Source organism: Pseudomonas sp. ANT_J12, from assembly GCF_008370045.1.
Classification (GTDB): domain Bacteria; phylum Pseudomonadota; class Gammaproteobacteria; order Pseudomonadales; family Pseudomonadaceae; genus Aquipseudomonas.
Genome location: NZ_VOBN01000011.1, coordinates 57,672 through 115,342, shown reverse-complemented (window position 1 = coordinate 115,342; position 57,671 = coordinate 57,672). Strand labels below are relative to the sequence as shown.

43 protein-coding genes and 1 tRNA gene (2 of these 44 cut by a window edge) are annotated in these 57,671 nt (G+C 61.2%); 19 read left to right on the top strand and 25 right to left on the bottom strand.

The genetic code is table 11. From position 1 onward, the window contains the following. Positions 1-647, bottom strand: the start of a protein-coding gene (locus FQ192_RS21870) for a sensor histidine kinase (RefSeq protein ID WP_149660407.1). The gene continues 802 nt to the left of window position 1, outside the view; 647 of the gene's 1,449 nt are visible here — the first part of the coding sequence; its start codon is at positions 645-647; its stop codon lies beyond the left edge, outside the window. A 230-nt stretch (positions 648-877) separates the two neighbouring features. On the opposite strand from FQ192_RS21870, the gene FQ192_RS21865 reads away from it, so the two are divergent. The 6 genes from FQ192_RS21865 (at position 878) to phaR (ending at position 8,745) form a co-directional block, all read left to right on the top strand. Continuing rightward, positions 878-2,500, top strand: a complete 1,623-nt coding sequence (locus FQ192_RS21865; RefSeq protein WP_149660406.1) for an acyl-CoA synthetase — start codon at positions 878-880, stop codon at positions 2,498-2,500. Positions 2,501-2,626: 126 nt separating this feature from the next. Beyond that, entirely contained in the window at positions 2,627-2,953 is a 327-nt protein-coding gene (locus tag FQ192_RS21860) for a DUF485 domain-containing protein (protein ID WP_149660405.1), read from the top strand. Next, positions 2,953-4,623, top strand: coding sequence for a cation acetate symporter (locus FQ192_RS21855; protein ID WP_149660404.1), 1,671 nt, complete (start codon positions 2,953-2,955; stop codon positions 4,621-4,623). The genes FQ192_RS21860 and FQ192_RS21855 overlap by 1 nt, the downstream gene beginning before the upstream one ends. 60 nt (positions 4,624-4,683) lie before the next feature. Continuing rightward, the gene (locus FQ192_RS21850; RefSeq protein ID WP_149660403.1) at positions 4,684-6,456 is read left to right on the top strand and encodes an acyl-CoA dehydrogenase C-terminal domain-containing protein; all 1,773 of its coding nucleotides are present in this window, start codon (positions 4,684-4,686) and stop codon (positions 6,454-6,456) included. 129 nt (positions 6,457-6,585) lie between these two features. After that, positions 6,586-7,854: an OprD family porin gene (locus tag FQ192_RS21845; protein ID WP_149660402.1), complete on the top strand. Its 1,269-nt coding sequence runs from the start codon at positions 6,586-6,588 to the stop codon at positions 7,852-7,854. Positions 7,855-8,223: 369 nt separating this feature from the next. After that, positions 8,224-8,745 (top strand): polyhydroxyalkanoate synthesis repressor PhaR, encoded by a 522-nt coding sequence (gene phaR, locus FQ192_RS21840; protein ID WP_149660401.1) that lies wholly within the window; start codon positions 8,224-8,226, stop codon positions 8,743-8,745. A 35-nt stretch (positions 8,746-8,780) separates the two neighbouring features. On the opposite strand, the gene FQ192_RS21835 is transcribed toward phaR, so the two are convergent. Further along, positions 8,781-9,350, bottom strand: a complete 570-nt coding sequence (locus FQ192_RS21835; protein ID WP_149660400.1) for a phasin family protein — start codon at positions 9,348-9,350, stop codon at positions 8,781-8,783. A gap of 245 nt (positions 9,351-9,595) precedes the next feature. On the opposite strand from FQ192_RS21835, the gene FQ192_RS21830 reads away from it, so the two are divergent. Next, positions 9,596-11,962, top strand: coding sequence for a DUF3141 domain-containing protein (locus FQ192_RS21830; RefSeq protein ID WP_149660399.1), 2,367 nt, complete (start codon positions 9,596-9,598; stop codon positions 11,960-11,962). Between the two features lie 21 nt (positions 11,963-11,983). On the opposite strand, the gene FQ192_RS21825 is transcribed toward FQ192_RS21830, so the two are convergent. Beyond that, a complete protein-coding gene (locus tag FQ192_RS21825; RefSeq protein ID WP_149660398.1) occupies positions 11,984-13,021 on the bottom strand; it encodes an AraC family transcriptional regulator in 1,038 nt (345 codons plus the stop codon). 241 nt (positions 13,022-13,262) lie between these two features. Here FQ192_RS21825 and phbB point away from each other — a divergent pair, with 241 nt between their 5' ends. From phbB to FQ192_RS21800, 5 genes are all read left to right on the top strand, one after another. Next, positions 13,263-14,009: an acetoacetyl-CoA reductase gene (gene phbB / locus FQ192_RS21820; RefSeq protein ID WP_149660397.1), complete on the top strand. Its 747-nt coding sequence runs from the start codon at positions 13,263-13,265 to the stop codon at positions 14,007-14,009. 57 nt (positions 14,010-14,066) lie between these two features. Further along, complete coding sequence (locus tag FQ192_RS21815; protein WP_149660396.1) at positions 14,067-15,245, top strand: acetyl-CoA C-acetyltransferase; 1,179 nt, start codon at positions 14,067-14,069, stop codon at positions 15,243-15,245. Between the two features lie 94 nt (positions 15,246-15,339). Continuing rightward, complete coding sequence (gene phaC / locus FQ192_RS21810) at positions 15,340-17,043, top strand: class I poly(R)-hydroxyalkanoic acid synthase (RefSeq protein WP_149660395.1); 1,704 nt, start codon at positions 15,340-15,342, stop codon at positions 17,041-17,043. Positions 17,044-17,174: 131 nt separating this feature from the next. Next, positions 17,175-17,828: a hydrolase gene (locus tag FQ192_RS21805; RefSeq protein WP_123408357.1), complete on the top strand. Its 654-nt coding sequence runs from the start codon at positions 17,175-17,177 to the stop codon at positions 17,826-17,828. Between the two features lie 62 nt (positions 17,829-17,890). Next, on the top strand, positions 17,891-19,201 hold the full coding sequence (locus FQ192_RS21800) for an OprD family porin (protein ID WP_256672327.1): 1,311 nt from the start codon (positions 17,891-17,893) through the stop codon (positions 19,199-19,201). Positions 19,202-19,398: 197 nt separating this feature from the next. Here FQ192_RS21800 and FQ192_RS21795 read toward each other — a convergent pair whose 3' ends face one another. Continuing rightward, a complete protein-coding gene (locus tag FQ192_RS21795; protein WP_149660393.1) occupies positions 19,399-20,040 on the bottom strand; it encodes a hydrolase in 642 nt (213 codons plus the stop codon). A gap of 162 nt (positions 20,041-20,202) precedes the next feature. On the opposite strand from FQ192_RS21795, the gene FQ192_RS21790 reads away from it, so the two are divergent. Further along, entirely contained in the window at positions 20,203-21,090 is an 888-nt protein-coding gene (locus FQ192_RS21790; RefSeq protein WP_149660392.1) for a LysR family transcriptional regulator, read from the top strand. Positions 21,091-21,093: 3 nt separating this feature from the next. Here FQ192_RS21790 and FQ192_RS21785 read toward each other — a convergent pair. The 7 genes from FQ192_RS21785 to fdnG form a co-directional block, all read right to left on the bottom strand. After that, a tRNA-Sec gene (locus FQ192_RS21785) sits at positions 21,094-21,189 on the bottom strand. Beyond that, positions 21,190-23,094, bottom strand: a complete 1,905-nt coding sequence (gene selB / locus FQ192_RS21780; protein ID WP_149660465.1) for a selenocysteine-specific translation elongation factor — start codon at positions 23,092-23,094, stop codon at positions 21,190-21,192. Then, positions 23,091-24,497 carry an L-seryl-tRNA(Sec) selenium transferase gene (selA, locus tag FQ192_RS21775; protein WP_149660391.1) on the bottom strand — a complete coding sequence of 469 codons (1,407 nt, stop codon included), beginning with the start codon at positions 24,495-24,497 and terminating at the stop codon, positions 23,091-23,093. Before selA ends, selB begins: the two co-directional genes overlap by 4 nt. A gap of 51 nt (positions 24,498-24,548) precedes the next feature. Next, entirely contained in the window at positions 24,549-25,475 is a 927-nt protein-coding gene (gene fdhE, locus FQ192_RS21770) for a formate dehydrogenase accessory protein FdhE (protein ID WP_149660390.1), read from the bottom strand. A gap of 4 nt (positions 25,476-25,479) precedes the next feature. Next, positions 25,480-26,130 carry a formate dehydrogenase subunit gamma gene (locus tag FQ192_RS21765; protein WP_149660389.1) on the bottom strand — a complete coding sequence of 217 codons (651 nt, stop codon included), beginning with the start codon at positions 26,128-26,130 and terminating at the stop codon, positions 25,480-25,482. Next, positions 26,127-27,062, bottom strand: coding sequence for a formate dehydrogenase subunit beta (fdxH, locus tag FQ192_RS21760; RefSeq protein ID WP_149660388.1), 936 nt, complete (start codon positions 27,060-27,062; stop codon positions 26,127-26,129). The genes FQ192_RS21765 and fdxH overlap by 4 nt, the downstream gene beginning before the upstream one ends. Next, the gene (gene fdnG / locus FQ192_RS21755; RefSeq protein WP_149660387.1) at positions 27,063-30,128 is read right to left on the bottom strand and encodes a formate dehydrogenase-N subunit alpha; all 3,066 of its coding nucleotides are present in this window, start codon (positions 30,126-30,128) and stop codon (positions 27,063-27,065) included. A gap of 341 nt (positions 30,129-30,469) precedes the next feature. Between fdnG and FQ192_RS21750 the strand changes: the two genes are divergently transcribed. The 4 genes from FQ192_RS21750 to FQ192_RS21735 all read left to right on the top strand — a co-directional run bounded on the left by FQ192_RS21750 (position 30,470) and on the right by FQ192_RS21735 (position 33,223). Further along, the gene (locus FQ192_RS21750; RefSeq protein WP_149660386.1) at positions 30,470-31,615 is read left to right on the top strand and encodes a MalY/PatB family protein; all 1,146 of its coding nucleotides are present in this window, start codon (positions 30,470-30,472) and stop codon (positions 31,613-31,615) included. Positions 31,616-31,726: 111 nt separating this feature from the next. Then, entirely contained in the window at positions 31,727-31,915 is a 189-nt protein-coding gene (locus FQ192_RS21745) for a hypothetical protein (RefSeq protein WP_149660385.1), read from the top strand. A gap of 224 nt (positions 31,916-32,139) precedes the next feature. Beyond that, positions 32,140-32,433 carry a hypothetical protein gene (locus FQ192_RS21740; protein ID WP_149660384.1) on the top strand — a complete coding sequence of 98 codons (294 nt, stop codon included), beginning with the start codon at positions 32,140-32,142 and terminating at the stop codon, positions 32,431-32,433. Between the two features lie 313 nt (positions 32,434-32,746). Continuing rightward, a complete protein-coding gene (locus FQ192_RS21735) occupies positions 32,747-33,223 on the top strand; it encodes a hemerythrin domain-containing protein (protein ID WP_149660383.1) in 477 nt (158 codons plus the stop codon). Between the two features lie 204 nt (positions 33,224-33,427). On the opposite strand, the gene FQ192_RS21725 is transcribed toward FQ192_RS21735, so the two are convergent. Together FQ192_RS21725 and FQ192_RS21720 are read right to left on the bottom strand one after the other, a co-directional pair. Then, the gene (locus tag FQ192_RS21725; RefSeq protein ID WP_149660381.1) at positions 33,428-33,964 is read right to left on the bottom strand and encodes a hypothetical protein; all 537 of its coding nucleotides are present in this window, start codon (positions 33,962-33,964) and stop codon (positions 33,428-33,430) included. Positions 33,965-34,069: 105 nt separating this feature from the next. Continuing rightward, on the bottom strand, positions 34,070-35,992 hold the full coding sequence (locus FQ192_RS21720; RefSeq protein ID WP_149660380.1) for a PAS domain-containing sensor histidine kinase: 1,923 nt from the start codon (positions 35,990-35,992) through the stop codon (positions 34,070-34,072). A 157-nt stretch (positions 35,993-36,149) separates the two neighbouring features. On the opposite strand from FQ192_RS21720, the gene FQ192_RS21715 reads away from it, so the two are divergent. Further along, positions 36,150-36,923, top strand: a complete 774-nt coding sequence (locus tag FQ192_RS21715; RefSeq protein WP_149660379.1) for a DJ-1/PfpI family protein — start codon at positions 36,150-36,152, stop codon at positions 36,921-36,923. On the opposite strand, the gene FQ192_RS21710 is transcribed toward FQ192_RS21715, so the two are convergent. Both FQ192_RS21710 and FQ192_RS21705 read right to left on the bottom strand, forming a co-directional pair. Next, positions 36,829-39,141 carry an ATP-dependent DNA helicase gene (locus FQ192_RS21710; RefSeq protein ID WP_149660378.1) on the bottom strand — a complete coding sequence of 771 codons (2,313 nt, stop codon included), beginning with the start codon at positions 39,139-39,141 and terminating at the stop codon, positions 36,829-36,831. The two genes, FQ192_RS21715 and FQ192_RS21710, sit on opposite strands and share 95 nt — an antisense overlap. After that, a complete protein-coding gene (locus FQ192_RS21705) occupies positions 39,138-40,805 on the bottom strand; it encodes a VRR-NUC domain-containing protein (protein WP_149660377.1) in 1,668 nt (555 codons plus the stop codon). Before FQ192_RS21705 ends, FQ192_RS21710 begins: the two co-directional genes overlap by 4 nt. Before the next feature lie 170 nt (positions 40,806-40,975). On the opposite strand from FQ192_RS21705, the gene FQ192_RS21700 reads away from it, so the two are divergent. Beyond that, positions 40,976-41,200: a YgdI/YgdR family lipoprotein gene (locus FQ192_RS21700; protein WP_149660376.1), complete on the top strand. Its 225-nt coding sequence runs from the start codon at positions 40,976-40,978 to the stop codon at positions 41,198-41,200. Between the two features lie 88 nt (positions 41,201-41,288). On the opposite strand, the gene FQ192_RS21695 is transcribed toward FQ192_RS21700, so the two are convergent. The 10 genes from FQ192_RS21695 to FQ192_RS21650 all read right to left on the bottom strand — a co-directional run. Continuing rightward, positions 41,289-41,654, bottom strand: a complete 366-nt coding sequence (locus FQ192_RS21695) for a hypothetical protein (protein ID WP_149660375.1) — start codon at positions 41,652-41,654, stop codon at positions 41,289-41,291. 240 nt (positions 41,655-41,894) lie between these two features. Beyond that, on the bottom strand, positions 41,895-43,748 hold the full coding sequence (locus tag FQ192_RS21690) for a polyurethanase (protein ID WP_149660374.1): 1,854 nt from the start codon (positions 43,746-43,748) through the stop codon (positions 41,895-41,897). A 98-nt stretch (positions 43,749-43,846) separates the two neighbouring features. Then, positions 43,847-45,544 (bottom strand): polyurethanase, encoded by a 1,698-nt coding sequence (locus FQ192_RS21685; protein ID WP_149660373.1) that lies wholly within the window; start codon positions 45,542-45,544, stop codon positions 43,847-43,849. 24 nt (positions 45,545-45,568) lie between these two features. Further along, a complete protein-coding gene (locus FQ192_RS21680; RefSeq protein WP_149660372.1) occupies positions 45,569-48,628 on the bottom strand; it encodes an autotransporter domain-containing protein in 3,060 nt (1,019 codons plus the stop codon). Between the two features lie 136 nt (positions 48,629-48,764). Then, a complete protein-coding gene (locus FQ192_RS21675; protein ID WP_149660371.1) occupies positions 48,765-51,725 on the bottom strand; it encodes an autotransporter serine protease in 2,961 nt (986 codons plus the stop codon). Between the two features lie 239 nt (positions 51,726-51,964). Then, the gene (locus tag FQ192_RS21670) at positions 51,965-53,317 is read right to left on the bottom strand and encodes a TolC family outer membrane protein (RefSeq protein WP_256672326.1); all 1,353 of its coding nucleotides are present in this window, start codon (positions 53,315-53,317) and stop codon (positions 51,965-51,967) included. A gap of 14 nt (positions 53,318-53,331) precedes the next feature. Further along, complete coding sequence (locus tag FQ192_RS21665; protein WP_149660369.1) at positions 53,332-54,681, bottom strand: HlyD family type I secretion periplasmic adaptor subunit; 1,350 nt, start codon at positions 54,679-54,681, stop codon at positions 53,332-53,334. Continuing rightward, positions 54,678-56,459, bottom strand: a complete 1,782-nt coding sequence (locus FQ192_RS21660) for a type I secretion system permease/ATPase (RefSeq protein WP_149660368.1) — start codon at positions 56,457-56,459, stop codon at positions 54,678-54,680. Before FQ192_RS21660 ends, FQ192_RS21665 begins: the two co-directional genes overlap by 4 nt. 210 nt (positions 56,460-56,669) lie before the next feature. Continuing rightward, positions 56,670-57,092, bottom strand: a complete 423-nt coding sequence (locus FQ192_RS21655) for an AprI/Inh family metalloprotease inhibitor (protein WP_178129191.1) — start codon at positions 57,090-57,092, stop codon at positions 56,670-56,672. A gap of 97 nt (positions 57,093-57,189) precedes the next feature. Continuing rightward, positions 57,190-57,671, bottom strand: the final stretch of a protein-coding gene (locus FQ192_RS21650; protein WP_149660367.1) for a serralysin family metalloprotease. It continues 973 nt past the right edge of the window; only the last 482 of its 1,455 coding nucleotides appear in the window; the start codon falls outside the window, past its right edge; it ends in the stop codon at positions 57,190-57,192.

Here is a 57,671-nt window from a genome sequence, read left to right as displayed (position 1 = left end):
TCGACCACCGCCCCGGTGTAGGTTTCGCGAATCGCCCGGCTGGCGGTTTCGAACCACAGGTAATGCCCGTCACGATGGCGGATGCGATACGTCATGGTGTGATAACCGTTCTGCTCCAGGGCATCGCGCGCGGTTTGCACCAGATTCGCCAGGTCCTGGCCGTGGAACAAGCCTTGGGCCATTTGCCCGCGCAGCGCTTCGGGCCAATAGCCGAGCAAGGTCCAGGACGCTGGCGATGCATCCAGAAAGCGCCCGTCCGGGGTGTGCCGGGAAATCAGGTCGGTGGTGTTCTCGATGATCAGCCGGTACAGCCGCCGCGCCGTGGCCGCTTCACGCTCGGCCAGCACTTGGGCGGTGGCCACGAGACAGCGGGCGAACACGCGGTTGTTGGGCGGATCGGGGATAAAGGTCCAGATCAGAATCTGCGTCTGAAACTGCGCCTCGACCCCTTCGATCGCCCGCTGCTGCGCCAGGCAGGCGCGCACCAGGTCGCGATGATTTTTCGGCAGAAACCCGAGCACGTAGCTGTGCGGATGCTGTGCGAGCAATGCCAGCAGCGCTGCATTCAACTCCAGCGGCTGACCCTGGCTATCGAGCAGCACGCTCGGCTGAGGGTCATGGCTCAATAAGAGGGCGTCAGGCGTCATCACCGGTCCACTGCGTAGGGAACGGCCAGAATATACCGGCCAGGAAGGAATCGCCGCATTCATTTAGCGCCTGAAGAATTCTATATAGTATTTATACTATACAACCTAGGTTGTACTTCCATATCGACGGTGGATTGTTATATAAAGCAGACCGGACATAAAAGTTGACCTCAGCGGCTACGCTGAACAGGTCAGCCATAGAGCTAACAATCAGCCACCGAGTACCCGTCATGTCGATCTTCGAACAAGGGCTTAGCCCTACGGCTGTCAATCATATCGCCTTGTCGCCGCTCAGCTTCCTCGAGCGCACCGCCCACGTTTACCCCGACTACCCCGCCGTTATTCACGGCTCGATCCGCCGCACCTGGGCGCAGACCTACACCCGCTGCCGACGCCTGGCTTCGGCGCTGGCCGGGCGTGGCATCGGCAAGGACGACACCGTCGCGGTCATGTTGCCGAACATCCCCGAGATGCTCGAAGTGCACTTCGGCGTGCCGATGATCGGCGCGGTGCTCAACCCGCTCAACGTACGCCTGGACGCCGAAGCCATCGCCTTCATGCTGCAACACGGCGAAGCCAAGGTGCTGATCACCGACCGCGAATTCCACAGCGTGATTCACGCGGCCATCGGCATGCTCGATCACCCGCCGCTGGTGATCGACGTCAACGACCCGGAATACGGCGAAGGCCAGGCTGTCAGCGACCTGGACTATGAAGCGCTGCTGGCCGAGGGCGATCCGGCGTTCGCCTGGCAATGGCCGGATGACGAGTGGCAAGCCATTTCGCTGAACTACACCTCCGGCACCACCGGTAATCCGAAAGGCGTGGTCTATCACCATCGCGGCGCCTACCTCAACGCCCTGGGCAACCAAATGACCTGGGCCATGGGCAACCACCCGGTGTACCTCTGGACCCTGCCGATGTTCCACTGCAACGGTTGGTGCTACCCATGGACCATCACCGCGCTGGCCGGTGTGCATGTGTTCCTGCGCCGGGTCGATCCACAGAAAATCCTCACCCTGATCCGCGAGCACCAGGTGACTCACCTGTGCGGCGCGCCGATCGTGCTCAATGCGCTGGTCAACATGCCGGACTCGGCCAAAGCCGCCATCGATCACCCGGTCAACGCCATGGTCGCCGGTGCCGCGCCGCCGGCCAAAGTCATCGGTGCCGTGGAAGAAATGGGCATCAAGGTCACCCACGTTTATGGCCTGACCGAAACCTACGGCCCGGTGACACTGTGTGCCTGGCATGCCGAGTGGGATGAATTGCCCCTGGATGAGCGCGCGCAGATCAAGTCCCGCCAAGGCGTGCGTTATCCGACGCTCGAAGGGGTGATGGTCGGCGACTCGACCACCCTGAAACCGACCCCGCGCGACGGCAAGACCATCGGCGAGATCTTCATGCGCGGCAACACCGTGATGAAGGGCTATCTGAAAAACCCGACCGCCACCGCCGAAGCGTTTGAAGGTGGCTGGTTCCACACCGGCGACCTGGCGGTGTGTCATCCCGACGGTTATGTCGAGATCAAGGACCGACTCAAAGACATCATCATTTCCGGCGGCGAGAACATTTCCACCATCGAACTCGAAGGCGTGCTTTACCGCCATCCGGGTGTGATGGAAGCCGCTGTCGTTGCCCGTCCCGACGAAAAATGGGGCGAAACCCCCTGCGCCTTTATCACCTTGAAAGCGGATCACCAGGACGTGCGCGAGGCGGACATCATCAGTTTCTGCCGCGAACACCTGGCCGGGTTCAAAGTGCCGCGCACGGTGATCTTCACCCTGTTGCCGAAGACGTCCACCGGCAAGATCCAGAAGTACGTACTGCGCGACAGGGCCCAGGCGCTCTAACCCTCCCACGCTGAACCCTTCAAGCGGCAGGTCGCGAACCTGCCGTTTCGGGCTCGTGCGCGCCGGATTCGGCGCAACGCGGCCCTGCCCCCACACACCGACAACAAAAACAATGTGGAGCTACCGATGATCGACATCCATTCAACCGACACCCAGCGTTGCGAACGGATTCGCGCGAATCCGAAATTCCTCCAACTGGTCAGCAGCCGTTCGCGCCTGGCCTGGACGTTGAGTGCCACGGTCCTGGGCACCTATTACCTGTTCATGCTAGTGGTGGCGTTTGCCCCGCAATGGCTGCATGCACCGCTCGGCGAGCACCGGATGTTGACCCTGGGCATGCCGGTGGGCGCGGCGATCATCATTTTTTCCTGGTTGCTGACGGGGTGGTACGTCTACCGCGCCAACACCCGGTTCGATGCGCTCGGCGCGGCGATTCTTGAGGAGAGCAAGTGATGAAGCGGCTCAGAAAGCTTTGCCTCGCGGGTGCAGCCCTGCTGTCGTCTGGCGTCGTACTCGCCGCGCCGCTGACCGGTGCAGTGGAGAAACAACCGCTCAATCTGAACGCGATCAGCATGTTCTTTGTGTTCGTGCTCGGCACCCTGTGCATCACCTGGTGGGCCGCGCGGCAAACCAAATCCACCTCGGATTTCTACACCGCGGGTGGCGGCATCACCGGGTTCCAGAACGGTCTGGCGATTGCCGGTGACTACATGTCCGCCGCCACGTTGCTCGGGCTGTCGAGCCTGGTGTTTGCCAAGGGTTACGACGGTTTCATCTACACCATCGGCTTCTTCGTCGGCTGGCCGATCATCACCTTCCTGATGGCCGAGCGCTTGCGCAATCTGGGGCGCTACACCTTCGCCGACATCGTGTCCTATCGCCTGGACCAGAACAAAGTGCGGATCTTCGCCGCGTTCGGGTCGCTGACCGTGGTGTGCTGCTACTTGATCGTGCAGATGGTCGGTGCCGGGCAGTTGATCAAATTGTTGTTTGGCCTCGACTACCCGGTGGCGGTGGTGATCGTCGGTGCGCTGATGCTGGTGTACGTAATCTTCGGCGGCATGATCGCCACCACCTGGGTGCAGATCATCAAGGCTGTGTTGCTGCTCGCCGGTGGTACGACCCTGGCGGTCATGGCCATGTCGCAATTCGGTTTCAGCTACGAAACCCTCGCCGCCAAAGCGGTCCAGGCCCACGCCAGCGGCTGGAACATCATGGGGCCAGGCGCAATGCTCGCCGACCCGATCAACACCGCGTCCATGTCCCTCGGGTTGGTATTCGGGATTGCCGGGTTGCCGCACATCCTGATGCGCTTCTTCACCGTGCCGAACGCCAAGGAAGCGCGTAAATCGGTGTTCTACGCCACCGGTTTCATCGGTTTCTTCTTCCTCGTGGTCTGCACCTTGGGCTTCGCGGCGATGGTGATCATCGGCACCGATCCGCAGTACTACGTCAACGGTGAAGTCGGCGGTGCCTTGATCGGCGGCGGCAACATGGTTGCCATGCACCTGGCCAAAGCGGTGGGTGGGAACCTGTTCTTCGGTTTCCTCGCCGCCGTCGCCTTCGCCACCATTCTGGCGGTGGTCTCCGGGCTCGCCCTGGCCGGTGCCTCGGCGATTTCCCACGACCTGTACGCCACGGTGTTCAAGAAAGGCAAGGCCAGCGAGAAACAGGAAATGCGCGTGACGCGCATGGCTACCGTCGGCCTGGGCATCGTCGCGATTTTGCTGGGCATTCTGTTCGAGAAGATGAACGTCGCGTTCCTGGTGGGCCTGACGTTCGGCATCGCCGCGTCGACCAACTTCCCGGTGCTGATCATGGCCATGTACTGGAAAGGCCTGACCACCAAAGGCGCGATCCTCGGCGGTTTCGCCGGGCTGATCTGTGCGCTGGTGCTGGTGATTCTGTCGCCAGCCGTGTGGGTCACCGTGCTCGGCCACGCCCACGCGATCTTCCCCTACGACCACCCGGCGCTGTTCTCCATGCCGCTGGCGTTCCTGGTGATTGTGGTCGTGTCGAAACTCGACCGCAGCGTGCGCGCCGACAAGGAACGTGATGCCTACGCCGACCAGTTCGTGCGCGCCCAGACCGGTCTCGGTGCCGCCAGCGCTTCCAGTCATTGATTGAAAAAGCACGGCCCGCCGTTGCGGCGCCGTGCCCACCGTCCCAACGAGGTTCACGCTATGCCCGAATTCAACGCTCCCCTGCGCGACATGCGCTTCGTGCTGCATGAAGTGTTCAACGCCCCGGCCCTGTGGGCGCGCCTGCCGGCCCTGGCGGACAATGTCGATGCCGACACTGCCGACGCGATTCTTGAAGAGGCGGCGAAAGTCACCTCGCACCTGATTGCACCCTTGAATCGCAGCGGCGACGAAGAAGGCGCGCATTGGGTCTATGGCCAGGTCACGACGCCGATCGGTTTCAAACAGGCTTACACCACTTACATCGAAGGCGGCTGGGTCGGCTTGTCCGGCAACGCCGAGTTCGGCGGCATGGGCATGCCGAAGATGCTCGCGGTGCAGTTCGAAGAAATGCTCTACGGCGCCAATTCCAGCTTTGCGCTCTATTCGGCATTGAGTTCCGGTGCCTGTCTGGCCATCGATGCCCACGCCAGCGAAGAACTGAAAAATCTCTACCTGCCGCCGATGTACGAAGGCCGCTGGGCCGGTTCCATGTGCCTGACCGAAGCCCACGCCGGTACTGACCTGGGGCTGATCCGCACCCGCGCCGAACCCCAGGCCGATGGCAGTTACCAGCTCAGCGGCAGCAAGATCTTCATCACCGGCGGCGATCAGGACCTGACCGAAAACATCATCCATCTGGTGCTGGCCAAACTGCCGGACGCGCCGGCCGGGCCTAAAGGGATCTCGCTGTTTGTGGTGCCCAAAGTGCTGGTGAATGCCGACGGCTCCCTCGGCCATGCCAACGCCGTGAGTTGCGGCTCGATCGAACACAAGATGGGCATCAAGGCCTCGGCCACCTGCGTGATGAACTTCGACGGTGCCAGCGGTTGGTTGGTGGGTGAAGCCAACAAAGGCTTGGCGGCGATGTTCACCATGATGAACTACGAGCGCCTGTCGATCGGCATTCAGGGCATCGGTTGCGCAGAGGCGTCCTATCAGAGCGCGGTGAAATATGCCCGCGAACGGGTCCAGAGCCGATCGCCGGTCGGTACCCTGGCGCCGAGCCAGATCGCCGACCCGATCATCGTCCACCCCGATGTGCGCCGCATGCTGCTGAGCATGAAAGCCATGACCGAAGGTGGCCGCGCGTTTGCCAGTTACGTCGGCCAGCAACTGGATTTGGCGAAGTTCTCCGACGACGCCCGGGAGCGCGACAACGCGCAAACCCTGGTGGCGCTGCTGACCCCGGTGGCCAAGGCATTTTTCACCGACACCGGCCTCGACAGCTGCATCCACGGCCAGCAAGTGTTCGGCGGTCACGGTTACATCCGCGAATGGGGCCAGGAGCAACTGGTGCGTGACGTGCGTATCGCGCAGATCTACGAAGGCACCAACGGCATCCAGGCGCTGGACTTGCTCGGACGCAAAGTGCTGGCCGACAGCGGCGTGGTGCTGCGCCAGTTCACCGGCGAGATCCGCCACTTCGCCCATCAGCCCGACGCGCCCTACTCCATTCAACTGTTCGATGCCGTGCAGCGCCTGGAAAATCTCAGCGACTGGCTGCAAGACCAGGCCGCGACCAACCGCAATGAAATCGGCGCCGCGTCGGTGGAATACCTGCACTTGTTCGGGTATGTCGCCTACGCCTGGCTGTGGGCGCGAATGGCCCAGGTCGCGAAGAAAAAGCGCAGTGACGATCCGGCGTTCTACGGCGCGAAAATCGCCACCGCCGATTTCTACATCGAGCGTTTGCTCCCGCGCATTTTGAGCCTGGAGCAATCCATTCGCGCCGGCAGTGGCTCGTTGTATGGCCTGAGCGCCGAACAGTTCTGACGATTGAACCGCACGCGGCGCCCCCGCTCCTCATTTTGGGCGTTCGCGTTTTTTACTGAACAAGCCCTCGCCCGTCTGGCGAGGGTGCATGGCCGACTATTCCAACAATAAAAATAAAGGGGCTTCACCATGGACCGTCACACCCGCACGCTCGCTACCCGACTGTTACTGGCCGGTGGCGTCATCAGCCTCTCGGCCCCCGCTGCCGCTGACTTTATCAAGGACAGCAAAGCCAGCCTGGAACTGCGCAACTTCTACTTCAACCGCGACTTTCGCCAGGACAACGCTGCGCAATCGAAACAAGAGGAATGGGCCCAGGGTTTTCTGCTGCGCTATGAATCGGGCTTCACGGATGGGTTGGTCGGCTTCGGTGTCGATGCTATTGGCCTGCTCGGGGTCAAACTCGATTCGAGCCCGGATCGCGCCGGTTCCGGGTTGCTGCAACGCCATCGCACCACCAGCAAGGGTGCTCAGGACGAGTACGGCGACTTGGGCGTGACAGCGAAGGTGCGCGCCTCGAAAACGGTGCTGAAACTCGGCACTTTGCTGCCGAAGTTGCCGACGGTGTTGGCCAATGATTCGCGGCTGTTGCCACAGACGTTCGAGGGCGGTCAGTTGACCTCGCTGGAAGTCGAAGGCCTGACCGTGGACGGCGGACGCCTGAAACAAGTCAATCAGCGCGATTCCTCCGACTATGAAGACATGGGCATCACCCGGACCGGCGCCAAAGGCATCATCACGCCGCACACCACCAGCGACAGCTTCGACTTTGCCAGCCTCAACTACAAATGGACCGGCAACCTCGCCACGGGCTACAGCTATGGCCATCTCGACAACCTCTACAGCCAGCACATGGTCAACCTGACTTACGTGTTGCCGGTGACGGCGGGCCAGTCGTTCAAGAGTGATTTGCGCTTTGCCCGCTCCACCGACGATGGCGGCAGCAACGTCGACAACAAGGCGCTGGGGGCGATGTTCACCTACAGCCTCGGCGGGCATGCGCTGGGCCTGGGTTATCAGAGCATGAGCGGCGACACCGGGTTTGCCTACATCAATGGCACTGACGCGTTCCTGGTCAACTTCGTGCAGATCGGCGACTTCGCCAGCAAGGATGAAAAGTCCTGGCAGGCCCGTTACGACTACAACTTCGCAGCCATTGGCGTGCCGGGGCTGACCTTCATGACCCGTTATCTCACGGGCGACAATATCGATCTGGGCGGCAATCGCCCGGAGGGAAAGGAATGGGAGCGCGATACCGATATCGGTTATGTCGTGCAGAGTGGCCCACTGAAGAACGTTGGGGTGAAATGGCGCAATGCGACCGTGCGCTCGACGAATTTCGGCAGTGATCTGGATGAGAACCGGTTGATCGTCAGCTATAGCTTGCCGATCTGGTAAGCACCACATGATCGTTCCCACGCTCCTGCGTGGGAACGATCACCGAAGCTGAACCACCACATCACCTGTAGGAGCAAGGCTTGCCCGCGAAAGCGTCGGCACATCCAACATCGACAGTGACTGACGCAACGTCTTCGCGGGCAAGCCTCGCTCCTACAGGGGGCGTGGTCGTCAGGCGGCGTTGCGGTCTGTTTGTGATCTTGTAGGAGCAAGGCTTGCCCGCGAAAGCGTCGGCACATCCAACATCGACAGTGACTGACACAACGTCTTCGCGAGCAAGCCTCGCTCCTACAGGGCTCGGCGGGTCGGCGACATCGGCGATAGTAGGTTAAGATGCCTGCAAATCAGGCTCGCCGCGAGACGCCCCGCATGACCGTTAACAACCCCAACACCCCCCGCCTGATCAAGAAATACCCCAATCGCCGCCTGTACGACACCCATACCAGCAGCCACTTGACCCTGGCCGATATTCGGCAATTGGTGGTCGATAAAATCCCGTTCCAGGTGGTCGATGCCAAAACTGGCGAGGACTTGACCCGCAGTATTCTGTTGCAAGTCATCCTCGAAGCCGAAAGCGGTGGTGAGCCAATCTTCAGCAGCGAGATGCTGATGGGCATCATCCAGTTCTACGGCCCGTACCAGGGCGTGCTCGGCAGCTACCTGGATAAAAGCATCCAGACCGTGATCGACATCCAGTCCCAGACCGGCGCCCAGTCGTCCGAGGACTGGAGCACCTTCATGCACCAGCAGGCGCCGGTGATGCAGGACTTGATGCGCCAATACGTCGATCAGTCCAAGGCGCTCTACCTCAATACCCAGAACATGTTCGGCCTGTTCGGCGCCAAGCCGGGCACCGATAACGGGACGAAAAAAAATGGCGATGGGGAATAATCCCATCGCCATCGGTGATGCTGGCCTGATCTGACTTATTTGTTGCCGTTGGTAGTCTTGGCACCTGCTTCTGGAGCAGCTTTGCCGGCGGCAGCGGTCGCAGCGTCGAAGCCACTCTGGGCTACATCAGACGCCTGCTTTACCGCCTTCTGTGCGCTTTCGAACACGGTACCGGCATTCGCCAGACCCGATTTGAAGGCCGCGACCACTGGCTCGGAGCCAGCCGGTGCATTCTTGCTGATCGACTCGACGAACTCATTCACCTGCTGAGTGCCCGCTTGGACTTGACCTTCGGTCAGTTTGGCGATCTCCGACTGGGTGCCGACGATCAGCGCCTGAACCTGACGATTGAATTCAGCCAGGCGTTCGGTTTGCGCGCTCGGTTGGGTGAACGACGCCTGCAAATCAGCGAAACCTTGTGGATCACGCACCGCCAGCAGCTTGCGCACGCCTTCGAAGTGCTCCTCGGTGGAGTCGCGCAGTGCCTTGAACTGCAACTGGCTCAGTTGTTCAACGCTGGCGAAGACTTTGCCGCTGATCTGCTGCAACAGGTCGAGGTTGGCTTTCTGGGTGGCTTGCAGTTTTTCCGAGTTGAAAAAAGACATGCTGAAATCTCCTGGTACTGGAAGGCCCATTCAGGCCTGAGGACGCGACAGCGATCCGGGCAGTCGTCGCGTTAGCCTTGATATTGCAGTGCACAAAAAGGTTTGGCAACGGATATTTTGTGCACTGCAAAATAAACGGTACTCCTGCGGTAGTTATTCACTATAGACTCGTGGAAATCCGATGACCGGCCTAGCCATCGCTAGACTGACTGACGATTCCCCCCGCACCGTGTCAGGAGTTCACCATGGGCCAGGAAGAAAATATTGCGCTGCAAGATGAGGGGCTTTCCCCGGCGACCGGGTTGTTCGAGCACCTGAATCACCTACAACAGCTCAATACCCGCAACGTGCTCGACGCGGTGCAGCAGCGCCAGGCAAAAACCTTCGCGCCGCTCAGCCAGGGCCAGCTCAAACAACCGACGGCGGCGCACTGGCAGGAATACTTCACCGACCTCAGCCAACGCAGCCTGTTGTTCTGGGACACCTTGCGCCAGCGCGGCGACAACACCTTGGCCCACGAGCGGGCAGGCTTTCCGCTGCTGCTCAAGTTCGAGCATGAAACCCTGGTCAACGGCGCCGACCTGCCGCGCCCGGTCAACTACTCACTGTTGCGCATCCTCAGCGCCGAACCAGCCATCGACAGCCAGCCACCGGTGATCATCATCGACCCGCGCGGCGGCCATGGCTCCGGCATCGGCGGCTTCAAGCAGGATTCACTCATTGGCGAAAGCCTGCGCGCCGGTCATCCCACCTACTTCATCTCGTTCAGTCACTCACCCGCTCCCGGGCAAACCCTGGCGGACATCGTCGAGGCGCAAGCGCGGTTCATCGAAACAGTCAGTGCCCGGCATCCCGCCAGCGCCAAACCGGTGGTGATCGGCAACTGCCAGGCAGGTTGGGCGTTGATGGGACTGGCCGCCACACGCCCCGAACTGCCGGGGCTGATCATCGTCAACGGGGCACCGCTGTCGTACTGGGCCGGGGTCAATGGCCGCAACCCGATGCGCTACACCGGCGGTTTGCTCGGCGGTGGCTGGATGGCGCGTTTGGGTAGCGATCTGGGCAACGAGCGGTTCGACGGCACCTGGCTGGTGAGCAATTTCGAAAACCTCGACCCGGCCAACACCTATTGGGGCAAGTACTACCACCTGTTTAGCGAAGTCGACACCGAAGCCGCGCGCTTCCTCGACTTCGAACGCTGGTGGGGCAGCCCGACGCTGCTGAACGGCGAAGAAATCGAGATGATTGTCGACGACCTGTTCATCGGCAATCAGCTGTCCGGCGGCCTGGGGCGCAAGAGCAGCGGGCTCGACCTCAAGCGCATCGAAGTGCCCGTGGTGGTGTTTTGTTCCTATGGCGACAACATCACCTCGCCGCAACAGGCGCTGGACTGGATCGCCGATGTCTACCCCAGTGACCTGGCCTTGCAGAACGCCGGGCGGACCATTGTCTACCTGCGTCACGCGAGCATCGGCCACCTGGGGATTTTCGTCTCCGGCGAAGTGGCCCGGCGTGAACACCGCGAGCTGCTGGGTGCGGTCGAGACCATCAACGCCCTGCCCGCCGGGCTCTATGAAATGCTGATCGACGATCTACCCGACACGCAATACGCCGTGCGTTTCGAACCCCGACGCATCGCCGACATCCATGGCGAAGTGCCGCCGCCCCGGGATGATGATCGCGAATTCGCCCTGGTCGAACGCGCCTCGAGTATCAACAACAGCGTGTACGACGGCTTCATTCGGCCGTGGCTGCGTCCGTTGATCAATGAACCGACCGCCGATCTGCTACGCAAGGCCCATCCGTTCCATCAGCAACAAGTGCTCTGGAGCAGTTCGAACCCGGCCCTCTGGTGGCTGGCCGGCAGCGCCGCCCAGGTGCGCAATGAGCGTCGCCCCGCCGCCACCGACAATCCGTTGCTGGCCTTGCAGGCGTTGTTCTCCAACCAGGTTCAGGACACTTTGAACGCCTACCGCGATCTACGCGATGCCACCCAGGAACTGTGTTTCTACGGCGTCTACGGCGCACTCAACCAACTCAGCGGCAACGTGCCAACGCGCGATCTGCAAGCCCACGCCGAGAACCACGACAAAGCACTGCTCGAACGCCTGCAAACCGCCCTGCCCCTGGGCGGCCTGATGGAAGCGCTGGTGCGCATCCTGTTCCTGCTGGACCGCGACAGCGACGCGCGAGGCAAAGCCAATCTCGACAAACTGCTCGAACAAATGCAGCGCTTGTTGCAGGACCACAGCGTCGAACCGCTGGATCTGCGTGACACCCTGCAAACGCAGAAAATGCTGGTCCTCACTTATCCGCAAGAAAGCCTGCAAAGCCTGCCGCTATTGCTGCCTGAAACCGAGGAGCGCCAGCAGGTATTGGCCGCCGTTGCCAATCTGCTGCCGGAACTGTTGAACGAGAACGCGGCCGGGCACGGATTCTGGTGCGAGTTGCACACCTTGCTTGAAGTACCGCTACCGGGTTTTGACCTGACTCAACCGCCCAGCGAGGCTGATGCAGTTCCTGAACAACCCGCGCCTGTCGCCAAGGTTGAAGTCCCGACGCCGCAACCCACCAAACCCCGCAAAACCTCGAAGAAACCACCAAAGAAATAAAACCGAACCGCATCGGCCAGATCAGGCCGATGCGGCTGTCTCGACGTCAAAAGATTCATCCGCCCGATACTGCCCCGGCGTCATCCCGAACCACCGGCTGCACGCCTTGTTGAAGCTGCTGTGGTCATGGAAACCAAGGAGATACGCCACATGCTTCATGTTGAAATGAGAGTGGCGCAGGTAGTAGTCAGCCAATTGCCGGCGCACCGCATTCTGCACATCCTTGAATTGCGTCCCTTCCTTTTCCAGCGAGCGTTGCAGCGTACGTTTGCTGATGTTCAGCGCCGCGGCGATCGACTCCATGTCGTACTGCCCTTGCCCCTGGCTCAACCGCTCGCTGATCAACGCGCGAATCCGGCCGACAATCGAGAAGCCAAACAGCAGGTCAAGTTGTGCCTCGGCAAAACTGTCGTGCAGCACCGCCAGTGTCTCGTTGGCCATGCTCAACGGGCGCAGCACTTCCTGGCCGTCGAACAGAATGCTGTCGTAGGGTGCGTTGAACTGCAGGTTGCAGCCAAACAAACGCCGATGTTCCGAAGTGTCGGCGGGTTCGGGATAACTGAACTGCACCTGCAACGGCTGCGGCGAGTTGCCGCCTGCCAGCCAACGGCAAAACCCCATCAGGGACGCCAGGGCGGCGTCGACGTATTGCCGGGGTTTGACCGAGCCGGCCTGCTGATGATCAAGCGCCGCCAATCGAAAGTTTTGCTGCTCAGCGGTGAAAAACAGGCTGAAGCCGGTACCGATCAACGGGCTGAAACGCACCAGCCGTTCTATCGCCCTTTTCAGGTTCAGGCTGGACATCATGGTGTAGCCGACAATCTGGAAACTGCCGGGATGGAAGTTGCCATAGGCTTTCAAGCCGATGTCCGGGTCAGCGCTGGCCTGCGCGGCCAGGGCCCACAATCGATAGATCGCCCGGCGTTCGCAAAACGCACCGGGCAGTTTCGCCAGATGGATGTCCAGTCCGGCCTCTTGGCACAAGCTGGCGACATCCAGTCCTTGAGCAGAAAGCGTATTCACCAGCACGCTGGCATAGCCTGAACTCATTCTGTACATGGGCGTCCTCAATGACCTGTGGTGCCGAACATCCTGTTCGGGCCATACGGATCTGCGTCTGAATCAAAGAATATTGGGCCGTTCAGTGTCGAGTGTTGATCCCAGTATAGGTACTCGTCGCTTTTAGCGACTTCTGGCGTCGTTGGACACCAAACAGTCACCTCACAACACTTCCCCAGCCCCCACCCATACCGAACAATCCTCCCATCTTGCAGCGCAAAATAATAAAAGGAAGAAGTCTATGAAGTCGCTTGGTCGTATTGCATTGGTAACCGGCGGTATGGGTGGGATTGGTACGGCGATCAGCCAGCGTCTTTACCAGGAAGGCTTCAAGGTGGTGGTGGGCTGCAGCGCCAATTCCAGCCGCAAGGAAGAATGGGCCGCCGCCCAGTCGGCAGCCGGGTTCGAGTTCCATTTTGTCTACGGTGACATCACCGACTGGGAGTCAACTCGCGCGGCGTTTGAGTGGGTCAAGGAGACGTACGGTCCGGTGGACGTGCTGGTCAACAACGCCGGCATCACCCGGGATGCCTCGTTCCGCAAGCTCACCCCCGAAGACTGGAACGCGGTGATCGGCACCAACCTCAGCGGCATGTTCAACACCACCAAACAGGTGATTGAAGGCATGTTGAGCAAAGGCTGGGGCCGGATCATCAACATCTCGTCCATCAACGGCCAACGCGGCCAGTTCGGCCAGACCAACTACAGCGCGGCCAAGGCCGGCATCCACGGTTTCACCATGGCCCTGGCGCGGGAAGTGTCGGGCAAGGGCGTGACCGTCAATACCGTGTCGCCGGGCTACATCCAGACCAGCATGACCGCGGCCATTCGCCCGGACATCCTCGACAGCATGATCGCCGCCACACCAGTCGGTCGCCTCGGCCAACCGGAAGAAATTGCCTCCATCGTCGCCTGGCTGGCGTCCGATGAGTCGGCCTACAGCACCGGTGCCGACTTCTCGGTCAACGGCGGCATGAATATGCAGTAACCCGTGCAGGGCAAGGAGGCCCTGCTGCCGTTCGACACATTCTTAATGAGGTCACGCATGAACGAAGTCGTAATCGTTGCCGCTACTCGTACCGCCATTGGCAGCTTCCAGGGTGCCTTGTCCGCGATTCCGGCCACCGAACTGGGCGCGGCGCTGATTCGCCGCTTGCTGGAACAGACCGGTATCAACGGCGAACAGATCGATGAAGTGATCCTCGGCCAGGTGCTCAGCGCCGGTGCCGGACAGAACCCGGCACGCCAGACCGCGATCAAGGCCGGCCTGCCCTTCACCACCCCTGCCATGACCCTGAACAAAGTCTGTGGCTCCGGGCTCAAGGCTGTGCAACTGGCGGTCCAGGCCATCCGCTGTGGTGACGCCGAACTGGTGATTGCCGGCGGCCAGGAAAACATGAGCCTGGCGCCTTACGTCCTGCCCAAGGCCCGCACCGGTTTGCGCCTGGGCCATGCGCAACTGCAAGACAGCGTGATTCAGGACGGTTTGTGGGATGCCTTCAACGACTACCACATGGGCATCACCGCAGAGAATCTGGCTGAGAAATACAGTGTCACCCGTGAGCAACAGGACACCTTCGCCGCCGCCTCGCAGCAGAAAGCCGCAGCGGCCATCGAAGCCGGGTACTTCAAGCGTGAAATCACCCCGATCCTGATTCCCCAGCGCAAGGGCGAACCGCTGGCCTTCGACACCGATGAACAGCCACGAGCGGACAGCAGCGCCCAGTCCCTGGGCAAGCTGAAGCCGGCGTTCCAGAAAGACGGCAGCGTTACCGCCGGCAACTCGTCGACCCTCAACGACGGCGCCGCCGTGCTGTTGCTGGCCAGCGCCGCCAAGGCCCAAGCCTTGGGGTTACCGGTCCTGGCGCGGATCAAGGCGTACGCCAGTGCCGGCGTTGACCCGTCGATCATGGGCATCGGCCCGGTTCCGGCCACCCGCCTGGCGCTGGAAAAGGCCGGCTGGAGCCTTGATGACCTGGACCTGATCGAAGCCAATGAAGCCTTCGCTGCGCAGTCACTGGCGGTCGGCAAAGAACTGGGCTGGGACACCAGCAAGGTCAACGTCAACGGCGGTGCGATTGCCCTCGGTCATCCGATCGGCGCCTCAGGGGCACGGATTCTGGTGTCGCTGTTGTTCGAACTGATTCGTCGCGATGGCCATAAAGGCCTGGCCACGTTGTGCATCGGTGGCGGGCAAGGCGTCAGCCTGGTCATCGAGCGCTAGTCACACCGAACTGCTTGCCTTTGCTAATGACGCGGCACCGTACGCGGTGTCGCGCTTTTTTCTGCCCGGCTGACCTTTGTGGGCAAGGAGTTCCATGGATAACAACGCGCACACCTTCAACACTTACTGGTCTGGCCAGGTTCCGTTCATTGCCTCCTTTGCAGTGCAACAATTACGCCTGTGGGTCAGCACTAATCCGTGGTTCACCGGGCAGGAATACAACGACTGGTTTGACCTGCCCCGTGGCACCCTCGACAGCCTGCAGTCCGACTATCAACTGCAATGGGGTGACCTCGGCCAGCGCCTGATGACCGGCCAGCCGTTCACCTTCGATGATCGACGCTTCGCCAGCGGCGCCTGGAGCCAACCGCTGTTCGGTTCACTCGCCGCGTTTTACCTGCTCAACGCCGGCTTTCTGCTGAAGCTGCTCGACAAGTTGCCGATCAAGGACAAGAAACCGCGCCAACGCCTGCTGTACCTGGTGGAGCAAGCCATCGCCGCCGGCGCGCCGAGCAACTTCCTGGCGAGTAACCCTGACGCGTTACAACGGGTGGTCGATACCCAGGGCGCCAGCCTGCTCACGGGGTTGCTGCACCTGGCCAGCGACCTGCAAGAAGGCAAGATGCGCCAGTGCGACAGCAATGCGTTCAAGGTCGGCGAGGACCTGGCGACAACACCCGGCGAAGTGGTGTTCGAGAACGAATTGTTCCAGCTGATCCAGTACTACCCGCAAACCGAAACCCAGTACCGGCGCCCGGTGTTCGTGGTGCCGCCGTCGATCAACAAGTACTACATCCTCGATTTGCGCCCCGACAACTCGATGATCGGCCATCTGTTGCAGCAAGGCCATCCGGTGTTTCTGATGTCCTGGCGCAACTTCGACCAGGCCCACGCCAACACCACGTGGGATGACCTGATCGAAACCGGCATCATCAAAGGCCTGCAAGTGACCCGCGAGATCAGCGGCGAGCAACGACCCAATTGCGTCGGCTTCTGTATCGGCGGCACGCTGTTGAGCACGGCGCTGGCGGTGTTGGCCGCGCGTGGCGATAAAGACATCGCCAGCGTCAGCCTGTTGACCACATTCCTCGATTACCTCGACACCGGCCCCATCGACATCTTTGTCGACGAAAAACTGGTGGCCTACCGCGAACGCACCATCGGCGGGCTGGACGGCCCCATCGGCCTGTTCAAGGGCGAGGACATGGGCAACACCTTCTCCCTGCTGCGCCCCAATGACTTGTGGTGGAACTACAACGTCGACAAATACCTCAAGGGCCAGAAGCCGGTCGCCCTGGACCTGCTGTTCTGGAACAACGACAGCACCAACCTGCCCGGCCCGATGTATTGCTGGTATTTGCGCCACACGTATTTGCAGAACGACTTGAAGTCCGGTGAGCTGGATTGCTGCGGGGTCAAACTCGACCTGCGGGCCATCGAGGCACCGGCCTACATCCTCGCCACCCACGACGACCACATCGTGCCGTGGCGAAGCGCCTACGCCAGCACCGAACTGCTCGGCGGGACCAAGCGCTTTGTGCTCGGCGCCTCGGGGCATATCGCCGGGGTGATCAACCCGCCGGCCAATCAGAAGCGTCATTACTGGACCAACAACCGCATCAGCAAAAAACCGGACACATGGTTCATGAATGCCCAGCAACATCCCGGTAGCTGGTGGAATGACTGGTTTGCCTGGCTGGCCGAACACGCCGGGGAGCGCCAGCCTTCGGCGCTGCACATCGGCAATGCCCAATTCCCGGCGATTGAGTCGGCACCGGGGCGGTATGTGATGCAATGACCCGCCGTCCTGCGCGATGAACTTGCATCGCGCAGGGCTCATACCACACACAAACACAGCACATCCACTCAAGATCCCCAGCCGAATCTGCGCAACCATGAGCCTTCACTCACTCCCGTAAGGACCTTGTGATGGCCATTGCAAAAGCAGTTCCCGGCAAAACCCTGCTGACCCCTACCGACCACACCCTGATCATGATTGATCACCAGTCGCAGATGTCCTTCGCGACCAAGTCCATCGATGCCGTGACCCTGCGCAACAACGCCGCGCTGGTGGCCAAGGCTGCGCGTGGCTTCAAGGTTTCGACCATTCTCACCACTGTGGCCGAGAAGAGCTTTTCCGGACCGATCTTCGATGAAATCAAGTCGGTGTTCCCGGAACACAACGTGATCGACCGCACCAGCATGAACACCTGGGAAGACGAGCGCATCGCTGTTGAAGTGAACAAGTTCGGCAAGCAGAAAATCGTTCTCGCCGGGCTCTGGACCTCGGTGTGCATCGTTGGCCCGGCGCTGTCAGCCCTGGACCAGGGTTTCGAGGTGTACTTCATCGCCGATGCCTGTGGCGATGTGTCGATCGAAGCCCATGACATGGCGATTCAACGCATGATCCAGCTCGGCGCCCGGCCGATGACATCGCTGCAATACCTGTTGGAACTGCAACGCGACTGGGCACGCAGCGAGACCTACGAAGAAACCGTGAAAACCTCCATCGCCAATGGCGGCTCCTACGGTTTGGGCCTGATCTACGCCAAAACCATGTTCGGCGCGTCCGAAGGCCATTAAGCAACAACGGCGACTGCGTGACTTGCTTGCGCAGTCGCTGCCTTGGTGGTGATCAACCCATGATGTCTTCTTTGTTAAATCGCAGCCTGTGCTTGTCGATACTGCTGACCGGCACGGCCCTGGCAGATGAACCGGCGCCCACAGGTTTTCTGGACGGTGCGACGCTCGGGGTGTTGAGTCGCAACTTCTATCTCAACAGCGACTATCGAACGCCCTCGCCTTCTGGAAAAAGCTACAAAGCCGAATGGGCTCAAGGGTTTATCAGCAACTTTGAATCCGGTTTCACCGATGGCGCGATTGGTTTTGGCCTCGACGCCCACGGGTTTTTCGGGCTCAAGCTCGATGGCGGTAAAGGCCATTCAGGCACTGGATTGCTGCCGCTGGATGATGACGGTCGCAGCGACAGCAACTACTCCAGTGGCGGCGGCGCGATCAAGGTCAAGGCGTCTCGCACCACCCTGGCATTCGGTGAAATGACCGTAGAAACCCCGGTGTTCGATACGTCGGACAAACGCCTGCAACCGGAGTACGCCACGGGTTTTCTGATGAACAGTCGGGAAATCGACGGCATCAACCTGGTGGCCGGGCACTTCACGGCGTTCAAGAACCAGGACAGTTCATCGGGCAAGGGCGATTTTTTCGGTTACGGCGCCAACACCGAGGCTGGCGGGATTTCTTTCCTGGGGGCCGACCTGTTCACCAACAGCCCGGTGGGCGGTGCGTTGTATGCCTCCGAACTGAGCGACACCTGGCACCAGTACTACGGCAATCTGCACCTCAAGCAGTCTGATATTTTTCTCGATGCGAACCTGTACCACACGCAGGACACCGGCCGGGCATTGGCGGGGGCAATCGACAACACCGCCTACAGTCTGTCGGGCAAATACACCCTCGGCGCCCAAGCCTTTACCCTCGCCTACCAGCAAATCAACGGTGATACGCCCTTCGATTTCGTCGGTGGCGACTCCATCTACCTGGCCAACTCGATCAAGTACGCCGACTTCAACGGCGCCCATGAACGTTCCTGGCAGGCTCGTTATGACCTTGATTTGGGTGAATTCGGCATTCCGGGGCTGAACTTCATGACCCGTTATGTAAGGGGCAGCAACATCGACGGCACCCACGCGCCCAAGGGCGGGGGCTATAACCCGTTCGACGAGGAAAGTGGCGAGTACGTGCCGCAACAAGGGAATGGTGGCAAGCATTGGGAGCGGGATATCGATGTGCGCTATGTCGTGCAGTCAGGGTCGGCCAAGGGCTTGTCGCTGCAACTGTCCCATGTCTCGCACCGGGGTAACGCGGCCCAGGCGGGCGATGACATCGACCGGGTTTATGTCGTGGTCCAGTACCCGTTGAGCTTCGGGCCGTTCTGATTCTCACAAGTCCCTGTAGGCGCGAGCGGTGCGGCGATCCGACTTGGCCGCGAAGACGGTGTGTCAGTCGATGATGATGGCGACTGATACGACGCCTTCGCGGGCAAGCCTCGCTCCTACAGGGAATCGCGGCGGTCGCGGGATTGGGCTGCCACAAGGGCCCTGAGCCTGGCTCAGGGCCGGTGGACGATCGTTATTTAAACCTTCCGCTGCGGAGCCTTGTGCACCATGGTGTAGGCGTAATCCACGCCCATGCCGTAGGCGCCGCTGTGTTCGCGCACCAGTTCCATCACCGCGTCGTAGGTTTCTTTGTGCGCCCAGTCGCGTTGGTATTCGAGCAGCACTTGTTGCCAGGTCACCGGCACCGCGCCGGCCTGAATCATCCGCTGCACCGACATGTCGTGCGCTTCCTTGGTGGTGCCGCCGGACGCGTCGGTGACGATGTACACCTCGTAGCCTTCGGCCAGGGCTTCCAGCGCTGGGAAGTTCAGGCAGACCTCGGTCCACAGCGCGGCCATGATCAGTTTTTTGCGCCCGGTGGCCTTCACTGCGGCGACCAGCGCCTTGTCTTCCCAGGAGTTCATCGAGGTGCGTTCGATGGGCTGTTGATCCGGGAACACGCCGAGCAATTCCGGCCAGATAAAGCCGCTGAAGCTTTCGGTCTCGACCGAAGTCAGGATGGTCGGTACGTTGAAGATCTTCGCCGTTTTAGCCAGGGCCACGGTGTTGTTCTTCAGGGTCTGGCGATCGATCGATTGCACGCCAAAGGACATCTGCGGCTGGTGGTCGATCAGGATCAGGGCGGAGTTGGTTGGGTTGAGCAATTCACGGATGGACATGGCGAGTTCCTTTTGATGTCGATGAGTTGTGTTTAATGAGTTAGCCGCTGCGTGCTTCGTTGGAAGGCTGTTTGCTGCCGGCTTGTGGCTAATTTAGGCGCTAGCGATAAAAGGAACAATTCCCTAGAATCGGGAATCATTGATTCCAAATTGGGGACAGTATTGGATCGTATCGAATGCATGCGCGCGTTTATCGTCACCGTCGGTGAAAACGGCTTCGCCGCCGCAGCCCGGGCAATGGACGTGCCGCGCTCCAAAGTCAGCAAACAGATTCAGGCGCTGGAAGAAGCCATCGGCGTGCAATTACTGCAACGCACCACCCGCAGCCTGCACCTGACCGAGGCTGGCGCCGAGTATTACGACGCGGCACGGGAACTGATTGCTTCGCTGGACGAAGCCGAGCAACGGGCGCGGGATGGTATTGGAGAGTTACGCGGCGTGCTGCGGATCAACGCGCCGATGTCCTTCGGTCTGCGCCGCTTGGGGCCGCTGATTCCGCTGTTCCACGAGCAGCACCCGAACATCGAGTTGCAGCTGGTGCTGAGTGACCAGCAAGTGGACCCGGTGCGCGGAGGTTTTGATGTGACCTTGCGGATTGCGAGCATGCCGGACTCATCGATGATCGCCCGCCTCATCGCCCCCGCGCCACGAATCATGGTTGCTTCACCGGCCTATCTGAAACGCGCCGGCACACCCCAGGTGCCGAAGGACCTGACCGCCCACCAATGCCTGAGCTACGGCTATCTGCAAAGCGGCGTCAGCTTGCAACTGAGCAATGGCAAGGACACGCAACGGGTCAACGTCACCGGCCCGCTGCACGCCAACAACGGTGACCTGCTGGCCCAGGCCGCCGAAGCCGGCATGGGCATCGCCCTGCTCCCGGACTTCATCGTCGAAGACGCGTTGGCGGCCGGTCGTTTGGTGCCGGTGCTGTGCGAATGGCAGGCGCCGCCGATCACCATCAACGCGGTCTACCCGTCAGCACGGCGGGTGCCGCAGAAGACCCGCACGTTCATTGATTTCCTGATCAAGGAACTGGGGCCACGCTGAAATTGGCGGAAGGCAGCCGGAGTCGAACCTGCCCGGGAACGGATGCCGTCCCCCACCGGGTTTGAAGCCCGGCCGCACCACCGGGCGCGATTGCCTTCCTTATTCGTTGGCCTGGGCCAGTGCACTGTCGAGGCGGATCTGACGACGGTCGCTGAGGCGTCGGGTCAGGCCGATCCGATCGAAGTATTCAAGAATCTGCACGCTGCGCTTGCGCCCCAGCCCTACCGCATCGCGAAACGCCACAACCTCGATCACCGGGTTTTCCCCGGCCAGTTGCATCAGCATAGCCGCCAATTGCCGCAACACCGTGTCGGTGTAGAACAGGTCGCGCACCACTTGGTGCAGCAACCCCAGCCGTGCCATTTTGCGCAGCAGCAAGCGCACTGCCACTTCGTCATGCCCCAGGTCACGCACCCACGGTGGATTGAAACCGGCTGCTTCAAATGTCGGCTGTAATTGCTGCCACAAAGCTTCGTCTTCGGCACTTAGGCGCACTTGATGATCGGGCAGATGCAGCCACGGTCCGCTGCTGACGATAGCGCCGCTGGCGAGCAATTCGTCGAGCAGACTGATGAACGTCGTGCGGTCCAGCGCGGAGCCAGAGAACCGACGCAGGCGATCGCGGTCCGGGCCCATTTGGTCGGGCTCCAGTTGGTGGAAGCGTGCAAGGTGTTCCAGCAGTGGCGGCTTGAAAGATTCCCAGCGTTCGGCGCTGAACAACAACGGGCCTTGGCGGGTGTTGATCAGGCGGACATCGCCGGGCAGGACCCAGCTATCGCGAGGACGGTTGAACTGGCGCTCCAGGCGTTGCGGATCGAGTCCTGTGTCGCTGTGGGCCAACAGCGCAGGTATGACAGCTTCAAGGCTGTCGGTGCTGGCGAGGGCTTGCAGTTGAGCCAGTCGTTCAGGGCTGCGGCGCTGGCGGCTCGGGGCAAATGGATCGAGCACGCGGCCGCCGCCGAGCGTGCGTTGGGCGCTCTGGTCGCGCAGGATCAAGGGATCGCCCTTCACCGCGTGTACCGGCACGTTCAGCAGCAGTTGCGCGAACATCCGCTCGCCGGGGGCCAGGCTTGGGCCTTCGAGCAACGCCACACGCCCGGTCACGTCCTGGGTGCCGAGGTGAACGTGCACCGGGTGGAAATGCTGGAATGCGGTGGCTTCGCTGGGCAGCAGTTGCATCTCGATGTCCAGGCGCTGGGTCGGAGCATGCAGCCACTCGGCCAGCAACCATTGGCCACGGTGGATGTGCTCCAGATTCAAGCGATCGGCGCTTAAATTCAGCGCGACTCGTTGCCCGGCGAAAGCAGTGTCGGCCGCTTGATTCTGCGCATGCAGGCCCCGCACTCGCACCGGTTTCCCCTGCGGCCCGAGCAGCAACGTATCGCCCACGTTCACGGCACCGGACAATGCCGTGCCGGTGACCACAATGCCCGCGCCGGCCACGCTGAAGGCACGATCAATCGCCAGGCGAAAGCCGCCAAGGATGTTGCGTTGAAGGACGTTTTTCTGCACGTCGAGCAAGGCTTCACGCAGGGTCTCAACGCCCTCGCCCGTCACACTCGACACCGCAATCAACGGCGCACCGGCAAAGGGTCCAGGCGCCAATAACCTTGATATCTGCGTCCGGACGTCCTCAACCCGATCCGACTCAACCCGATCACACTTGGTCATCGCCACCAACGCCCGAGGGATCCCCAGCAACTCGACAATCGCCAGATGCTCACGGGTCTGGGGCATCACCCCGTCATCCGCCGCCACCACCAACAGCACCAGATCAATCCCTTGCGCGCCCGCTAGCATGTTGTGGGTGAAACGCTCATGCCCCGGCACATCGATAAACCCGGTCAACGCCGCACCCGGCTCCAAGGCGGCGTAGAGATAACCGAGGTCAATGGTCATCCCCCGCTCCCGCTCCTCACGACGACGATCCCCGTGCTGACCGGTCAACGCCTCAAGCAACAACGTCTTGCCGTGGTCGATGTGCCCTGCCGTACCGACGATCACGCCTGCCCGCCGTTCAACTGATCGAGTTGCGCCAGCCATGCCGCTTCATCGTCCAGTTGCCGCAGGTCCAGCCACAAGGCGTCATCGTCAATGCGCCCGAGCACCGGAATCGGCAAGGTGCGAAATGCCGTTTCCAGCGTAAGCAACAACCGCCCACGCAGACGTTTGGACACCAGCGGCCGCAGGCACAACGCCCCGCTCGGCAACCGCGCCACCGGTTGGCTGCCGCTGCCGATCATGCCCAGCGCCGGCACCGCGCTGACGTTCCAGCCATCACCCAGCCGTTGGGCCAATGAAGGTTGCAGACGTTCGGCCTGGGCGAGGATGTCAGCCTGAGTCCGGGTCAGCAGACGCAAACTCGGCAAGCGCTCGGCCAATCGATCCGGATCGCGGTACAAACCCAACACCGCCTCAAGCGCCGCCAACGTCAGCTTGTCGACCCGCAACGCCCGTTTCAGCGGGTTCTTCTTGATCTTCGCGATCAAATCCTTGCGCCCGACAATCAGCCCGGCCTGGGGACCACCCAACAACTTATCGCCGCTAAACGTCACGATATCCGCCCCGTCGAGCAACGCCTGCCGCACCGTCGGTTCCGCCGGCAAACCCCAGCGCGTCAAGTCCAGCAAACTGCCGCTGCCCAAATCCTCCAGCAACGGCAACGCATGCTTGTGCGCCAACTCGGCCAGTTCGGCCGTCGGCACGCTGGTCGTGAAACCGGAGATCGCGTAGTTGCTCGCATGCACGCGCATGATCAACCCGCTGCGCAGGCCGATGGCGGCTTCATAGTCTTTGGCGTGGGTGCGATTGGTGGTGCCGACTTCAACCAGTTTCACCCCGGCGCGGGCCATGATGTCGGGAATGCGAAACGCGCCGCCGATCTCGATCAACTCGCCCCGGGAAATGATGCCTTCCTTGCGTGCGCCGAGGCTGTTGAGGGTCAGCAGCACCGCAGCCGCATTATTGTTGACCACCGTGACTGCTTCGGCGCCGGTCAACTCGCGAATGAGGCCTTCGATCAAATCGTCACGGTCACCGCGCTTGCCGCTGTGCAAATCAAACTCAAGATTGATCGGATAACGCGCCGCCATCTGCACCGCTTCAATGGCTTCCTGCGGCAACAACGCCCGTCCGAGGTTGGTATGCAGCACGGTCCCGGTGAGGTTGAACACCCGCCGTACATGGCTGCGATGCTGGGCAACCAGCCGTTCTCCGGCCCGGCCCGCCAACACTTCTGGCGCAATCTCGACCGCCGCCAGTTGCCCCGACAACACCGGCTCGCGCAGGTCATCCAGCAGCTGTCGCAGACTGGCGAGCAACGCCTCGCGCCCATAGCGCTCGGCCAGCGGCTGGCACGCCGGATGGCGCAATAGGCTGTCGATGGAAGGCAGACGCAGGTTGGACATCAGCAGCACCCGAAAGCAATGGACCGTCGCGCCTGAGTGTAGACGCTGGGCTTATTCGCTTCCGGGGGCTAGCAACAGATTCGGCGCCAGGCGCTGATAACCTTCTTGCTCCAGCCGCATGTCCAGCAACAGGCTGGTCAGGTCGGTGGACAAGGCTTCAGCCTCAGCATCGTTTTCCAGATACAGCAATTTCAGGTAGCTGTTGCACCCCGGGCAGACTTCGGCACGCAACGGCGCCTGATCCGCCGCGTGGCGATCATCGTCGAGGCTGACGTATTCCAGGCCTTTGCTCTGCTCGCAATACACGCACTTGACCCGCACCACATGCCATTCACAGGCACACAGCGAGCACACCAGATAACGCAAACCGTTGAACTTGCCGCGATGACGAATCACCCCCGCCATGGCCGGCGAACCACAGGCCGGGCATTGGCTGAGGCTGTCGCCGGGTTTGAGGTCCAGGTTCGGCGTGTCCAGCAACCAGTGGCTCCACGCCACTTGCAGGGCCGCGCCGAGAAACGGCACCACTTCGGCGGGCAATAACGAATATTGACCGCTGACCAACGCAACGGCCCAAGCCTTGAGCTCACCGGGGTTGGCCCCTAGCAGCGTGTTGATCGCACTTTTGACCGCAGGCTGTGGCGGTGGCTTATAGCGCAGCAACAGCGCGTACAGAAACGGCAGCCAATCCGCCTCGCGCACCAGACTGTCAGCGGCGAACGGCGGCAAACCGTGCAGCTGGCAGACGCTCAACCGTTCGGCGTCGGGCAGCTCATCAACCGGCAGGTCATCGAGCATGTCCTGTTGCAGATGACACAACCCGGCGACCAGCCGCAGGTAATCGGCCAGCGGATGGCCCTCGGCCAAACGCTCCAGCCCCCGCGCTCGCAGGGTGAACAGGTTACGCGGTGGCAAATGCAGAAACGGCGGGGAACTCGCCGCCGCTTCGATTTCGCCTGGCTCAAGAATCGTCGCCACGTGCTTATCCTTTTCTGATCGGTCGATCGGGGTCTTCGTCGCGGGTCACTTCGCGATACCAGAGCTCATGGTGCTTCTTCGCCCAAGCGCGGCTGACCCAACCGTGGACCATGGCGCTGATCGAGCCCTTGATCCAGATCCCGGCGTAGATGTGCACGATGATGCTCAACACCAGCACAAACCCCGCCAGCGCATGCAGCAGCATGGCCCAGCGAATCGTGGTGATGCCGAAATACACGCTGAAGTACGCGCGCCAGATCACCAACCCCGTGAACAACAACCCTAACATGCACAACAACAACGTCCAGAACAGCAACTTCTGGCCGGGGTTGTATTTGCCAATCGGCGGCACGCCCTCCTCTTCATTCTGGATCACCCGGTCGATGCGCTTGAGCCACAGCCCATCGTTGCGGATGAAGTAGTTGGCGCGCCAGAAGCGGAACACCAGGCCGAGGAACAGCACAAACATCACCACCCCCATGAACGGATGCAGAATCCGCGTCCACGGCCCGCCGCCAAACAGGTTGCTCAGCCAGAACAGCGCCGGGTGAAACAGCGCCAGCCCCGACAGCGCGGCCATGAAAAACAGAATCGCCACCAGCCAGTGATTGGTCCGCTGGTTGGCGGTGTAGCGCAGGATCTGCTTGCGGATCATGGTCTGTCCTCCCCGCGCGGATCGAAGGTGTGCACCGATGGATCGACTTCGTGCACCGCCGGGTCTTTGATCGGTGGCAGCTCATCCTCTTCCACAATCTGCGGCCCGACGCGCACGTAATGGAAGAACCCCGCCAGCACCGCCAAGCCCATGGCGAGCAGGCCCAAGGGTTTGCTCACGCCTTTCCACAGGCCCACCAATGGACTGATTTCAGGATCTTTCGCCAGCCCGGCGTAGATCTGCGGCGTATCGGCGTGGTGCAGCACGTACATCACGTGGGTGCCGCCAACCCCGGCCGGGTCGTACAAACCGGCATTTTCAAAGCCGCGACTCTTGAGATCAACGATCCGTTCGGCGGCGTGTTCCTTCATGTCTTCCTTGGTGCCGAAGACGATGGCGCCGGTCGGGCAGGTTTTCACGCAGGCCGGTTCCAGGCCCACGGCGACCCGGTCCGAGCACAGCGTGCACTTGTAGGCCTTGTGGTCCTTTTGCGAGATGCGCGGAATGTTGAACGGGCAACCGGTGATGCAATAGCCGCAGCCGATGCAATGGTCCTGGTCGAAATCGACGATGCCATTGGCGTGCTTGATGATCGCCCCAGGACTCGGGCACGCCGCCAGGCAACCGGGTTCGGCGCAGTGCATGCAGCCGTCCTTGCGGATCAGCCATTCGAGGTTGCCGGCGTCGGTTTCGTGCTCGGTGAAACGCATCAGGGTCCAGGTTTCAGCGGTCAGGTCCTGGGGATTGTCGTAGGTGCCGAGGTTATGGCCGATGTCGTCGCGCAACTCGTTCCATTCCGAACAGGCCACTTGGCAGGCCTTGCAACCGATGCACTTGGTGGTGTCGATCAGCTTCGCCACTTCTTCCTGATTACGCGCCGACGGCGGCACGGTGGTGGTGGCCGAGCGGGCAATGATGTCTTGGCTGGCCATTTAGACTTTCTCCACGTTGACCAGGAATGACTTGGATTCCGGGGTCTGGGAATTACCATCGCCGAGGAACGGCACCAGGGTGTTGGTGAGATAACCGTGACGCGTCAACCCGGTAAACCCCCAGTGCAGCGGGATACCGATGTGGTGCACCACCTGGCCGTTGACCTGCAACGGCCGGATACGCTTGGTCACCACCGCCACCGCTTCGATAAAGCCGCGCTTGCTGCTGACCCGCACCTTGTCGCCGGCCACGATGCCTTTCTCCTTGGCCAGCACTTCGCCGATCTCGACGAATTGCTCCGGCTGCGCGATGGCGTTGAGCTTGCAGTGCTTGCTCCAGAAGTGGAAATGCTCGGTCAGCCGATAACTCGTCGCGGCGTACGGGTAATCCTTGGCCACGCCGAGGGTGTCCCACACCGAATCGAAGATCCGCGCCGCCGGGTTGCTGGTGGCTTTCTTGTTGTTGGGGTGCAGCGGGTTGATGCCGATCGGGGTTTCAAACGGCTCGTAGTGCTCGGGGAATGGCCCTTCGTTCATCTTGTCCACGGCGAAGAACCGCGCCACGCCTTCGGGGTTCATGATGAATGGGTTCATCCCCGCTTCCGGTGGCGAATCGGCCTTGAAGTCCGGCACATCGGTGCCGCCCCAGGCCTTGCCGTTCCACCACACCAGGCGTTTTTTCTCGTCCCACGGCTTGCCCTGCGGGTCGGCCGAGGCGCGGTTGTAGAGAATCCGCCGGTTGGATGGCCAGGCCCAGGCCCAGCCCAAATGTTGCTTCATGCCGTAAGGATCGCTGTTATCGCGACGGGCCATCTGATTGCCGGTTTCGGTCCAGCTACCGCAGAAAATCCAGCAGCCGGACGCGGTGCTGCCGTCGTCCTTGAGCTGGCCGAAACCGGCCAGTTGCGCGTTGCCCTTGATCGCCGCGCCGGTGGCATCGGTGAAATCGAGCGTGGCGTTGCCGTTGATTTCCTTGGCCAGTTCTTCCGGCGACGGTTCGTCAGGGATTTTGTATGGCCACGACAGTTTCAGCAGCGGATCGGGATACGCACCGCCCTCGGCCTGATAACGCTTGCGCAGGCGCAGGAACAGTTCGCCCATGATCTTGATGTCGGTGTGCGCTTCCCCCGGCCCGTCTGCGCCTTTCCAGTGCCATTGCAGCCAACGACTGCTGTTGACCAGCGAACCGTCCTCCTCGGCAAAACAGGTGGTCGGCAGGCGAATGACTTCGGTATGAATATCGGCGCTGGTCACGTCGTTGTACGGCCCGACGTTTTTCCAGAATTCCGAGGTCTCCGTGGACAGTGGGTCCATCACCACCAGCCATTTGAGCTTGGCCAGCGCCGCCATCACCCGGTTCTTGTCCGGCAACGCGGCAATCGGGTTGAAGCCCTGGCACATGTAGCCGTTGACCTTGCCCTGCCCCATCAAATCGAACATTTTCAGGATGTCGTAGTTGGGGATGTCGAGTTTGGGCAGGTAGTCGTAGGCCCAATTGTTCTCGGCGGTGGCGTTGTTGCCGTACCAGGACTTCATCAGGCTGACGTGGAACTTGCTGTAGTTCTGCCAGTAGGACAACTGCCCCGGGCGCAACGGCATTTGTGTGCGCTTGGTGATGTAGGCCTTGTAGTCCTGCTCGGCATCCACGCCCAGGGTCAGGTAACCGGGCAGCGCATTGGAGAGCAAGCCGAGGTCGGTCAGGCCCTGGATGTTGGAGTGGCCGCGCAAGGCATTGACTCCGCCACCCGGCATGCCGACGTTGCCCAGCAGCAGTTGCACCATCGCTGCGCTGCGAATGATCTGCGAACCGATGGAATGTTGAGTCCAGCCGAGCGCGTAGAGAATCGTCATGGTCTTGCCCGGTGTCGAGCAGGTGGCGATTTCTTCCCAGATTTTCTTGATGGCGTCCACGGGCATGCCGCAGATCTGGCTCGCCAGGTCGATGGTGTAGCGGCTGTAGTGGGTTTTCATCAGTTGATAGACGCAGCGCGGGTCTTGCAGGGTCGGGTCGACCTTGGCAAAACCGTCCTCGCCCAGCTCATAACCCCAGCCGGATTTGTCGGTGTACAGGCGTTTTTCCGCGTCGTAGCCGCTGAAAATCCCGTCCTCGAAACCGAACCCGGCTTTGACGATGAACGACACGTCGGTGTAATTGCGCACGTACTCGTGCTGGATCTTGTCCTCGGTCAGCAGGTAATTGATCAACCCGCCCATGAAGGCGATGTCGGTGCCGGTGCGGATCGGCGCGTAATAGTCGGCCACGGACGCGGTGCGGGTGAAGCGCGGATCGACCACGATCAACCGGGCCTTGTTGTGGGCCTTGGCTTCGGTCACCCATTTAAAGCCGCAAGGGTGCGCTTCTGCTGCGTTGCCGCCCATCACCAGGATCAGGTTCGCGTTGGCAATATCGGTCCAGGTATTGGTCATGGCACCACGGCCGTACGTCGGGGCAAGACTTGCCACCGTCGGACCGTGTCAGACACGCGCCTGGTTATCGAACCCCAGCATGCCCAGGCTGCGAATCACCTTGTGGGTGATGTAGCCCGCTTCGTTGGACGCCGCCGACGCCGCGAGGAACCCGGTGGTCAGCCAGCGGTTCACCGTTTCGCCCTTGGCGTTCTTCTCGATGAAATTGGCGTCGCGGTCGGTCTTCATCAGGTCGACCACGCGGTCCAGGGCTTCATCCCAGGAGATACGTGTCCATTCGCTGCTGCCAGGCTTGCGTACTTGCGGGTACTGCAAGCGGCTGGGGCTGTGAATGAAGTCCAGCAGGCCCGCGCCTTTGGGGCACAGGGTGCCGCGATTGACCGGGTGATCAGCGTCGCCTTCGATGTGAATGATGCTTTGCGCGACGTTCTTGGCCTGGTCGCCCTGGCTGTACATGATCAAGCCGCAACCCACCGAGCAGTACGGGCAGGTGTTGCGGGTTTCATGGGTGTGGGCGAGTTTGAAATGACGCACTTGCTCGGCGAAGGCCGGCACCGGGAGCATTCCCAGCGCGCCGAGGCTCGAGCCCGCAAGGCCGATACCGGCGACCTTGAAGAACTGACGACGGTTGAGGTCCATCGTGCACTCCTGATCAGGTGAAGACCCGGTGCTTTTCCGGGTTTTTCTGGACAGACACGGTCGCGGCAGCGTGGCTGCCGGTAATTCAAACTTTAGGCCAGGGTTATGAGTTCAACTATGAAAACCGACCGTCGGCACAACACCAACGTCGCCTGACACCACCACCGACTCCCTGTAGGAGCAAGGCTTGCCCGCGATGGCGTCGTGTCAGCCTGCATTTATGGTGACTGACACGCCGCCTTCGCGGGCAAGCCTCGCTCCTACAGGAGAATGGTGTGCTCGGTGTGGGTTGCGGCTTATCATGGCCGCCGTGATTAACCCTGCCTTCTATGAGACCGCGCATGACTTTCGATTTCGACCAGGTGTTCGACCGCCACGCAACCGGCAGTACCAAATGGAGCCGTTACCCGGCCGACGTGTTGCCGATGTGGGTCGCGGACATGGATTTCGCCGCGCCGCCGGTGATTATCCAGGCCCTGCAAAAACGCCTGGAACACCCGTTGCTCGGCTACAGCGTGGCCCCGGACAGCCTGCGCGACGCCATCGTCGCCGACCTCTGGAACAAATACGCCTGGCGGGTGAAACCTTCGGAACTGGTGTTTTTGCCGGGGGTGGAATCGGGATTCAACATGGCGCTGAACGCGCTGGTCGAGCCGCAGCAGAACGTCGTGGTGCAAACACCGAACTACCCGCCACTGCGTCACGCACCGGGACATTGGGGACTGAACAAGGTCGAGCTGGAATTCGTCGCCCAGGCCGACGGTTCCTACGCCACACCGCTCGATGCCTTGCGCGAATCCCTGAACGGAGGTGGCGCGTTGCTGCTGAGCAACCCGCATAACCCGCTGGGCAAGGTGTTCCCCCGGGAAGAACTGCAAGCCGTGGCCGATATCTGCCTGGCGCAGGACGCCTGGATCATCTCCGACGAGATCCACGCCGAGCTGTGTTACGACGGTCGCGTACATATTCCTACCGCGTCGTTGAGCGCTGAAATCGCCAAACGCACCATCACCCTGATGTCGGCGAGCAAGGCCTACAACATCGCGGGTTTGAAGACCTCCTTCATGATCATCCAGGATCCGGCGCTGCTGTCGCGGGTCAATCACGCCCGTTGCGGCCTGGTCGACAGCGTCAACCCGCTGGGCCTGGAAGCCACCCGCGTGGCCTATACCGAAGGCGGACCTTGGCTGGCCGGGCTGATAACGTACCTGCACGCTAACCGTGATTATCTGGTGGACGCCGTGCGCACGCGGTTGCCGGGGGTGACCATCAACGTGCCCCAAGGCACTTACCTGGCGTGGCTCGACTGCTCGGCGCTGGGGCTGGAGGATCCGCAGCGGTTCTTCCTGGAACAGGCCAAGGTCGGGTTGAGTGCGGGCCTGGATTTTGGGGATCACAGCCAACAGTTTGTACGCCTGAACTTCGGCTGCCCGCGGGTATTGCTGGAAGAAGGGATTGCGCGGATGGAGCGCAGCCTCAAAGCCTGACCCCATTCCCTGTAGGAGCGAGGCTTGCCCGCGAAGGCGTCCGTCCAGTCGATAGGGATGTTGACTGACACACCGTCTTCGCGGGCAAGCCTCGCTCCTGCAAGGGTGGAAGTGGCGCCAATCTATGTGTTGCTGGCGTCGGACGAGGCCATCGGCCCGGCGGGCATGGACCTTCTCAAGCTGGACATCAAGGACGCGGCGAACTGGATGGGCCACGGCATCGGGCGCGTGACTTTGTCGATGCGCATCCGCAATGCCGACAGCACCTTCTCCCCCAATGATTACTGTGCACCGACCTGACGTTGTCGATCGTGGCGCTGAGCATCCTGGTCCATGGCATCAGCACCCAGCTGATGCTGGCTCGCTACGAGTGACTGAATAATCAAAAATTCTGATTGTTTTTTACGATAGCAAGCTATGTTTCCATCCATTTTTGTGCGTAAAAATTTTGAAATTTCCTTGAAAGGCAGGCGGTCACACGATTATCAGCCCGTGTGGCTACCCCTCTTATCAAGGTGAACGCTATGAAGTACTTCTCGGCTCCGGTAGATCCTGAGGCTCGCCGCAACTTCGCACTGGAATGCAATCGTCTGTTGTTCGAAGAGGCGCATCTGCTGAGCCGGGAGGCGTTTGAACTGCTGGAAAAAGCCGAACTGGATGCCGAGTTGTTCACCCAATACCAGGCGCTGCGCCAAAAGGCTGATGTGAAGTTCCAGGACGCGATTGATCATCTGCGGCTGATTGAAGAAGAGTTTCCGTCGACGGAGACGTTGGCGATGTTGCGTGCGAAATCGGCGGGGTTTGATTCTCGGGTTTGAGCGGAATTGGAAAGATCAAAAGATCGCAGCCTTCGCCAGCTCCTACAGGGTTTTGTGTACGCCCGCAGGAGCTGCCGAAGGCTGCGATTTTTTCGTTTCGTGCTCCCCAATCCGATGCCGCGATCTGCACTGAATACCCTCGTCAATTCATGCACCTTGCACGGTACAAATGGCTATTAGCCGCGCCAACCTATTGTTTTATTAACGTTTTGTCCGCAGACGAAATCAGGCACAGGAAATGCTCTTGCACTGTAAGCGACTGACGGCAACGCGATCGTCTGCGCTGTCCCGTGACTAAAAAAGAGGTTCGACCATGAACGCCATTGACCTGTTAAAAGCCGACCACGAACGCGTAAAAGGCATCTTGAGCCAGTTGAGCGATTCCACCGACCGCGCGATCAAAAAACGCGTGGAGTTGATCGGCAAGCTGGAGATGGAAATCACCATTCACACGCGCCTGGAAGAGGAAGTGCTGTACCCCGCGTATAAAAAGGCCGGTGGCAAGGAGCAGGACGTCATGTACTACGAGGCCAAGGAAGAACACCGAACCGTGGATTCGCTGGTGCTGCCGGACTTGAAGGTCACCGACCCTTCGACACCCGAGTTCGCTGGCCGGGTGAAGGTGGTCAAGGAACTGCTGGAGCACCACATCGAGGAAGAAGAGACCGAGATGTTCCCTCAGGCCAAGAAGTTGTTGGGCAAGGCGACGCTTGATGAACTCGGGCAGCAGATGGAAATGCTCAAGGTGCAATACAAGAAGGAAATGACGGCGGCCAACATTGCGGCGTAATCGCAAGGCTGGCACTGAACCTGTGGCTAAAAGGCTTGCCTGTGGTGAGAGGCTTGCTGTGGCGAGAGGGCTTGCTGTGGCGAGGGGGCTTGCCCCCGTCGGACTGCGCAGCAGTCCCCCAAGAGCGGGGGCCGCTTCGCTGCCCAACGGGGGCAAGCCCCCTCGCCACAACAGCTTATTCACCCCTTGCCCCCCTGCACCCTTTTAACCCCCAGGATTCGTGACCTGGATGTAAACCGCATAAGTGCCCAACAACATCCAGAACGTCGCAAAAATCCACGGCGTGCGCACCGAGAACAACAGCGACTTGCGATACCCCTTGTGGCTCGACTCTGTTTCAGCAAACAGCGGCGACTCGTCGTAAGCCAGCCCCATCAGCGGTTCACTACTCAGCAATTGGCTTTGCTTGAAGTGCCAGTGATCGATGATGTCATACGCCGCGCGAATCCCCGGCCAGGCGTTCAACGAACTGAGCACGCCCAGCAGCGCCAAAAATGGCGGCACCACCAGCGTGAACAACTTGCCCCATTCGGGGTTGAGATTGGCCATGCAAGACGCGAAGGCAATTACCAGAAACGATTGCGCCGCCAGGTAGGCATCGGTGCGGTTGGCCAGGATGCTGGTTTCGTACTGGATTTCCCGGCGATAAAAATCCAGGCGTTCCTTGGGCGAACCGAACATCTTGGCGTTGTGTTCGGTCAGGGCTTCTTCGGCCACGGTTTCAGTCAGGATTCTTGGCACAACGTTCTCGCACAGAGTGGAAAACGTTTAGAAGAGCCGCAAATTGGCAAAGTTCAGCCGGATTGCCAGGCGTCCCAAGTCAAAGAAAAAACACATACCCGCTTTTTATTTCATGGCCTGGGCAATGATTTCCACCAAGTGCACCTGGGTAAAGGGTTTGGACAAGCGCGGCAGTTCGGTCACGAAACCCTCAAGCCGCTCGGCATAACCGGTGGCGAGGATGATCGGCAGGTCGGGCTTCAGGCCCCGGATCGCCTGCGCCAGTTGTGCGCCATTCATCTGGGGCATGGCCATGTCGGTGATGACCAGATCGATGGCCTGGCCGGTGTTGAATGCTTCCAGCGCCTGCACCCCGGATGCCGCACTGATCACTCGGTGGCCGAGGTCCTCGAGCAGCAGGCTGGTGCTGGTCAACACCAGGGTGTCGTCATCCACCACCAGCACGGACAGCCCCGGAACCGGCGACATCGCTGACACTTCAGTGGCCGGTTTGGCCATCGAACCCGGCGTGGCAACCGGTAGCCAGAGTTCGGCCGTGGTGCCGACGTTTTTCTCGCTCTTGAGAATAAAGCGCCCGCCCAGTTGCGCGATAAAACCATGGACCATCGACAAACCCAGGCCCGTGCCTTTACCGACGCCTTTGGTGGTGAAGAACGGATCGGTCGCCGACGCCAGGGTGGCCAGGTCCATACCCTCCCCGGTGTCCGTGACCGACAGACACACATAGCGGCCGGCCGGCAAGGATGACCGGGCCGGGTCGCTGACCACCTCGGACCGGGCGCTGATGACCATTTTCCCGCCATCGGGCATAGCGTCCCGGGCGTTCGTCGCCAGGTTCAACACCGCCAGTTCGAGTTGGTTAATGTCAGCCAGCGCGGGTTCGAGATCCCCAGCAAAGCGGGTTTCCAGCGCCACTGACGGTCCCAGGGAACTGCGTAACAGCCCGGTGATGCCGTGGATCAGCGCGGGTATTTCCACCGGTTCGGTCTTGAGTTCCTGTCGCCGGGCGAAGGCCAGCATGCGTTGGGTCAGGGACACACCACGCAATGCGCCCTGGGTCGCGTTATCCAGCAAACGAACGATCTTCGGCTCATCCCCCACCCGTTTGCGCACGATTTCCAGGTTACCCAGGATCACCGTCAACAGGTTGTTGAAGTCGTGGGCGATCCCCCCACTGAGTTGGCCGATGGCCTGCATTTTTTGCGCCTGGAACAACGCTTCACGGGTTTGCTCCAGGGCATGCTGTGCCTGGGTTACTTCGGTAATGTCCCGGGTGATCTTGGCAAAACCGAGCAGCGTCCCCGTCTCACCCCAGATCGGGTCCACCACCACGTGCGCGAAAAACTGCGTACCGTCCTTGCGCACGCGCCAGGCCTTCTTTTCAAATCGACCTTCCCGCGCAGCCGTCTCCAGCGCCCGTTGCGGTTCGCCGGCTTCGCGGTCTTCCGGGGTGTAGAAAATCGAAAAATGCTTGCCGATCACTTCTTCGGGCAGGTAGCCCTTGATGCGCTGGGCGCCAAGGTTCCAGTTGGTCAGGTAGCCGCTCGCGTCGAGCATGTAGATGGCGTAGTCCGTGACGCTCTGCACCAGCAGGCGAAACTGCTGCTCGCTTTGCTTGAGGGTTTCTTCGGCCATCTTGCGGTCGGTCAGGTCCCGGGTGATCTTGGCGAAACCCAGCAACGTGCCCGAGGGGTCGATGATCGGGTCGATCACCACGTGGGACCAGAAGTGCGTGCCGTCCTTGCGCACCCGCCAGCCTTCGCCTTCGAAGCGCCCTTCCCTGATGGCCGTGTCCAGCGCGCGTTGCGGCAGCCCGGCCAGGCGATCCGGTTCGGTGTAGAACCGCGAGAAATGCTGGCCCAGAATCTCCGCTTCCTCGTAGCCTTTGAAGCGTTTGGCCCCGGCGTTCCAGCTGGTAATGATGCCATCGGGGTCGATCATGTAGATCGCATAGTCCACCACAGCATCGATCAACAGACGGAATCGGCTGTCCTCGATAGCACTGGCTTTTGTCCGATCTGCACTCATTGATCCATCCCGGCATTATTGTTTGGTGGAGTATGCGACAAACCACAGGATTGGAAAGCCGCAATAAACAGACTTTGGATGGGCGTGGTGGAGCGCCAGTCACAGACCACCTATTCTCGACGCCAACGGCCACTTCTGGCCAAGGAAGATGCTCTCGATGATTCTGATCCTGTTGCCGACCCGCGATTACGACCCGACTGAAAGCAGCGTGCCCTGGCAAGCCATGCGCCAGGCCGGGATCGAGGTGCGTTTCGCCACGCCCGAGGGACGGCCCGCCTTCGCCGACCCACGCCTGGTGGACAAGGGCTTCGGCCTGTTGAACCCGTTGCTGATGACACGCAAACCCGACCTCGCCAACTACGCCCGGATGATCGAGGACGCAGCCTTCCTCCAGCCATTGGCCTACGCCGATGTCGACCCGGCGCAATTTGCCGGCCTGCTGATTCCCGGCGGCCACGCCAAAGGCATGCGCAGCCTGCTGGAGTCCGGACAGGCCCGGCGCATTGCCCGGCACTTTTTCCAGACCGACAAACCGGTAGCCGCCGTGTGCCATGGCGTGCTGTTGCTGGCCCGCACCCTGGCCCTGGCCACCGGGCGGCCGGTGATCGATGGGTACAAGGTCACCGCACTGGTGGCCGGCACCATGGAAATGCCGGCCTGGTTCCTCACCGGCCTGTGGCTGGGGCGCTATTACCGCACCTATCGGGATACCGTCGAAGCCGAAGTGCGCGCCGCCCTGCGCCAACCGGCGGATTTCCAGCGTGGCCCTTGGTTGTCCAGCCGTGATTCGGCGGACAAGCCGGAACGCGGCTTCGTGGTCCGCGACCGCCAATTGCTCACCGCTCGCTGGCCAGGGGACTGTCATCGCTTTGCCGCCGAATGGCTGCGCCTGCTGGATGAACAGACCACCAGCTCGGCAGCAACTGCCTGACCTTGCTCTCACCAAAGCGGTCATCGATCAGCATCACCACGCCCTGGTCCTGCTGGGTGCGGATCACTCGCCCGGCGGCCTGCACGACTTTCTGCACGCCGGGGTACAGATAGGTGTAGTCGTATCCCGCGCCGAAAATCGCCGCCATGCGGTGTTTCATTTGTTCGTTGACCGGGTTCAGTTGCGCCAGTCCCAGGGTGGCAATAAAGGCACCGATCAGCCGTGCGCCCGGCAGGTCGATGCCTTCGCCAAATGCCCCGCCCAATACCGCGAAACCAACGCCCTGGCTGTGAGTGGTGAATTGGTCGAGAAAGTCCTGGCGCTGACTTTCGGCCATGCCTCGGGACTGTGACCACAACGTGATATGCGGATGCCGCTCGGCCAGCAACTGCGCCACTTGTTGCAAATAATCGAAGCTGCTGAAAAACGCCAGGTAGTTGCCGGGGCGCTCGCTGAACTGCCGGGCGATCAGCTCGACAATCGGCCCGAGGGACGCCTGACGGTGTACGAAACGCGTTGAGATCTGGCTGACGATGCTGACGTGCAACTGATCGGCATGGAACGGCGACTCCACGTCGATGCACACGGTATTCGCCGGCGTGCCGAGCAAGTCGGCGTAGTAATGCCGAGGGCTCAGGGTCGCGGAAAACAGCACCGTGCTGCGCGCTGCCGTCAGGCGCGGGCGGATAAACCCGGCAGGCACCACGTTGCGCAGGCACAGCTGCGAAAGGTTGCGCTTGCGTTCGAGGTCGCGCTTGCTGATATCGAACAGGAACTGTTCGTCGAACAGCTCGGCCACTCGGCCGAATTGCAGGATGTCGAAGTAGAAATTCTGCAAGGCACTGTCCAGGCCCTGGGGATGGTCGTTCAGGTAGTCGCCGATGCTCGCGCTGCACGAGGACAAGGCTTGCAGGAGTTTTTCCGGGGCCTTGTCGTAGGCCTGATAGGGGCTCAGTTGCAGGTCATGCAGGGCGTTCCATTCGCGATTGACCCGTTGCAGGGATTTCTTCAATGGCTCAGGCGCGGTTTTGCGCACGTTATTGAGTGTCGCTTGATCAAGGCTGGCGCTGTACATCTGCCGGCCGCGCTCAACCAGGTTGTGCGCCTCGTCCACCAGCACCGCGACCCGCCAGTTGTTGGCCTGGGCCAGGCCGAACAACAAGGCGCTGAAGTCGAAGTAATAGTTGTAGTCGGCGACCACCACGTCCGCCCAGCGCGCCATTTCCTGGCTCAGGTAATAAGGGCAAACGGTGTGTTGCAGCGCCACTTCCCGCAAGGCGCTCTGGTTCAACAGACTCAATTGGCTGGCAGCCTGGCGCGCGGCAGGCAAACGATCGTAGAAGCCTTGGGCCAACGGGCAGGATTCGCCATGGCAAGCCTTGTCCGGGTGTTCGCAGGCCTTGTCCCGGGCGATCATCTCCAGCACGCGCAACGGTGGCGCGCCGGCGCTGTCGAGGATCACCTGCGCCGCATCCAGCGCCAGTTTGCGTCCCGGGGTTTTCGCCGTGAGGAAAAACACCTTGTCCAGTTGCTGCGGCGCCAGGGCCTTGAGCATCGGGAACAGCGTGCCGACGGTCTTGCCGATCCCGGTGGGCGCCTGCGCCATCAGGCAGCGGCCGGTGCTGACGGCTTTGAACACCGATTCGGCCAGATGCCGTTGCCCCGGACGAAACCCGGCATGGGGAAACGCCAACCCCTGCGCCGCTTGATTACGCGCGTCGCGATGGGCCATTTCCTGCTCGGCCCAATGCAGGAACAACCGGCAATGCTGCTCGAAGAACGCCCCCAGTTCATCGGCGCTGAACCCCTCGACCAGGCAGGTTTCCTTTTCGCTGACGATGTCGAAGTACACCAGCGCCAGGTTGATCTGTTGCAGGTGCAACTTCTGGCACATCAACCAGCCATAGATCTTGGCCTGGGCCCAGTGCAACTGGCGGTGGTTAGCCGGTTGCTTGCTCAAGTCGCCGCGATAGGTTTTGACTTCTTCCAGGCAGTTTTGCGCCGGGTCGTAGCCGTCCGCCCTGCCCTTGACCTTCAAGGTTTGATACAGCCCCTCCAGGGCGACTTCGCTTTGGTAGTTGTCGTTGCGCCGTGATGCGACAGTGCGATGGCCGACGATGCCTTCCAGCGCGGTCGGTGAGGGGGTGAAACGAAGGTCGAGGTCACCAACCTTGGCGGTGAATTCACACAACGCCCGCACCGCGATGCTGTAGCTCAAGCGCTCTGCTCCGCCCATTGCACGTAGCAGACGGCAATCGGCATCTGGTGTTCGTGGCAGAACTCGATCCAGCGCAATTGGTTGTCTTGCAGGCGATCGCCGGGGCCTTTGACTTCGATCATGCGGTAGGTCTTGTCCTGCGGCCAGAACTGGATCAGGTCCGGCATGCCGGCGCGATTGGCCTTGATGTCCAGCAACAAGCGATTGAACCAGTGCTTGAGGTGCTCGGCTGGCAGGCAATCCAGCGCCTGATCGAGCAAGTCCTCGGTCAGCGCGCCCCAGAACACGAACGGCGACTGCACGCCCCACTTGCCCAGGTAGCGCCCGCGGATGGTCTGGCGGTAGCGTCCGTCATCCAGCTCCGCGAGGCAGGCCTGGAACACATCGGCACGACGGTGATGAAAGTCTTCATTGAGCAGGTCCACGGGCCCGCGCTGGAACGGGTGGAAAAACGCCCCGGGCAACGGCGCGAAGATCGCTGGCCAGCAGAGCAAGCCGAACAGCGAGTTGATCAGGCTGTTCTCGACGTAATGCACCGGCGCCGTTTCTTCGGCCAGATGGGCCTGAACGTAATACTCCACAGACAGCGCCAGATCGGTGCGGGGCAGTTGCAGATCCAGCCGTTCCATGACTAGCGGGCCTGCGCGCTTTATCGGCGGCCCACCCAGTTTGCGTCGCAGCCTTGGCAGCACCCGCAACAGTTGTTGCTGTTCGGCGGCGCTTTCCGGTGACAACTCGGCGATGACCGCCAGTTCCAGTGCCAACGCGTATTCAGCACAACGCTCCAGCACCCGAATCAATCGCAGGCGCGCGCCGGGATAGTCACATTCGCGGTAAATGCCCAGGGCGGTGGGGAAATCGGCGATGCGTTCACAATACTGGCCGATCTGGAACAACAACTTGGCCCGACGCCGTTGCAGCCAGGGATTGCTTAGCGCCAATGCGTTGATTTGCTCGACAACGGCCCCCACCTCTTCACCCGCCTCGAAACGCTGCTGACACTCGTGGAGGAACACACAGGCGTCCACGTCATCACGGCTGCACAGGCCACGGGAATCATCGCAGAACTCAACTTTTTCATAGGCAAAGATGCCAAGGTCCGCCAGCACGAACTCCGACCAGTCCTGGTAGAGATTGCCGAAGAACATCAGGCGCAACCGGTCACACAGACCCATGATGGTCAGGCTGAACAAGCGGTCATTCAGGGTCGGGCACCACTGCGCGAAACGGCGGGACTCGGGAAACTGCTCACTGAGCAGCGGCAACCAATCGGCCTTCTTGCCCTTGGGCTGGTCGATGGCGTGCCCCAGGCATTGCAGGATTTCGGCCTTGAGCAAGACATCGAACAGTTCTTCGATTAATAACGGCGCCTGCTCATCGATCCAGCCCAATTGCAGTAAGGGGCCAGCCGCAAGGGCGGTATCCCCGATTTCGACGTAATGAAGTTTGCCGGCCCGGAAATGCAGGCCCTTGCGCATCACCATCCGCACCAGCAGCGCCCGGGACTCCCTTGGCAAACGGTGGAACTCGGCGATGAAGCGCTGTTCGTCCGGGCTCAACACATCGGCATAGCGATGCTCAAGCCAATCAAGCACTTGCATGAAGTTGTTCAAGTAATAGAACGGGTCGTCGAGCGGGTTTGCAGTCACAGGAAAAAGGACCATGGCGAGCGAGTACTGGTTATGCGTACAGATACCAGCTCCACCCGGTTCGGCGCAAACGGAAAAGGATGGGCGGCGCGGCGAACTGGATCTTTTTCGGGTGGCCATCGAACTTTCCGGCAATCCGTGGCACCAACCGCCATAGCGCTTATTTTTTGATCAAGGAGATAAATATGAATATCAAGACCCTGGGCCTGCCCCTGGCCGTAGCAGCCTTTCTGGCCCTGGCCGGTTGCTCCACGCCAACGGTGGTGACCCTGCAGAATGGCACCCAGTATTTGACCAAGGACATGCCGAAAACCAAGACCAAGGATGGCTTCTACGAGTTCGAGGATATTTCCGGGGCGAACGTGAAGGTCAATGCCAATGATGTGGCGACGGTGCGCAAGGAAGATTAAAAGACCGCGTTATCGTTGATCGCGGGCAAGCCTTGCTCTTGTAGGAGCGAGCTTGCCCGCGAAGAGGCCCGTCAAATCACTACAAATTTCAAGGCATTCCCGGAATGCCGGTATCGCAAACGAAATAGCGCTCCCCGCGCTTGATCAGCTCCGCCCGCAGCTTCTGACAACGGTCATATTCCTGCTGCACGGAATTATCGATGCTGATGTTGCCGGTCACTGGCGGCTTGTTCCCGTCGCCGATCCGGATCGTCGCCCAAGGCTGCTCCGGCTCAATCTGAAAACGGCTTTTCTCTTCGACCGGTGCCTGGGTTTCGATGGCGGCCGGTTTCGGCAACTCATCCGGCGTCATGCCATAACGGCTCAAAATCGAGCCGTGAGGCAGTTCTGCGGCGGCGTTTGCCGATAACACGGCCAAAGCCAACCCCAAGACAACCGTTTTGCTGTTACTCACGTGGCTGAATCTCCTGTACTCAATGGCGGCATGCCGCGGGTGCGTTGTAGAAATAACGCAGAAGTGGGCGGATGCTTTAGTGCCGGTTCCTGTTGGTGCAGGTATTGGAGTCCAGGCGTGACCATCAGGTCACGGTGATAGGCAGGTTTACCGCGTTATCGTTCTTCGCGGGCAAGCCTCGCCCCCACAAGGGATCGCGTAACCCCTGTAGGAGCGAGGCTTGCCCGCGAAGAGTCCCTATCAGGCAATAACGATTCCAGAGCCAGACAAACTCTCCAGCCCAACCCCGACCAACGTCACCGAATCCCCGCCAAACGTCAGCACCGTGTCATGCCCGACCGCCGAGACATGCGCCCGGAAGTTATCGTCCGGCGTCACGCCTTGCACACCCATGAAAACCAGCTTATCGGTGGCTTGATAGCCAACCACCCTGTCCTGGCCAAACGCCCCGGTGAACAGGAAGGTATTAACCCCGCCCCCCGACTCCATCAGGTCATTCCCTGCGCCGCCGACAAACACGTCATTGCCCTTGCCGCCGATCAAATGGTCGTTACCGTCCAGGCCAAACAACCAGTCACCGCTGGCGTGTGCCGTGAGCGTATCGGCACCCGCGCCGCCCTTCACCGTCGAGGCGTATTGGGTCAGGTTGTTGCCGACCTTCAGGCCATCCGCCGTGACGCTGTGGGTCACGTCGTCCTTGAACACGCCCCACAGGAACGCCGGTTCCTTGGTCAGGATGTTGCCGATGTCGCGGGTGATGCTGATTCCGCCGTTGGCGTCCTTCACATACAGGTTGCCGACGCCGTCGTTGGCGAACACGAAGTTCTTCACCGACTGTTGCAAGTCCAGCAGGTTGCTGCCCTTGCCGCCGAGCACGATGTTGTAGCCGCCGCCGTCGCGGAAGGTGTCGTTGCCGTCCCGGCCTTCGAGGTAGTCATTGCCCTTCCCGCCCTGGATCAGGTCATTGGCGTCGCTGCCGATGATAAAGGTGCTGCCTTTGTGGGTTTCGGCGTTGCGGTTCAGGTCCTGGACCCAGGTGTTGGCCCGCGCCGGGTCCGACAGGTTAGCCACGACGATGGTCGAGTCTTTGCTGGTGAGGTCATAGAACTTCGACTCGATCACCCGGTTCATCCCATCGCCGTAAGCGGTCGGCAAATGCGAAATCCAGGTCGGAATGTTGAGGATGGAAAACGGCAGCACGTTCCACACCGTGGAGGCGTAGTGATCGTTGAAGCTGACGATGTTGTCGGTCGCCGAGGCCTTGGCCGCGTCGTGCACACCCACCGACGCCAGGTTGAAAGTCGAGCCGTCGAGAGCGCGGAACACCGGGTCGTTTTCGTAGCCGATGTTGAGCACTTTGTCGTTGCTGCTCTGGGTCGGCGACGCGTAGGCGATGTAGTTCGAATCCTTGTAGAACCCGCCCCACTTGTCCGTGCTCAGGTCCGCCGCGCTGTTGACGGCCAACCCGCCCAGGCTGTGCCCGCTGAACAACACGTCCTTGCCGGACAAACCATTGGCACTGGCAAACGCCGCGACATTGCCGAGCAGTTTGCCAAAGGCTTCACCGACGTAATTCTTCGCATAATCCTTGGGGCCAAGCGCCGCCAACAGATCGTTGATGACGTCGCCGATGGAGTCACCAATCTGTATTTCCCGCGGGCCGCTGGTGCCACGAAAGGCGACACCGACTTCAGTGAGATGGCCCTGGGCGTCGTACTTGCCGAGGATCTCGACCTGGGCGCTGGTGAACCCGGCCTTTTCGCCGTAGAAGGTTCCGCGCGCGTCGGTCTTGCCGTCATAGCCCAGCTGCGCGGCGGTGATCGGGGTCCAGCCGGCCTTCTGCACCGCTTGCAGGGCGAGTTTTTCCGAATCGGGGTTCCACGGAACGCCCGGTATAACTCCTTGGGAATCGGTGCCGCCAATCAGCGCGGTGACCAGGGTGGCCGGCAGCCCGATCCCGAAACCGTTGTGCTGATAACCGGTGGCAAAACCGTTATCGAGGTTGTGATAGGAATACAGCGTGATAGCCATGGCGTCGCTGAACAGCGCCTTGGAATCGGCTGTGGTGAAGTTTTTGTAATCGTAAACACCCATTTGCTATTGCCTCTCTTTTGTTGGAATTGTCAGAGATAGCTCACAGCCAAAGTGCCTCGGGAATGAGGCGCTCCGGAGCATTTCAGTGCATGCAGCCGTTATGCAAAGGTAAAACTTGAAGTGGAAAGGTTATCCAGCCCGACGCCGACCAGGGTCACGGCAAAATCGCCGACCTTGAGCACGGTGTCGTGGCCGGACTGTGAAGCATGCTGTTTGTAGTCATAGCCCTGCCCCGCGCCCTGGACGCCCATGAACACCAGTTTGTCACTGCCCTGGTAACCATTGATCGTGTCGAAACCAAAGGCACCGCTGAACAGGAACGTGTTGTTACCGGCACCCGAAGCGTGCATCACGTCATTGCCCGCGCCGCCGACGAAGGTGACGTGGCTTTTGTCGCTGCGCAGCAGGTCGTCACCGGCATTGCCGAACAACCAATCGCCATCCAGCGTGGCCGCCAGCGCGTTGCCATAGGCGTCGCCGTTGAGCGAATGGTTGTAGTGGGTCAGATCATTACCGTTAAGCAAGCCGCTGGCCGTGACGTTGTAACTGACGTCCTTAGTGCCAAACCATGAGCCCGGCTCCTTGCTCACCAGCGCGCCGATGTCCCGGGTCAGGCTGATGCCGCCGTAGGCGTCACGCACATACAACGTGCCGTCGCCGTCGTTGGCAAAGCTGAAGTTCTGCAACGGCTTTTGCAGCTCGAAGGTGTTGCTGCCCTTGCCGCCCAGCAGGATGTTGTAGCCGCCGTCATCGCGGAAACGGTCGTCACCGGCCCGGCCCTCGATAAAGTCATTACCGGCGCCGCCCTTGAGCAAGTCGTTGCTGTCGGTGCCGATGATGAAGGTGCTGCCGGTGTGCGGTTCGCCGCTGCGGCCCAGGTCCTCGACCCAGGTTTTACCCCGGGACTCCAGCGCCAGGTTGGAGACGATCAGCGTCGAGTCCTTGCTGGTCAGGTCGTAGAACGTCGAGTCGATTACCCGGTTCAAACCATCGGCATAACCCAGCGAGCCGTGGGCCGACCAGCTCAGCGGGTTGAGGATGCTGAACGGCGTCAGGTTCTGCGCGGTGGAGGCGTAATGGTCATTGAAGTTGACGATGTTGTTGGTCGCCGACGCCTGATAACCATCGTGCTTGCCCACCGAACCGCTGCTGAACGTGGTGCCGTCCAGCGCACGGAACACCGGGTCATTCTCGTAACCGACGTTCAGCACGTTATTCGAGATGCTTTGGGTCGGCGAAGCGAAGGCCACGTAGTTGGCGTCCTTGAAGAACCCGCCCCAGTTGTCGCCGCTCAGTTCTGCCACGCTGTTGACCCCAAGTCCGCCGAGGCTGTGGCCACTGATCAGCACGTCCTTGGCACTCAGGCCATGGGCGATGGCGAACGCCGCGACGTCCTTGAGCAAGGTGTCGAAGGCGCTTTTGGCGTAGTTCTTCGCGTAATCCACCGGGCCGATGGCGGCCAGCAAGTTGTTCTTGATGTCGCCGAAGGTGTCGCTGTAGCCCAGGCCCCCGGTGCCGCGAAAGGCTACACCGAGGCCGATCAGCTTGCCGGCCGCGTCGTACTTGCCGAGCACTTCGGCTTCGGCACTGGTGAAACCGTCCTTCTCGCCAAAGTACGAGCCTTGCGGGCCGACCTTGCCTTGATAGCCCAGGGCCGAGGCGCCAATCGGCGCCCAACCGGTGGCGGGCAATGGCTGGCCCGTCGGCGTGTAGGCATACAGCGTTAGCGCGATGGCATCGCTGTACAGCGCCTTGCCGGCTTCACTGCCGGCATTTTTGTAATCAAACAGTCCCATGTTTTTTGCTTCCTTTGCGTCAAATCAGAACTGCCAGTCCAAGGTCAGGCCCACGCCGTGATCCTTCTCGTTGGAACCCAGCAATCCGTTGTAATCCAGGTTTACGCGGGTCGCTTTGTTCAAGGCCAACCCGGCGCGCAGGCCGACCACGGCGGCATTGCGATCCATCGACACACTCTGCACGTTGAACCCGGTGTTGCTGCTGGCGAAGGCCAGGTGTTGATCGGTATCGACACTGCTCAGGTTGTGCTGCCAGCCGAGGCTGCCAGACAGTTCGAGCTGCTTCTGGTCGGACAGCGCAATGGCTTTGCTCGCCCGCAGACCGAGGGTCGACAGCACCGCGTCGCGGTTGTCTTCACCCGCCTTGAGCGCGGCGGCATCACCCTTCTCGGTGAAGCTGTCGCTGTTCAAGTGCACGTAAGCCAGTTTGGCGAACGGTTCCAGGGCCAGGGGTTGCAGGTCCAAACGGTAAGCGGCTTCGGTGAACACCTGCGCGGTGGTCGCATCGTGCTTGGTTTTCTGCTTGCCGCTGACATCGGCGAATTGCAGGTCACGTTTCGCATCAATGCGATGCCAGCTGTAGGCACCGCCGACGCTCAGGCGCAGGGCATCGATTTCATGCCCCAGGTACGCACCCAAGTGGTAGCTGTCGACGTCCGCCGACGAGTGCGTGCCATCGCCCATGCTCAACGAGCTGTTGCTATATCCGGTGACGAAACCCAGACGGGTATCTTTAGCGATCAAGCCATCGCCACCCACCAGCAAGCCGCCGATGGAGCTGTTGGAACTGGCGTTGTCGTTACCGCCATCGCTCTTGCCCCAGGCGCCCAGGACTTTGACCCACAGGTTGCTTTTGTCATCCGTCGGCGCGCCGGCGTCGAACAGATCACGTTCACGCAAACGGTCACTGACGGCGTCACGCAGGTAGCGACTGTCGTTCATCAGCATGGTGCCCACCGCCGGATGAATCTCGCCGGACAGTTGCTGGAACGCTTGCTGCGCCACTGCGGCGGTCGGCGCCAGCAACAGGGTTTCGTACAGCGCATTGCCCGCGCCCAGTTGCTCGGCGGCTGCGGCTACGGCGCGTTGGTTCGGGGTCTGGCCGACAGCGCTGAAGGACGTCGCGTTACGTTCCACCGCCAGTTGAATCCCGTTGGCCGTGTAATCCAGGGCACCGCCGATAAACAGGTAGTTCGGCAACACTTGCCCAAACTGCCCTTGGATGCCGCCCGCCGCTTGCAGGATGTTGTACTGATGGCCGAGCAGGGTTTGCGTTTCAGCAGTGGTCAGCAGGGTCGGACTGTTTTCCAGGGACAGGCTGACCGTGGCGCCATCGATCACAGCCTTGCCGCCGGCAATGATCTGGTCGCTGCTGGTGGGCGACAGTTCCACGGCGTAGGTCGAACCGGGTTCGAAGACCACGTCGCCGGCCACTTGCAAGGTACCGATGGAGTTGCCCGGCGCCACGGTGCCGCCGCTTTTCGCGGTCAGCGCGCCGATGCGGCCGTTACCGCCGAGGATGCCGTTGTCATTGACGGTGACTGCCGATTGCAGCGAACCGTTGATCGCCAGGCGACCCTGATTGACCAGGGTCGGGCCGGTGTAGGTGTTGGCGCCGGTCAGCACCAGGGTGCCGATGCCTTGCTTGGTCAGGCCGCCATGCCCGGAGATGTCGTTGCGCCAGGTGTCGAGCCCGCAGTGCACGTCGTTGCACACGCGCTCGGTGGGTTTGCCGGCGTCGACGATGCCACCGATGCCCGGCAGGTCCGCGACAAACTGGCTGTCGCCGTAGGCACCCTGGATGCGGAATTCTTCCGGGATGTCCTGCTCGGTGACCAACATCGCCGGGCCATTGATGCCCTTGCCCAGGTTGATCATGCCCCAGCCGTATAACGCGTCGACGCCAGGGGCGCCGAGGTCGGTGGCCGTGGTGCGCAACACGCTGGCGACCTGCGCGCCGGTCATGTACGGGAAGCGTTCCATCAACACCGCCATGGAGCCCGCCACGTGCGGCGCGGCCATCGAGGTGCCGTTGTAGTTGGCATAACCGGTGCCGACATTGTTAGGGTCGGTGCCGCTGATGATCGAGCTGTAGATTTTGCTACCCGGCGCCGACACGCAGTAGCTGGCGGTGTAACCGCAGCGCGAGGAGAAGGTGCTGATGCCGTAGGTCAGGTCCGGGTTCTTTTGCAGCGCCGCCACGGTGATCCAGTTTGGCGCAATGTCCGGCACGAAATACGCCAGGCCGGCGATGGCGTCCGGGTTGTTGAGGTTGTAGTCGTTACCGGCGGCGAAGATCGTGACGATGCCGCTGCGAGCCGCCGCGATGGCGCCGTCATAGGCACCGCCGGGCTTGGTGCCGAGCAAGGGCTGGATCTCGTTGAACTGCAATTGCGCGTCCTGCACGGTGAAGTGCGGGAACGCCGGGTCGCGCCCGCCGAGGTCGAAGCGATCGGTGATGCCGATCCCCCAGCTGTTGTTGATGATCCGCGCGCCGCTGGCGATCAGGGCATCCCAACCGGCCTTGTACACGGCGCCGTCGTTGCCGCGAATGATCCCGTCCTCGGGGCCCGGGTCGCCGTTGTCGGCGCTGATGATTTGTGCGCCGAAGGCCACGCCGTGCATCGGGCCGCCGTCGCGGCTGCCGGCGGCAATCCCGCCGACGTGGGTGCCGTGGGCGCCGAGCTTGCCGTCGGAGCCGACCGAGGGCGCGCCGTTGTAAAGGAACGCGTCCCCGGCTTTGACCGGGATGTACGGGTCGGTGTATTCACGGATGCCGCTGGTGACCAGGTTAATCACCTTATTGGCCCCGGAAAACTCCGGGTGTTGGGCGTAGACCGGCTGGTCGAAAATCCCCAGTTTCACGCCTTTGCCGGAGTAGCCAGCGGCGTAGGCCTCCTGGGCGTTGATCGCGCCCACGCCCCAATCGGCGTTGAACTCGGCGCTGCGCCAACTGTTGGGATCGCCGACCTTGCCGTTTTCCACGTAAGGCGCGGCATGGGCAGTGCCCAGCGTGGCCAGCGCGCAGAGCACGGCGAGGTTGAGGGATTTGAGGGCGAACGTGTTGTTGTTTTCGGACGTCATCCAGCTACCTTCCTTAGTTGTGTTGCCTTTTTCATGACCCCAGGTCATTTGGGGTATCCAAAAGATCGCAGCCTTCGGCAACTCCTACGCCGAACGCGTCACCCGCAGGCTGCGAGCTCTTCACGGGTTCAAACAATCAGAACTGCCAATTGAGGCTCAGCCCCACGCCATGGCTTTTCTCGCGGCTGGCCAGTTGGCCGGTGTAATCGAGGTTCAGGCGAATATCGCGGCTCAGCGCCAGGCTGGCGTGGGCACCGACCAGCGCGGCATCGCGCACCAGTGGCGAACTTTCCACCGCGAACCCGGTGCCACCGCTGGCAAACGCCAGATGCTGCTCGGAATCAACGCTGCTCAGGTTGTGCTGCCAGCCGAGGCTGCCGCTCAGGTCCAGTTGTTGCTGGCCGGACAGGTTCACGGTTTTCAGTGCCCGCAGGCCGAGGGTGCTGAGCACCGCATCGCGGGTGTCGCCATGGCTTTTCAGCGCGGCGGCATCGCCTTTCTCGGTAAATCCCTCGGTGTCGAGGTGCACGTAGGCCAGGTTGGCGAACGGTTCCAGGGCCAAGGGTTGCAGGTTCAGGCGATACGCCGCCTCACCGAAGACCTGGGTGGTGGCTGCATCGACCTTGGCTTTCTGTTTGGCGCTGACATCGCCGTATTGCAGGTCACGTTTCACATCGGCGCGATGCCAGCTGTAGGCACCGCCCGCGCTCAGGCGCCAGGCGCCCAGTTCGTGGCCGGCATACGCGCCCAGGTGATAGCTATCGACCTGCGCCGAGGAATGGGTGCCTGAGCCCATGTTCACCGAACTGTCGCTGTAACCGGCGACCAGGCCGATCCGGGTTTGCTCATCCACGGCGCCATCGACGCCCGCCAGCAAACCGCCAATCGAGGTGGTGTAACCCGCCGTGTCGTGCCGGTCATCGGTCTTGCCCCAGGCGCCCAGGGCCTTGATCCAGCCGTTGCTTTGCGCGCTTTTGGCCTCGTTGAGACGTTCACCCACGGCATCGCGCAGGTAACGGCTGTCGTTGATCAGCACCGAACCCAGCGCCGGGTAGATTTCCCCCGACAACTGCTGGAACGCTTGCTGTGCCGAAGTCGCGGTCGCCGACAGCAGCAGGCTTTCGTACACCGCATTGCCCGCGCCCAGCCCTTCCACGGCGCCGGCCACGGCACGCTGGTTCGGGGTCTGGCCGACGCTGGCGAAACGCGTGGCGTTACGCGCTACGCTCAGGCCAATGCCGGTGACGGAATAATCGAGCGTGCCGCCGATAAACAGGTAATTGGGCAACACCGCGCCGAACTGACCCTGGATACCGCCAGCCGCTTGCAAGATGTTGTATTGACGACCGAGCAAGGATTGGGTCTGGGCGGTGGTCAGCAAGGTCGGACTGTTTTCCAGGGACAGGCTGACGGTGGCGCCGCTGACCGTGGCGGTGCCGCCAGCGACAATTCGGTCGCTGCGGGTGGGTGACAGTTCCACGGCATAGGTCGAACCCGGGGCGAAGGTCACGTCGCCGGCGACCTGCAAGGTGCCGATGGAATTGCCTGGCGCCACGGTGCCGCCGCTATTGGCGGTCAGCGCGCCGATGCGCCCGGAACCGCCCAGGGTGCCGCTGTCATTGACGGTCACGGCGGAAGTCAGCGAACCGTTGACCGCCAGCAGGCCGCCGTTGACGGTGGTCGGCCCGCGATAGGTGCTGTCACCGGTGAGCATCAAGCGCCCAGCGCCGGACTTGATCAGGCTGCCTTCATAAACGCGCGTGGCTGCCGCGCTATCGCGCGCCATGCCCACGGCGTAATCAGTCTGATCCTGTTGACTGGCGCCCGCCGCCACGCCGTTTTCCCAGCCGTTGTCCTTCAGAGTCTGTTGCCAGGCACTGTGTTCGGCGGCGTCTTCGGCCTGGCGCTGGATCAACGCCTTGTCGCTGATGCCGTTGCTCCAGACGTCACTCTGCCCTGCCCCCAGATTGGCGTCGAACGCGCCGAGTAATTGCCCCGGCCCGCGCATCGCCCGGTCCAGGTTGGCCACGCCCCAGCCGACCTGGGTGGTCGGCGCATCGGTGATCGAGCCGTCGAGCTGGGTTGCGGTGGTCAGCAGCACTTGCAGCGCCTGCTGATTGGTCATGTACGGGTAGCGTTCCATCACCAGCGCCAGGGCGGCCGTGGCGTGGGGCGCGGACATGGAGGTGCCTGACTTGATCGCGTAGCCACCGTCAGGAATGGTGCTGTCGATCTTCGCGCCGGGGGTGGTGATGCACCAATACTTGGCGATCCCGCACTGGTTGTACTTTTGCTGATTGGCTTGATCCAGCCCCGAGACCGCCAGCCAGTGGCCTTCCAATTCCGGCTGGAAATACGGCAGCGCCGAACGCACGCTGGCGTTGGGGTAGCCGCTGTTGCCGGCGCTGAACACGTTGATCACGCCGCGTTGGGACGACACGTCGGCGGCGGCATCCAGCCAGGTGCCTTTATTGAAGTGTTGAGCGTAGGCCGCGTGCAGGTCGTCGAGGGTGCGATAGCTGACATCCGGCGGCTGGCTGCCCCAGCTGTTGTTGATCGCCCGCACACCGGCATCGGCCAGGGCGTTGTAGGCCGCTTTGAAATACTGCGGATCGGGATTGGGACCGAACAGGAAACTGTCGTTCTTGTTGGTGTTGGCCACGTAGATCTGCGCGTTGAACGCCACCCCGTGCATGCCGGTGCCGTCACGGGACGCGCCCAGGGTGCCGGTGACGTGGGTGCCATGGGAGTCGTTGTTGGGATTGAGCGTACCGTCGACGTTGAACGGTGTGCCGTCGACGTAGGTGCCGCGGGTGGTGACCGCGTGGTATCGGTCGGTGGCGAACTCGGGATGGCTGGCGTCGAAGCCGGAATCCAGTTCACCGATCTTCACGCCTTTGCCGGTGATGCCGGCGGCGTAGGCTTGATCGGCCTGCATGCGGGCCAGACCCCAGTCGCGCTGGAACTCCGCCGAGCGCCAACTGGCGGAGTCACCGGGTTTGCCGGTTTCGAGGTATTGGGCCTGGGCTGCTTGGGGGATGGCAGAAACCAGGAGCAATAGCGTGCCGACCGATATCGGCTTGATCTGTACTTCCATGTCTTTCTCGCTTTTTTGGCGTTTTTAGAGTTTTAGTCCCCCTGTTCGCGGGGGTGGTCGTGCGGTGTTGCCGAAATGCATTTCTTTCAGGATGTCGCGATTCCTGTGGCAATCGAGCTTTTCGTGGCGAGGGAGCTTGCTCCCGCTGGGCTGCGAAGCGGCCCCCCCACGGCGGTTACGGGAGCAAGGTCCCTCGCCACAAAAGCCTGTTCGCCACAGGTTTGTTTTTCGTCAGCAGATCAGCGGGTTTTCGGGCCCTGGCCAAACGCCTCATCTACCTTCGCCAGATCCTGGTCGTTCAATGTCCCGGCGTAGTAATGCAGCTTGGTCCACGCCATCAGGTAGTCATACCGCGCCTGCGCCAGGTCTCTTCGAGTGGTGAACAACTGTTGTTCAGCGTTGAGCGCATCCAGGTTGACCCGCTCACCGCCAAGGATGCTTTGCTTGGTCGACACCACCAGCGCTTCGGCGGACACCAGGGCTTTTTGATAGGCGCGCAGCTTGTTCACCCCCGACAAACAGGCGCTGAACTGGCGGCGCAGTTCGATCAGGGTTTCCCGGGTCTTGCCGTCCAGTTCGTACTCGGCTTGCTCCATGGTGCGGCTGGCCTGGCGGGTCATGGCCGAGACCCCGCCACCGGCATACAACGGCACGCTGACTTCGATGCCGATGGTGTTGGTGTCGTAGCGCTGGTTATAGGTGTTGCCGCTTTCCGATTCGTTCTGGCGCACCGAGGCGTAGGCGCTGACTTTGGGCAGGTGCCCGGCGCGGTTGCGTTCGACTTCGTAGCGCGCCACTTCCACGGCCTGACGCTGGGAAGCCAGGTTCGGATTGTTGGCCACGGCCATCTCGTGCCAGGTGTCGTAATTGGCCGGTTGCAGGGCGAAGGTCTGGAAGTTCTGGTCCAGGGGCGCCAGATCACCGATGTTGACCGCCGGCACGCCGATCAGCGCACCCAGCTCACGCAGCGACGCGTCCTGCTCGTCACGGGCCTCGATTTCCTCGGCCGTGGCCAGTTCATAGCGCGACTCGGCCTCAAGAATGTCGGTGCGCGTGCCTTCGCCCTGGCGGAACATGTGTTCGTTCTGCTGGAACTGTTGCTCGAAGGCCTTTTTCTTGGCCTGGGCGATGTCGATCTGATCCTGGGCAAACAACGCCTTGGTGTAGTTATCCAGCACCCGCACCAGCAATTCCTGGCTCTTGCCACGGAAGGCTTCGTCGGCGAACAACGATTGCGCCACGCCTTTGCGATACGACGCGTAAGCCTCGTAGTCGAGCAACGGTTGTTGCACCGTCAAGGTCGAGCCGTAGCTGCTGTAGTTGCGGTCCTCGGTGAAGTCCGGCCGCCCCTCGTTAATCTGGGTGACCTTGGAGGTGTTGCGCCCTTTGTTGTAGTTGTAACCCACTTTGGGCAACAGCCCGGCGCGGCCGATGATGCGGTTTTCAAGGCCGGCATCCCGCTCCTTGATGGCGCCGAGGAACACCGGGTCATTGCGCAACGCCTGTTCGTAGATTTCAAACGGCCCCAGGGCCATTGCACTGTTGCAGGTCAGCAACGCCAGGGCGGCCCCGAGCATGGAAAGCTTATTCATACAACCGAACATCCTTATTCCTCGGTCAACGCGGAGTTGGCCCGGTCGAGCAGCGGCTTGAACAAATAGTTGAGGAGTGAACGCTCACCGGTGCGCACGAACATTTCCGCAGGCATGCCGGGCTTGATCACCAGGCCGTGGAGTTTTTCCATGGCCTGGTCACTGACGCTGCTGCGCAAGACGTAGTAAGGGGCGCCGGTTTTCTCGTCGATCATCTGGTCGGCGGAAATCAGGCTGACTTCCCCCGGCACCCGTGGCGTGCGGCTCTGGTTGAACGCGGTGAACAGGATGTCCACCGGCAAGTGGGTGCCGACCTTGTCGATCAGGTTGACCGGCAGGTGCCCTTCCACTTCCAGGGTGGTGCCTTGGGGCACGATCTCCAGCAAGGTTTCGCCCTGGCGCACAACGGCGCCTTCGGTGTGCACCCCGAGGTTGACCGCGATGCCGTCGGCAGTGGCGATGATCTCGCGGTGTTGCAGGTCGAACCCGGCGGAGGTCAATTGCTCCTTGAGGGTCACGCTCTTGAGTTGCGCGTCGGCCAGTTGGGTGCGGACTTCTTTCTGGTACTCCTCGATGTGCTGTTGCAGCTTGAGTTTCGCTTCGAGGATGCCCTGCTCCACCCGCCCGCTTTCGCCGGTGTTCTCCGCCAGTTGTTGCTGCACTTGCGACAGCTGACGCTGGTATTCCATCAGCCGGTTGCGCGGGATGTAGCCGTTGTCGGCCAGAGGCTGAAGGTTGCTCAGTTGCTGTTGCAGCGAGCTGGCCTGGGCCGTCAGGTCGGTGCGGGCGCGGCGCATGCCGGCCAGTTGCGCGTTCGCGCCTTCGATATTGGCGCGCAACCCGCCCTGTTCACGGGCGTAGGCTTCGCGGCGGCTGCTGAACAATTGGCGCTGGCCTTCGAGGACCAGGGCCAGACGCGGATCAGCGTCCTTGCTCAGCTCGGTGGGGAAAGTCACTTGCTTGAGGTTGTCCCGCTCGCTTTCCCAACGCGCGACGCTGGCCCAGGCCATGCGGTATTGCGCCTGCAGCGAATCGACGTCGGCCGCGACCTGGGTCTGGTCGAGCTGGAACAGCGGCTGGCCGAGTTTCACCACCTGGCCTTCGCGCACCAGAATCCGGCTGACAACACCGGGACTCATCGATTGCACCGCTTTGCGCTTGCCGGACACAACCACCGTGCCTTGCACCGGAATCCCTTGATCGAGCGGCGCGAGGCTGGCCCAAGTGAAGAAGCTGCCAGCGCCGACAATCGCGAGGATCCAGCCCATGCGTGCGAAAAATTTGGCGTCGCGTTCAGGGCGTTCGGCGATGTAGTCGTGTTCCATCGTGGCTTCGTTTTCAGTGTTCATGCGTGCGCTGCTCATACACCCGAATTCCTTGTCGTGGGCTGATACTGCCGGCTCATGCTGAGCCCGCCCGGCGCCTGGGGTGCCTTGTGCTCCTGATTGGCGGTCGGCTGGTTGCCGGACAATGCCTTGAGTACTTCCTGACTCGGGCCGAACGCCTGCAAGCGACCGTCGTTGAGCACCAGCAACTTGTCGGCCTGGGCCAGCGCGGAGGAACGATGGGTCACCAGAATCACGCTGGTGCCGTTGGCTTTCATGTGCGCAATGGCGCCGGCCAGTGCTGCTTCGCCGACGGTGTCGAGGTTGGAGTTGGGTTCGTCCAGCACCACCAGGCTCGGGTTGCCATACAAGGCACGGGCCAGGGCCACGCGCTGCTTCTGGCCGCCGGACAACCCGCTGCCGTCTTCACCGAGCACGGTGTCGTAGCCTTGGGGCATGCGCAGGATCAGCTCGTGGACACCGGCGTGTTTGGCGGCCTCGACGACTTTCTGCGGATCGGCTTCCCGGAACCGCGCGATGTTTTCCGCAATGCTGCCGCTGAACAGTTCGATGTCCTGGGGCAGATAACCGATGTACGGGCCGAGGTCGTCGCGGTTCCAGCGATGGATGTCCGCGCCGTCGAGGCGTACCGTGCCGCCGAGGGTCGGCCAGACACCGACCAGCACTCGGGCCAGGGTCGATTTGCCAGACCCGGAAGCGCCAAGTACGCCCAACACTTCGCCAGCACCCAGGCTGAAGTTGACCAAGTGCAAGGTCGCCGCACGCTGGCCCGGTGGGCCGGCGCTGACTTGTTCGAAGCTGATCTGGCCTTTCGGTGCCGGCAGTGCCATGGCTTCATCGCTGGGCGGAAAGGCTTGCAGCAAGGCATCGAGCCGACGATAGGCGAGCTTGGCGCCGCTCCACTGTTTCCACACGGCAATCAGTTGATCGATCGGGCTCAGGACCCGGCCCATCAGGATCGAACCGGCAATCATCATCCCGGCGGTCATGTCGCCCTTGATCACCAGCAACGCACCGAGGCCCAACACCAGCGATTGCAGGCACAGGCGCAGGGTTTTGCTCAGGGAACTGATGACGGCGCCGGTGTCACTGGCCTGGTTCTGCAGGCCCAGAAAACGCGAATGCACCTGGAACCAACGCTTGCGCAAGACCCCGAGCATGCCCATGGCCTGGATGGTTTCGGCGTTGTGCAAATGGCTGGTGGCCAACTGGCTGGACTTCTGGGAAAACCCTGCGGCTTCACCCAAGGGCTTTTTGGTCATCGCCTCGTTGAGGCAAGCCAGCCCGATCAACAGTACGGCGCCGGCCGTGGCCAGCACGCCCAGCCAGACGTTGAACAGGAAAATCACAAACAGGTAGACCGGGAACCACGGCGCGTCGAAGAAGGCGAACAAGGCCGGACCGGTGACGAACTGGCGAATGTGGGTCAGGTCACCGAGGGACTGCCCGGCGTTGCCCTCGCCCTTGAACAGGTTGCGCTCGAACGCGGCTTGGTAGACCCGCAGGTTGAAGCGCCGCTCCAGTTGGCTGCCGATGCGGATGACGATAAAGCTGCGGATGACTTCCAGCATGCCGATGAAGGCAAAGAAACCGACCACCATCAATGACAGCATCGCCAGGGTGGTTTCGTTTTGCGAAGACAGCACCCGGTCATACACCTGGAGCATATAAATCGATGGGACCAGCATCAGCACGTTGATGAGTGCGGTGAAACATCCGACGCTGATCAAGATGCTCTTATAGTCGCCCAGTGCCTTGAATAACGGTGCGGTGGCTGGGGCGTTCGCCATCTTCATTGAATATTCCTGAGATGATAGGCCTCGCCATTCATTGGCGAGATTTCATTAACTGTCCGCACACGGGTCGAGACGTTCTTTGCCCGCTATGTGTTTACACATTAATAACAACTCTTTTCGATTCAGCCAGAGTTCACGTTATCGATGGGCTACTTATAACGGCGTTACAGGGCTTTATATCCAGCACACATCATCAGTGGGCTTTGTTGCTTAACGAGCGACACGTTCAAGCGTGATGCTCAGGCCCGACTTCAAAGTGCTTTGGTAAAACCCTTCACGCTGTCGGCTGAAAAACACAATTCTTGAGCCTTCCTTGCCGGTAATCGAAATACCGTCGGGATCCGGAAACCAGCCAATCGGCTGTTCCTCCAGCCACGCACCGAGGCATTCGGCGCCCTCGCCCAGGGTCTGTTTCGGTTGCAACTCGATGACGCAAACATTCGATGGCTTGTCCTGCAGGGCGCGGGACTCGGCGGTGTCTTGCGGGGCGTTCAGGGTGGCTTGCCAACGACCTGCCAGCTCCGAAGGGTCAGCTAATTTCAGGCTACTTGCCATGGCTACTTCTCCAAAAAACATCATCAGCGTCGCCAATAGCCACGCGCTTGCTCTGTAGGTAAAGACGTTATGGGTCATAGGACTTTTTACTCCGGCCTGTAGCCTTACCCACTACGGGCATCGATGCAAGGACGGAGCACGGCGCACCAGGCGCCGCGCTCCTTTTTGCCTTGAATCAGGCCACGATGTCCGTGGTAGCTGCCTGGCCAACGGTGCTGACGAGGAAATCAGCCACGCCGTGCCCGGAGAAGTCCACCGACAACAGGCTGTTACCGCCCGAAGAGGTCAACACCGCGTCGCCTGCTGCACCGGTGAACGAATTCACGAAGTGCAGGCCTGCGCCTTTGGTGATGCCGGTCAGGTCGATCTTGTCCAGACCGCTGACAAAGTCGAGGATCTGGTCGGCTGCACCTGGCTTGGAATCAGTGCTGGCGGCAAACACGAAGGTGTCCGAACCCGAACCACCCCACAGTTTGTCCGCACCGCCCGCGCCGTAGATCAGATCGTTGCCGGCACCGCCCTTCAGTTCGTTGGCGATGCTGTTACCAATCAGCAGATCGTTGCCCGAACCGCCGATGGCGTTCTCGATGATCGCGCCCTTGGCGATGGACACGTTACCTACCAGGCCGCCAACGTCGGAGAACGAGGCGTCATTGA

What these genes read in the sequence shown, in the direction of transcription:
- FQ192_RS21825 (WP_149660398.1), bottom strand. Translation starts at nt 13,021, where the DNA reads ATGTACAGAATGAGTTCAGGCTATGCCAGCGTGCTGGTGAATACGCTT.
- FQ192_RS21845 (WP_149660402.1), top strand. Translation starts at nt 6,586, where the DNA reads ATGGACCGTCACACCCGCACGCTCGCTACCCGACTGTTACTGGCCGGT.
- FQ192_RS21850 (WP_149660403.1), top strand. Translation starts at nt 4,684, where the DNA reads ATGCCCGAATTCAACGCTCCCCTGCGCGACATGCGCTTCGTGCTGCAT.
- FQ192_RS21865 (WP_149660406.1), top strand. Translation starts at nt 878, where the DNA reads ATGTCGATCTTCGAACAAGGGCTTAGCCCTACGGCTGTCAATCATATC.
- FQ192_RS21655 (WP_178129191.1), bottom strand. Translation starts at nt 57,092, where the DNA reads ATGACCCATAACGTCTTTACCTACAGAGCAAGCGCGTGGCTATTGGCG.
- FQ192_RS21750 (WP_149660386.1), top strand. Translation starts at nt 30,470, where the DNA reads ATGACTTTCGATTTCGACCAGGTGTTCGACCGCCACGCAACCGGCAGT.
- fdxH (WP_149660388.1), bottom strand. Translation starts at nt 27,062, where the DNA reads ATGGCCAGCCAAGACATCATTGCCCGCTCGGCCACCACCACCGTGCCG.
- FQ192_RS21740 (WP_149660384.1), top strand. Translation starts at nt 32,140, where the DNA reads ATGAAGTACTTCTCGGCTCCGGTAGATCCTGAGGCTCGCCGCAACTTC.
- FQ192_RS21670 (WP_256672326.1), bottom strand. Translation starts at nt 53,317, where the DNA reads ATGAATAAGCTTTCCATGCTCGGGGCCGCCCTGGCGTTGCTGACCTGC.
- FQ192_RS21795 (WP_149660393.1), bottom strand. Translation starts at nt 20,040, where the DNA reads ATGTCCATCCGTGAATTGCTCAACCCAACCAACTCCGCCCTGATCCTG.
- FQ192_RS21665 (WP_149660369.1), bottom strand. Translation starts at nt 54,681, where the DNA reads ATGAGCAGCGCACGCATGAACACTGAAAACGAAGCCACGATGGAACAC.
- phaR (WP_149660401.1), top strand. Translation starts at nt 8,224, where the DNA reads ATGACCGTTAACAACCCCAACACCCCCCGCCTGATCAAGAAATACCCC.
- phaC (WP_149660395.1), top strand. Translation starts at nt 15,340, where the DNA reads ATGGATAACAACGCGCACACCTTCAACACTTACTGGTCTGGCCAGGTT.
- FQ192_RS21855 (WP_149660404.1), top strand. Translation starts at nt 2,953, where the DNA reads ATGAAGCGGCTCAGAAAGCTTTGCCTCGCGGGTGCAGCCCTGCTGTCG.
- FQ192_RS21805 (WP_123408357.1), top strand. Translation starts at nt 17,175, where the DNA reads ATGGCCATTGCAAAAGCAGTTCCCGGCAAAACCCTGCTGACCCCTACC.
- FQ192_RS21735 (WP_149660383.1), top strand. Translation starts at nt 32,747, where the DNA reads ATGAACGCCATTGACCTGTTAAAAGCCGACCACGAACGCGTAAAAGGC.
- FQ192_RS21765 (WP_149660389.1), bottom strand. Translation starts at nt 26,130, where the DNA reads ATGATCCGCAAGCAGATCCTGCGCTACACCGCCAACCAGCGGACCAAT.
- FQ192_RS21705 (WP_149660377.1), bottom strand. Translation starts at nt 40,805, where the DNA reads ATGGTCCTTTTTCCTGTGACTGCAAACCCGCTCGACGACCCGTTCTAT.
- FQ192_RS21830 (WP_149660399.1), top strand. Translation starts at nt 9,596, where the DNA reads ATGGGCCAGGAAGAAAATATTGCGCTGCAAGATGAGGGGCTTTCCCCG.
- phbB (WP_149660397.1), top strand. Translation starts at nt 13,263, where the DNA reads ATGAAGTCGCTTGGTCGTATTGCATTGGTAACCGGCGGTATGGGTGGG.
- FQ192_RS21690 (WP_149660374.1), bottom strand. Translation starts at nt 43,748, where the DNA reads ATGGGTGTTTACGATTACAAAAACTTCACCACAGCCGATTCCAAGGCG.
- FQ192_RS21715 (WP_149660379.1), top strand. Translation starts at nt 36,150, where the DNA reads ATGATTCTGATCCTGTTGCCGACCCGCGATTACGACCCGACTGAAAGC.
- FQ192_RS21680 (WP_149660372.1), bottom strand. Translation starts at nt 48,628, where the DNA reads ATGACGTCCGAAAACAACAACACGTTCGCCCTCAAATCCCTCAACCTC.
- FQ192_RS21660 (WP_149660368.1), bottom strand. Translation starts at nt 56,459, where the DNA reads ATGAAGATGGCGAACGCCCCAGCCACCGCACCGTTATTCAAGGCACTG.
- FQ192_RS21700 (WP_149660376.1), top strand. Translation starts at nt 40,976, where the DNA reads ATGAATATCAAGACCCTGGGCCTGCCCCTGGCCGTAGCAGCCTTTCTG.
- FQ192_RS21685 (WP_149660373.1), bottom strand. Translation starts at nt 45,544, where the DNA reads ATGGGACTGTTTGATTACAAAAATGCCGGCAGTGAAGCCGGCAAGGCG.
- selA (WP_149660391.1), bottom strand. Translation starts at nt 24,497, where the DNA reads ATGTCCAACCTGCGTCTGCCTTCCATCGACAGCCTATTGCGCCATCCG.
- FQ192_RS21860 (WP_149660405.1), top strand. Translation starts at nt 2,627, where the DNA reads ATGATCGACATCCATTCAACCGACACCCAGCGTTGCGAACGGATTCGC.
- FQ192_RS21675 (WP_149660371.1), bottom strand. Translation starts at nt 51,725, where the DNA reads ATGGAAGTACAGATCAAGCCGATATCGGTCGGCACGCTATTGCTCCTG.
- FQ192_RS21720 (WP_149660380.1), bottom strand. Translation starts at nt 35,992, where the DNA reads ATGAGTGCAGATCGGACAAAAGCCAGTGCTATCGAGGACAGCCGATTC.
- FQ192_RS21815 (WP_149660396.1), top strand. Translation starts at nt 14,067, where the DNA reads ATGAACGAAGTCGTAATCGTTGCCGCTACTCGTACCGCCATTGGCAGC.
- FQ192_RS21800 (WP_256672327.1), top strand. Translation starts at nt 17,891, where the DNA reads ATGTCTTCTTTGTTAAATCGCAGCCTGTGCTTGTCGATACTGCTGACC.
- FQ192_RS21835 (WP_149660400.1), bottom strand. Translation starts at nt 9,350, where the DNA reads ATGTCTTTTTTCAACTCGGAAAAACTGCAAGCCACCCAGAAAGCCAAC.